This is a genomic window from Kibdelosporangium philippinense, assembly GCF_021390435.2.
Classification (GTDB): Bacteria; Actinomycetota; Actinomycetes; order Mycobacteriales; family Pseudonocardiaceae; genus Kibdelosporangium; species Kibdelosporangium philippinense.
The window spans coordinates 3,093,609-3,149,417 of record NZ_JAJVCN010000001.1; the positions used below are offsets into that span (position 1 = coordinate 3,093,609).

Below are 55,809 nucleotides of genomic sequence, written 5' to 3' on the forward strand. Positions count from 1 at the left end.
GGCGGCGAGATTCTGTCGATGCAACGGAATCAGCCGTTTGAGATTCGTGTTTTCCCGGCCGGTCAACACTGACAGTGACAGATAGGTTTCTGTCGGGTTCGCACGCCATGCCAGGCTGAGCGGGCAATGTGTGTGAGAGGAGCCATGACCACAATGGACCAACTGCCGTTGGACCTGGGGACACGTTTGTACACTGCCGCTGACTATGCGGCGCTCGGCGAGACCGACTACTGGAGCGAGCTGCAGGAAGGCAAGATCGTCGTATCGCCGCACCCGTCATACAACCATGGGATGGCTTGTTTTGAGCTGAGTGTTCAGTTGCGATCGCAGCTTCCACCGAATCTAGTGGCTCTCCTCGGCTTGGATCTGGACCTCGCGCTCGTCCCCGAGGACCAGCCGGGCACTGTGCGCAGGCCAGATCTCATGATCGTCGACCGGGCGGATCGCAAGAGCGCCTCTGCGGAGGGCCGGTTGTTGCGCGCGTCTGAGGTCGTGCTGGTCGTGGAAACGGTGTCGCCTGGTTCGCGCCGGACTGATTACCGCATCAAGCGCGACGAATACGCGGATGCCGGAATCGAGCACTACTGGATTCTCGATGTGGACGAGCCGATCTCGCTGTTGGCCTTCCATCGCACCGAGGAATTCGGCTACGTCGACAACGGTGAAGCCACCGACACGTTCACCGCCTCGGAGCCGGTGCCGTTGACCATCGATCTGACCACGTTGCTCGACTGATTCAGCCGGTCAGCAGGGGAATGACCTTCTCGCCGAACAACGTGATCGCCTCGAGGACCTCGTGGCGTGGCAAGCCGCCGACGTCGATCAGCACCAGGTGTGCGTCCAATCCCAGCAGCTTCTGCTGAGCGTTGAGCCGTTCGGCCACTTCCGTCGGGGTGCCGCAGATCGCCGCGCCCGCCATCAACTCCTCGACATCGACCTTCTTCCCGTCACCGCGCCATGGGCTGGCGAATGAGGCGTAAACCTCCAAATACGGCCGCCACCGTTCCTGGGCATTGTTTTCAGCGACGAACAAATGGCTCGGCAACGCCACCCGGCCGGGTCGCTGCCGACGGTAATTGGCCACGACATCCACGTATATGCTGGGATCCCGCAATGTGCTCGGCAGCATGAGCGGCATTCCCAGTTCTGCGGCGAAATCGGCGGAATTCGCGGAACCGCTGCCGACCCACAGTGTCGGGTGCGGTTTCTGGATCGGGCGTGGTGTCGTGGTTACGTTCGACAGTGGGCTGCGGAAGGTGCCGTGCCAGCTGACGTTTTCCTCGCGCAACAGCTTCAGCAACAGCCGCAGATACTCATGGAACCGTGGCCGCAGGTCTGACGGCGAGATGCCGAAGGCCACATCCGTCTCGGTCAATACGCCTCGGGCCACGATCAGTTCGGCGCGTCCGTTGGACAGGACGTCGAGGGTGGCGAGTTCTTCGGCGACGCGCACGGGGTCGCGGTGGGCCAGCAGGGTGACGCCGGTGGACAGGCGCAGGGTCGAGGTGTGGGCGGCGATGGTGGCCAGCAGGAGTTCTGGTGCGGAGACGATGTAGCGGGTGAAGTGGTGTTCGCCGATCGCGACGCCGGTGAATCCGGCTTGTTCGGCGACGACTGCCTGGTCGATCATGGCGCGGATGCGGTCCGGCTGGGACAGGCTTTTCCCGGTACGTGGATCCGGCAGATGATCCCCGAGGATCAGCAGGTAGACATCCACGACGAAAGATCCTACCTGTTTGACGGGGTCGGAACGGTTGGGCCGAGCGGAGTTCAGGTGCCTGCTAGATGGCTGGTGCGGTCCACCGTCACCAGCCACGCTGGTGCGCCGTGTGAGCCGTGGAACCGGGTGTGCACGCGCTCGGCATCGATGGCCACGATGTCCCAGCCGCCGTTGAATGCCGCGCGCAGCTCGTCCTGGCTGACCGGATGCGGGCCGGTGTCTGGCCCCTGGTCGCTGAAACACAACACATACACCCGCGCGCCGGGTTCGGTCACTGATGCCAGGTTGGTCACGTACTCGCGTCGTTCGTCGCGGTCGAAGGTATGGAACAACCCGCAGTCCAGCACCGTGGTGAAGGTGCGTCCCAAACCGTCCAGTCGTAACGCGTCCGCGGTGACGAACTCGACCTGTAGGCCACGTTCGGCAGCCTTGGATCGTGCCCGGGCCAGCGCGGTCTCAGCGACGTCGAAGCCGACAACCGGCAGCCCGTGGTGTGCGATGTGCAGGGCGTTCTCGCCTGATCCGCATCCGGCGTCGAGTACGAGGCCGGTGAACCCGCCTTCGGCCGCGATACGCATGACCGCTGGTTGTGGGCCGTCGATGTCCCATGGCGCGGGGCCGTCGTGATAGGAGGCGTCCCATGGCTGGCCGGTCATTCGCTCGTGGCTGGTCGGCTGCCGGGGCATGACCTCATCGTGGCACAGTCTGGGCGTTGTAGGACGATGACCGGATGACCGCCGCTTTTGTTCGCGCCCACACGCGCTTGGGTGTCGCGCCGCACGTTCCGGAGATCCAGCTGTATTTGGCTGAGGACGCGTTCGATCTGTGGGAGCGGGTGGAGGCGGAGGTCGGTGAGAAGGGCTTGGCGCCGCCGTTCTGGGCGTTCGCGTGGGCCGGTGGTCAGGCGTTGGCGCGGTATGTGCTGGACAATCCGTCGCTGGTGGCTGGGCGCAGCGTGCTTGATCTGGCCGCTGGGTGTGGTGTGGTGGCGTTGGCGGCAGCGAAGGCCGGGGCGGCGCGGGTGGTGGCCAACGAGATCGACCAGTTCGCGATCGACGCGATCCGGTTGAACGCTGAGGCCAACGGCGTGGCTGTGGCGACCGAGTTCGGTGACATGGTCGATGGTGATGCCGAGGGCTTTGACGTGGTCCTGGCTGGTGACATCTTCTACGACACGGCCGTCACCTCGCGGATGATGCCGTTCATCCGCCGCCTGCAGGCCCGTGAGGTGACTGTGCTCGTCGGCGATCCTGGCCGCAAGCACCTGCCGCGTGAGCAGTTCACGAAGGTCGCCCAGTACGAGGTGCCGGTGCCGGAAGCCTTGGAAGACGCGGAGATCAAGACCACGACCGTGTGGCGGCCGCGTTAGTCCTGCTGGTGCCGGCTCAGTACCGCGGCGAGCGTGTACACCGGGGAGGAATCCAGCTTGTGGCGTGCCGCGTCGTAGCCTCGGGTGATGCGGATGTCGTTGTGGGACAACAAGTCTTGCACCTTCTCGATGGGTACGCCGTTGGCCAGCAGTGTGGTGGCGACTGTGCGGCGTGAGGTGTGCGGGGTGATGTTGTCCGCGGCGGCGAGCCCGGCCTGTTTGGCGTACCGGCGCAGCGCCAGCCAGACATCGCGTTGCGTCAATGCCCGTCCGCCGGTCTTGCTTGGATCACGTGGATGCGGCGCGGTCACCAGCAGCGGCCCGGACAGCTCGCCCTCACGTTCGCCGCGCACCGCGAGGTAGGCGTCCAACGCGGCCAGTACCGGCGGTGCGAGCGGCACGAAGTCGCGGGTTTGTCCTTTCTTGGTGTACCACAGGATTCGGTGTCCGCGGTCCACTGCGAGATCCGCCACCCGCGCGCTGGTCACTCCGGAGACGCGCAGTCCTGTGTGGAACATCAGCGACAGCAGTGCCGCGTCGCGGTAGGCGGCCTCGCTGCCGATGCGTTGCGCGCGGCTGGTGACGTGATCCAGCAATGCCGCGGTTTCGGTCTCGGCCAACGCGGGGAACGGTGATTGACGGTCCACTTTGGGGCGTTTCACCGCTGAGACCGGGTTGCGTTCGGCCACGTCGTTGTCCTCAAGGTATTGGTACCAGCTGGAAATCGCCGCCAGTCGACGTGCCACAGTGGACGATGAGGCCTTTTTGGGGATGCCGTCCTTTCCGGTCACGGTGATCGTGGCTTTCCAGCCGTCGACATCGGCTCGACGCGCGTCGAGGGGGTCAAGTCCGGTGCGGCGGCACCATTCCAGCCACGCTGCCAGATCCGCGAAGTACGCGCGGCGCGTGTGCTCGGTTTTGTCGGCTTCCAACCACAGCACGGTCAATGCTCTGATTGTGTAGCGGTCGTTGGGGTCCGCTGGTGGCAGGGCGGGCAGCGTCTCCACCGCGTCGGCCAGTATCGCGCGCAACGCGCCCGGTTGCGTGGGATCGGCGGGTTCGATGAGCCGGGAGATCGGTCGGATCAGTTCGCCTGACACGCCTGTTGATCTTAGGGCCGCAGGCCTCTGGTCACCATCGCCAGCAGCCGGTCAGTCAGTTCCGTGTCCTCCGGGTCTTGTTCGCTGGCCAGTGCGATGCCGTTGACCAGCTTCAACAGATCCAGCACGTCGACGTCCGCGCGGACCGCCCCGGCTGCTTTGGCGCGGTCCAGCACCTGCCCGGCCGCGTCGTACACCATCGTGTGACAGCTCTGTGCCAGCGCTGAGCCGCCGGAGCGCAGCGCGCTCATCAACGCGCTGGCCAGGCCCCGGTAGGTGCTGGAGTGGGTGACCAGGCGACGCAGGAAGACCTGCAGGGCCGTGCCCGCGTCCGGCTCGTCCAGCAGGTCGTTCGTGCGGGCGAGCAGGCGTTCCATCTGCACCCGGAACACGGCTTCGACCAGGTCGAGGCGGGTGGGGAAGTGCCGGTAGAGGGTGCCGGAGCCGACCCCGGCGCGTTTGGCGATGTCATCAAGCGGCGCGTCGGTGCCGTGCTCGGCGAACGCCGCCTTCGCCGCGTCCAGCAGCCGCTCGTAGTTGCGGCGCGCGTCGGCTCGCATCGGCTTCGTGTCCACCATTTCCACATTCTGACGGGTTCGGGTGGAGTTGGGCTCACTGAGCATGGGGGGAGATGCGCCCATCGTGCCCTCGCGGAGCCTGTCGTTAGCGTCGGCGCATGGTCCTGGTGCAGCTCGCGTCGCGTTCGATCCGTTACCGTGCAGGAGGTTTCGTCGCCAGCCTGCTGACGCTCGCGCCCCTGAGCGGCGTCACCGAGGCCATGGCGCTCTGCGCGGGTCAAGGCACCGGGCCTGCTGCGCGAAACCCAACCCGCCGCGCAGATCGTCGCCACATTGGTCGAGGACTGCCAGGCCCGACTTCGCCGCTGGTGACCAGGCGTTAACGTGGACCGATGAGCAGGACAGCACAACCGTGGCCGCCCGTGCCCGCCGAGCCGGTGATCGCCCATCCGCAGGCGCCCGCGCCCGGTGAGAAGCTTCCGATGCACTACGCCGAGTGCTTCGGCTGCGGCGACGAACTCGACGGCGGGCTGCACATGCGCTCCACCGTGGGCGAAGGGCAGACCGTACGCGCGCAGTTCACCGTCACCGACGCCCACCAAGGCGCCCCCGGTCTCGCCCACGGCGGACTGCTGGCGTGCGCGTTCGACGAAGCACTCGGCTCCATCGTCGGGAACCTGCTACGCCGTCCCGCCGTGACCGGACGGCTGGAGACCGACTTCCGTCGCCCAGTCCCGGTCGGCTCAACCCTGTTCATCATCGCCCGGCTGGACGGAATGGCTGGGCGCAAGATCTACGTCAGCGCCGACGGCCATCTGGACGCCGAAGACGGCCCGATCGCCGTGCAGGCCCGATCGTTGTTCGTGCTGGTGGACTTCGACCACTTCACAACGCACGGGCACCCGCAGTCGATGGAGAAAATCATGGAAGCCCGGCGCAGAAAGCCAGACAGGGACTGGGACATCAACCCGTGAGAAGCGTGTTGGTGGTGTGACCACGTCACACCACCAACACCGTTATCTAGTTCAGTGGCACTGGCTTACCGGGGTGTAGTAGGCGCCGTACCAGTTCGTGTACGGCTGAGTCGGCAGCCACCACGCGACAGTGACGCCGCCGCGTACTTCGCGGCACGCACCCCACCACTCGCCGGTAACCCGGTGCCGCGGGCGGATGTATTCGACCTGGCGCCCGCAGTTGCGGTACTCGAGACGATCGCCGCCCGGCCGGCTCGACCCACACGGGGCTAACTGAATGCTGCTGTGAGCGGCCGATGCCGGAGCGTCCGCTGTGGCGGCGACGGCTGGCGCGCCGATGCTGAGCAGCGCGATGGCACCTGCGACAAGCATGGTCTTCACGGACTTCATGAGCAGTACTCCCCACCTCGGAGATAATAAGGAAACTTTCCTAACAATCCAACGTCCGGGAGCTGGCGACAACCGCCTGGCAAGACCTTCAAGCAGGGCTGAAGTCCGGACCCTCTCGGCGCCTCCGATGGCAGCACACCCGAGGACATCGCTGCTGCCACAGAACAAATCGGCGCAGAACTCCCGGCAGGCGTCGTCGAATGGTTCACTCTCGTGGGCCGACGACTGCGAGCAGTCCAGGTATCCCGGAGACGCCAAGCACTCTGCTGCGTGACGGCAAGGACAGCGGAATATTCGAGTGAATGACCGCGTCACCTGAGGCGTTTGAGCGCCTGGCGGGGTTGGTTGAGCTTGACCCACCAGGCGGACCGCAGGAGACAGTGCTCGCGTTCAAAGAACTCAGCTCTGCCGAGCGCGCAACGTAACCGGAGACTGCGGCTTCACGACGCGGAGCTTTTGAAGCGGCTGTCGGAGATCTCGGCCGTGTCTGGTCTGCCGCCAACACGGGCGCCACCGTTCTTTTCCCCATCAGGACCACTCGGCCTGATGAGACAATCGCCGCGCTGCAGGGTGTGGTGCCTACTGAGCTGGCACGCAAGGTTGTTGTGGCGATCCGTCCCGAGCAGATCAGCAGATTCCGCGTTGTTCACCCGGCCAGCCGCGCGGAATACCTCCTGCCCGACTGACGCGATCGGTACGAGCCTGCCCTTCCACTTGCAGGATTTTCGCCATGCAGCAAGGCCAACTGTCCGCTGGCATCTGGATTCATGCCTGCCCCGCACCCGAAGTTCTCCTTCCGGCGCACGAGCGGACACCTGGTCGCCGGATTGTCCGACGGCAGCGCGACGTCCAGAACCGGGCACCTACGAGTACTTCTACCTGCCGGGAAATCGGGTTGCAGGGTCCCGTGGGCCTGCTTCGCCGGCCAGGGCTGGGCAGACGCAGCGGAGTTTGCCGGTGGTCTCGACGCTGAGGGCGGCTAGTGCGCAGTCAAGTCAAGTGCCGGACCGCGTGACTGCGCGCGAGCCGGGTCACTCGGAAAGCTTGCGCTCCAACGGAGTCCGGAACCGGGGCGTGACGCGGGCATCGCCGAGCCACTCCTGCAACCGGGTTGCCTCCGCCTCAATCGCCGTCATCACTTCCGCGCCCACATCCTCGAGGAGCTCGACCGCTATCTCGCCGCTGCGGCGTTGAGCCCAGCCGCCGACGATCCTGCCGTCGGACCACACGGTCGGCCCGACATTGCCTGACCGGTCGAACAATGCCGGGCCGTGTCCGCCCAGGAACCAGTCGCGCGACTGCCAGCCCATGGGGGTCGAGTCCAGCCCAGGCAGCAGCGCCACCCATGGCGGGGGATCCGGCACCGGTTCGAGGTCGTCGGCCAGCGCGATCCCCGGCACGCCGTCCATGTCCACCTCGACCGGGCCCAGCTCGGCCAGCGCCTTCTTCGTCTGCCCGACCGTCCATCCTGTCCACCACCGCAGGTCTGAGATCGGCGCGGGCCCGAAGGTCGCCAGCCACCGCCGGGCCAGACATGCCCGCGCGGCCTCCGGGGACCAAGAGGCCTGGTTGGGTAACCAATCGTCCAGCATCGCCCACATGTACTGGCCGCTGAGCCACGAGCCGCGCGGACGGCCGCGCACGATTCGGCCATCCGCGGCCAGCAAACCCAATACCCTAGTGGTGATGAACGCCGTTGTGCCGTAGGCCTTGTCCGGTGCGTACACCAGCGGCGTGCGCAACCGTGGTTCGTCCTCGGCCAGTTGTGCGGCGGTCGCTGAGCCACGGGCGCGCAGCGCCGCGGCCACCGCATCCTCCACTTCGGACAGCCACTCGCCGGTCTTGTCCACCTCGGCGATGTGCTGGACCAGCCCGCGGCGCAGCCGGGCCGCCACATCGCGGCTGCACGCCTCCTGGACCACCGCGACCAGATCGGCGGGCACGACGAACACCGTGCGACGCATCCCCAGCATCCGCACCACCGTGCGATCCTCGTACAACGCCCGTTCGATGCCCAGGCCGTCGGCCACGCGCTGGCGAGCCACGATCGACAGATACACCGTCGCGGGATCAGTCGCGTGCAATGCCACCATCGCCTCGGCCACGTCCACGGCCGTCGCCCCTGTGGCGGCCAATAGATGACGTCGGCCGAGCCTGGCTCGCCGCTGACTGATCCCCATCTTCACGACTCTGTCTTACCAGCCGCTACCGACAATTCCGGCTTCACCACGAGTTCGACCTGGTCACGGCCTGTGTACAGGTCCCAGAGACGCTCGGCCAGATCAGCGGGTTCCAGCAACGGGAAGCCGCCATCCGGCACGAACCGCTGCTGCGCCTCGCTGCCCCGCACAATCCCGCCCACCACCAGCAACCCCGCATACACGCCCGAATCCGCGATCTCCGCGTGCAACGAGTGCACGTAGTTACGCAGCCCCGCCGCGGCCGCCCCGACATTGCTGATCATCGGCACCGGCTCCACCGCCGAGGTCCCCGTCGCGTACAACAGCGTCCCCGACCCGCGCGCCACCATTCCCGGCAACACCAAACCCGTCAGTACGACCGGTGCGACCAGCCGTAACTCCAACTGGAACCGCAACGCCGCCGCGTCAAGACCCACCGGACGCGCCATCACCTCGTCCATCCCGGTCGCCCCGAACGCCACCACATCGATCTCACCGATCTGCGCGACGACCTCAGCCAGGCGGGCATGATCGGTCACATCGGCGGCGAAAGTCGTTGTCTCACCAGCAATCCTGTCCGCCAGAGCGTCCAGTTTGGACGGTGTACGGCCGACGAGCGCGACCCGGAAACCCGCACGGGCAAACCGCCGCGCGGTCGCCAGACCCAGACCGCTGCCCGCGCCGAACACCGCGAGGGTATTGCTCATCCATCGCCCCTTAACTTGAGGATGCTCTCAAGTTAACCGTAACATGAGGGAGACCTCAAGTTCGTAGGATGGAGCCGTGACCAAGCCGCTGCGCCGAGACGCCAAGCACAACCGCGACAAACTGATCGCGGCCGCGACCGTCGTCTTCGCCGAACGGGGGATCGAGGCGCCGCTGGAGGAGATCGCCCGGCAGGCAGGCGTCAGCATCGGCACGCTCTACAACCGGTTTCCCACCCGCGCGGCCTTGTTCGATGCGGTGTTTCCCGACCGTGTGGCCACCAGCCTGCGCTTCGGCGACCAGGCGCTGGCCTGTGAGGACCCGTGGGATGGGTTCGTGCTGTTCGTAACCAAGCTCTGCGAGCTGCAAGCGGTCGACCGCGGCCTCAACGACCTGATCACCCGCCGGTTTCCCGACGCCACCGCCGTGGCCGAGGCGTGCGGCAACGGTCTGGACAAAGCCAGCCAAGTGATCGAACGCGCCCAGCGCGCCGGAGCACTGCGCCCCGACTTCACCTTCGCCGATCTGGTCACCCTCACCTGGGCCAATGCCCGCATCGTCGCCGCGACCCAGGACACCGCGCCCACGGCGTGGCGGCGCCACCTCGCGTTCCTGTTGGACGGCCTGCGCGCCGGCGCCGCTCACCCCGTCGCCGAGCCGCCCTTGACCGCCGAACAGCTCGACGAGGCGATGCGAGCCTGACTCGCGTCCACTACATCGGTCGTAAATATGCTGGTGAATCGACACAAACGTGCTGTGGCGAAAGAACCGGAACAGCATATTTTGCAGCCATGACAAGTGCCGACACACGCGACATGTCCATGGCCCACACCATGTTCCGCCGCGAGTTCGCCGCATTGCCCGCGCTCGTGCGCACCGTCGCCGTAGGAGATACCGAACGCGCGGACGTGGTTGCCGAACACATGGCACCGTGGCGCGAGCACGCGTCATCACAGCACAGCACAGCGCGGACCTCGCAGACATCCTGGACGATGTGAACCGCGCCATGACCCGCTACCAAGCCGCCCCCGAGGTCATCGCCAACACCCTGGCCGCATTCCCGCCGAAGGTACGCGCCACGCTCGAAAAACAAGGAACAGGGATTTCGCCGCCTACTCCCAGCGCGTCCACGGCCCACCGACACCGGCGAAACACACCACCAGGTAACTCGGCGAAATCGCGCCAGAACCGGCCGTGACAATGATCAACGTCGGTAGGTTGTCCGTGCAATTCACCCATTCACGGCGTAAACGCCTGGTTGCGCCGTTCGGACGTAGCTGTGGTCTAGACCTCAATCTAACGTGGTCTGAACCATACCGTCGCCGCTGCAAGCGCGAGGAGAACCATGTCGAGGAAGAGATGGGGTGCCGCGATCCTGGCCGGTGCCTTATCCATCGGGTTAACGGTCGCCGTGTCCCCGGCGCAGGCCCATGACTATGGCAACGGTGTCCGCACCGTCGGGTACTACACGCAGTGGAGCATCTACGACCGCAATATCCCGGTTAAATACCTGGTCGACAACGGAAGCGCCGCCAAGCTCAGCCACCTGAACTACGCCTTCAGTTTCCTGGACGAGCAAGGCAAGTGCATCAGTTCCGACGCATGGGCCGACTACCAGCGGCCCGTGCCTGCCGAGCAGGCCGTCAACGGCAAGGCCGACGAAGCCGGCCAGGCCCTGATGGGCAATCTCAACCAGATCAAGCAGCTGAAGGCGAAATTCCCCAAGCTGCGCGCGTACATCTCGATCGGTGGCTGGACCGGGTCGAAGTACTTCTCCAACGCCGCGCTGACCCCGGAATCCCGGGCAGCGCACGTGAAGTCCTGCATCGACATGTGGCTCAAGGGCGACCTGCCGGGCGCGCCGGCCGGTGCGGCCAAGGATGTGTTCGACGGTGTCGATCTGGACTGGGAGTGGCCCGCCACCGACGGTGCCCCTGGCAACGTCGTGCGTCCCGAGGACAAGCAGAACTTCACCAAGCTGCTGTTCGAATACCGGCTGCAGCTGCTCAAGCTCGGCTTCCTCAACCACAAGACCTACGACCTCACCGCGTTCCTGCCTGCCAACCGCGGCGCGCTGGACCGTGGATACGAGGTCAGCACGATCTTCAAGCTGCTGACCTTCGCCACCGTGCAGGGGTATGACTACCACGGCACGTGGGAGCAGATCACCAACCAGCAGTCGGCGATCCGTGCTCCCGAAGGCGACCCGACCTCACCGCCGGACAACAGCAAGATCGTGGTCGACGCCTACCTGGAGCGGGGCGCGCCGAAGGACAAGATCGTGCTCGGTGTGCCGTACTACGGCCGTGGCTGGACTGGCGTGACCAACCAGAACAACGGCCTGTTCCAGCAGTCGACCGGCCCGGCGAAGGCGACATACGAGCCGGGTGCCGACGACTACCGGGTGCTCAAGAACCTGGTGGGGCAGAACGGTTTCAAGCTCTACCGGGACGCGAAGGCCGGGCACGCCTGGCTGTTCGACGGCACCACGTTCTGGACCTTCGACGACCCGATCGAGATCAAGCGCAAGGGCCAGTTCATCCGTGACCGCAGGCTCGGTGGCGCGATGATCTGGTCGCTGGACGGCGACACCCCGCAGGGCGAGCTGAGCAACGCACTCGCCAGCGGCCTGCGTCGCTAGAAAACACTCGTGAGTGGTTAGCCGAGTTCTAACTCGGCTAACCACTCACGAGGTTTATTCGCCCATGTAGAGCTTGCTGACCGCCTCCTGTGCGGCGCGCGCGGTGTCCTGCGGGGTGCCCGCGGCGATGCTGGCGTCGGCCCACTGCGCACTGCTGGCCCGGATGAAGTCCTTGCCCTCTGGCGAGGCCATCCACTCCATGCCCTTCTCCGGCGGCACGGACGTGTCGGACGCCAGGTGCAACGCGAGCCCCAGCACCATCGAGTCCCAGCCGATGCCGACCGCGCCCGGCCCGAACTGCGCCCACATGTCGTCATCGACGTGCGCGACATGCTCGAGCTCGAAACGTGAGCGCCCGTCCGGATCCGTGGAGAGGCGCACCTCGATCCACGACACCTGGCCATTCATCTCCCAGGTCGCCGCGAAACTCTTTGGCGGATCGCAGCGCTCAACCACGCCGCCTGCGTTGCCCACGAGCTGATAGCGCCCGCCGACGGTGAGCTCCCCGGTGATCGGCAGGAACCAGCGGGGGATCCGCTCGATGCTCGTACACGCGTCCCACAGGTCATCGAGATCGGTGTCGTAGGCCTGGCTGATGGTGAGCACCCGGGCTTCACCGGCTTCCAGCGCGCGCGTGCCGATCGCCCGTCGAACAGCGCTGATCTGGTGGTTTACGTCGACCATGGCGCGAAAGTTACAGGCGTGGCTTATATAAGTCAACAGCGAACATTACGTGTCGCGATCTTGCCCGTGCGCGCCGTCGGCAAGCCCTGATTTAGGCTGATGTCTCATGTCGGCGACACGGCTGCTGGTACTCGGGGTGGTGCGCGGATACGGGCGCGCCCACGGCTATCTGATCGGCAACGACCTACTGGCCTGGGGTGCCGACCAGTGGGCCAACGTCAAATGGGGCTCGATCTACCACGCGCTCAAACAGCTGACCAAAAGCGGCTCGCTGATCGAGGACTTCCTAGCCACCCGCACCGAGTACGAGCTGACCGAACGCGGCGAACTGGAGTTCCAGAAGCTGCTGCGCAACGCCTTCCGCCGTCCCGAGCACCGCCCCGACATGCTCGGTGCCGGTCTGGCGCTACTGCCCGCGCTGACCCGTCAAGACGCGATCGCCCTGCTACGTGAACGCCTCGCCGCGCTGGAGGCGCAGCGCGACGACGCCGAGGTGCAGCTGCGTAAATCCCAAGGCCCCCAACACGTCTGGGAGCTCTACACACTGTGGGGCCACTCCGCCGACTCCGGCATTGAATGGACCCAAGGCCTGCTCACCCGCCTGGAAGAAGGCAAGTACGCGATGGCGGGCGAACCAGGATCACCCGGCAAACCCGGCAGCTGGCACGAGCTCATCGAGCCATGACCGGCTCGTTGTGGTGGGACCTGCTCATCGGCGTCAGCGCGGCGTTGCTGCTGGCCTGGGTCGCGCTCGCGGTCACCCTGCTGATCGTGCGCCCGCGCGGCAATCTCCTGCGTGAAGCGCTGCGGCTGCTGCCCGACGTGCTGCGCCTGGTCCGTCGGCTGGCCGCCGACACGGCCCTGCCGAAAGGCGTGCGGATCCGGCTCGGGTTGCTGCTGGCCTATCTGGCCATGCCGATCGACCTGATCCCCGACTTCATCCCCGTCCTGGGCTATGCCGATGACGCCATCATCGTCACCGCCGTGCTGCGGGCCGTCGTGCGCCGCGCGGGCATCGACGCCGTGCGCCGCCACTGGCCTGGCACCGACGACGGCTTCGCGGCCCTGACCCGGCTCACCCGGCTCGAGCCCCGCTGAACGCGCCGGCCGCGACCAGGCGTTTGCATGAAACGGACGAAGTGATGCATACTCCCCGCCCGGCATTCAAGTTTTAATATGGAGTGGGGTACTCGAATGGCCGAAGGATTAGCGGTCGTCGCTGAGGGATTGCGCAAGCGGTACGGCGACCACAACGCACTGGACGGGTTCGATCTGACCGTGGCGGAGGGCACGGTCTGCGGACTGCTGGGACCCAACGGCGCGGGCAAGACCACCGCGGTACGGATCCTCGCGACACTGCTGCAGTTCGACGGGGGACGCGCGCAGGTCGCGGGCATGGACGTGGCCACCAAGGCCAAGGAGGTGAAGCGGCGGATCGGGCTGGTCGGCCAGCACGCCGCGGTCGACGAGATCCTGTCCGGCAAACAGAACCTGGAGATGTTCGGCCGCCTGTTCCACCTCTCACCAGCCCACGCGCGGCGGCGGGCGGACGAGCTGCTCGAGCATTTCGGGCTGACCGACGCGGCCACCCGACCAGCCAAGACCTACTCCGGCGGGATGCGCAGGCGCCTGGACATCGCCGCCAGCATGATCCTCGCGCCACGGGTGCTGTTCCTCGACGAACCCACCACCGGCCTGGATCCCCGCAGCCGCAGCGAGGTCTGGCAGGCCGCGCGCGACATGGTCGCCACCGGCACCTCAGTCCTGCTGACCACGCAGTATCTGGACGAAGCCGACCAGCTGGCCGATCGGATCTCGGTGATCAACCACGGCAGCGTGATCGCCGAAGGCACCCCCGACCAGCTCAAAACCACGCTCGGCGGCGACCGCGTCGACGTCGTCGTGCACTCGGACACCGAACTCGCCCGAGCCGCCGAGCTGATCGGCAAGATCGCGGGCGCCACCGTCGCGATCGACCACGACACCCGCCAGGTCAGCGTGCCGGTGACCGACCGGGTCACCGCGCTGATCGACGTGGCGCAGACCCTCAAGACCGCCGAGATCGACATCGAGGACATCGAGCTGCGCCGCCCGACCCTCGACGAGGTGTTCCTGTCGTTGACCGCCACCAAGCAGGCCGCGGCATGAGGTGGGCACTGGCTGACGGCTGGACCATCACCCGCCGCGAACTCATCCACTGGGTGCGTGAACCCGGATCGGTGCTGTTCGGGCTCGCGTTCACGGTCATGATCGCGTTGATCTTCGGCTACCTGCTCGGTGGCGCGATGACCGTGCCCGGCGGCGGGAACTACCGGGAATTCCTGATGCCCGGCATGTTCGCGATGAACATGCTCTTCGGCATCGGCACGACGATGACCGCCATCGCCCAGGACATCACCCAAGGCGTGACCGACCGGTTCCGCTCCATGCCGATGTCACCCGCGGCCGTGCTGCTGGGCCGCAGCTTCGCCGACATGATCGACTCGGTGCTGCTGCTGTCCGTGCTGATCGCGTGCGGCCTGGCGATGGGCTGGCAGAGCAACGGCAGCGCGGGCGACACCGCGCTGGCGATCGCGCTGCTGCTGATGCTGCGGTTCGCGTTCATCTGGGTCGGCATCTTCGCCGGACTGATGGCAGGCAACCAGGCCATGGTCACCGCCATCCAGACCATGGAGTTCCCGATCGGGTTCCTGTCCAGCGCGTTCATCCCGCCAAGCACCATGCCCAGCTGGCTGGGCGCGATCGCCGAATGGAACCCGCTGTCCTCGACCGTCGCCGCGATCAGGGAACTGTTCGCCAACCCCGGCATCGGCGGCGACTCGTGGGTCACACAGAACGCCATACTGATGGCAGTGATCTGGCCACTGGCCATGATCGCGATCTTCTCCCCCTTGGCGGTGCGGCGTTACCGGAGGTTGAGCCGTTGATCGAGTTCGAACCGGCGGACCCGCCACGGGCGAGCCAGTTCGTCTTCCGGGACTCGGACGGCGACGTCCGGGTCCCGGTCGGCGCCGCGTTGCCCACGCTCCTGCGCGATGCACAGTGGGGGCCGCGTGCCCAGCGGGCCTTGCGGCTGGTCGCGGCGGGCAAGATCGTGCCCGCCATCTCACCCGCCGGATACGACACCTGGCGGATCGACGGTGAGGGCGATGAGTTCGACAACGCCGTCGCCGACACGCTGCCGCGTACCCCGGCCGCGCTGCTTGTCCTGGGCGGGCAGGCCTTCGCCGCGTCCGAGCCGCAGCAGATGCAGCACGGCTCGCTTGATGCCACCGTGCGCGTTGCGCTGCGGCTCACGATCGATCTGGACACCGCGCAATTCCTTGCCACACTGGACTTCCCGGGCGAGTGGAACGCCGCGACCATGCTCGCGGTCCGCCGGGCCACACCCGCGTGGCCGGTGCTGGAACGGTTCCTCGACGACACCGAACCCGGCACGCTGCTGCTCGGGGACCCAGAGATCGGCGAATTGCTCGGCGGCGCCATCCAGCGCCTGCACGACGCGGGCATCGACGTGCGGTGGCCCAGCGAGGTCGCGCGTTCCTTGGCCGCCCGAGCGGTGATCAGCGGCGGGCCCGGCGGCGAGGTCGACCTGAACTGGCAGGTCACCCTTGGCGGGCAAGCCCTGTCGGACGCCGAGATCGAGGTGCTCGCCGACGCGCACCGGCCGCTCGTGCGGCTGCGTGACCAGTGGCTGCTCGTCGATCCCACGCTCGCGCGGCACGCTCGCGACCGCACCCTCAAACCCATGCCCACCCTCGAGGCGCTCGGTGCCGCGCTGACCGGCACGGCCCACATCGACGGCCACGATGTACCCGCGATCGCCACCGGGTGGCTGGAATCGTTGCGGCAGCGAATATCCGACCCCGCCGAGGACGACGTGGCGCAACCCGCCGCGCTGACCGCGACCCTGCGCGACTACCAGCTGCGCGGCCTGCGCTGGCTCGACCGGATGACCTCGCTCGGCCTCGGCGGCTGCCTGGCCGACGACATGGGCCTGGGCAAGACGATCACCCTGATCGCGTTGCACCTGCGGCGCGGATCCAAACCCACACTCGTGGTCTGCCCGGCCTCGCTGTTGGGCAACTGGGAACGCGAGATCACCAAGTTCGCGCCCGGCACGCCCGTCCGGCGCTTCCACGGCAGCGCCCGCAACCTCGACGACCTCGACGGCGGGTTCGTGCTCACCACCTACAGCACGATGCGCCTCGACGCGGAAACCCTGGCCCGCCACGAATGGGACCTGCTGGTCGCCGACGAAGCCCAGCACGTCAAAAACCCCGGATCCGGCACCGCCAAAGCGCTGCGCACCATCCCGTCCGCCGCGCGCGTGGCGTTGACCGGCACGCCCGTGGAGAACAACCTCTCCGAACTCTGGGCCATCCTCGACTGGACCACCCCGGGCCTGCTCGGGCCGCTGGCGGCGTTCCGGACCCGCTGGGACGGCAACCCCACCGGCCTTGCCCCGCTGGTTCGGCCGTTTCTGTTGCGGCGCCGCAAATCCGACCCCGGTATCGCGCCGGAGCTGCCGCCCAAGACCGAGACCGACCGGCCGGTGCCGCTCACCCGTGAACAAGCGGGCCTGTATCAGGCGCTGGTCGACGAGGTGATGGCACAGATCAAAGCCAGCAGCGGGATCGCCCGCCGCGGCCTGATCATGAAACTGCTCACCGGGCTCAAACAGATCTGCAACCACCCCGCGCAGTTCCTCAAAGAACCCAAAGCCCAGCTGCCCGGCCGGTCGGGCAAGCTGGAGCTGCTGGACGAACTGCTCGCCACGATCCTGGCCGAAGACGGATCCGTGCTCGTGTTCACCCAATACGTGACCATGGCCCGGCTGCTGGAACGGCACCTACGCGACCACGGCGTCACCACCCAACTGCTGCACGGCGGCACACCCGTGCCCGCGCGCGAGGACATGGTGCGCCGATTCCAGAACGGCGAAGCGCCCGTGTTCCTGCTGTCGCTCAAAGCCGCGGGCACCGGGCTCAACCTCACCCGCGCCGACCATGTCGTGCACTACGACCGCTGGTGGAACCCGGCCGTGGAAGACCAGGCCAGCGACCGCGCGTCCCGCATCGGCCAAACCCGGCCCGTGCAGGTCCACCGGCTGATCGCCGAAGGCACCCTGGAAGACCGGATCGCCGAAATGCTGCGGGAAAAGAAGAAACTCGCCGACGCCGTGCTGGGCACCGGTGAGGCCGCGCTGACCGAGCTGTCCGACGCGGACCTGGCTGAGCTGATCGAACTGAGGGGGACCTGGTGACCGATGTTCGAGGGTTTCCCGCGTTCCCCGCAGGCGCACGCCGCCGCGCCCGCTTCGCCCGATCCTGGTGGGGCAACGCGTGGATCACCGCGATCGAAGACGCCGCACTGGACTCCGACCAGATGCGCATCGGCCGCAAATACGCCTACGCCGGGCAAGTCGGCCCGATCACCGTCAGCCCAGGCCGCATCGCCGCGACCGTCTACGGCAGCGACCGCACCCCGCACACCACAACCGTCCACATCGCACAACTCACCGACACCGAATGGACCCGGCTGCTTGACTGGGTCGCCGCCAAATCCGGCTACATCGCCGCCCTGCTCGACAAGGACATGCCACACGACCTCACCGCCGCGCAGATCCCGATCCTGCCCCAGCTGACCGACCTGGAACCGGACTGTGACTGCGAAGGCTGGGAACTGCCCTGCCGGCACGCGGCCGCACTGTCCTATCAGGTCGCGTGGCTGCTGGACGAAGACCCGTTCGTGCTGCTGCTCATCCGCGGCCGCGGCGAACAAGACCTGCTGGATGAGCTGCAACTACGCAACGGGCCACCCCCGTCGATGCTGCGCTACCTGGTCACCGACGCCGCCGCGCGTGCCCAAGCCCTGCTCGACGGCCGGGAAGCGGTTGAGCTCACCGAATGGCAGGACACCGTGCGATGGGCCGCGACCTACCCCGCGCTCGCCGGGCAATTGGCGTCCTGCACCGGGCGCGACCTCACCCACGCGGTCCGCGCCTGGAACTACGGCGGCCTCACCGGGCTCGAAGTGCTGGAAACCACGTGGCGGCCCAGCAAAACCGACCTCGCCAAGGCCGCGACCGCACTGTCGGGAGAGGACATCCCGCCGCTCGATCAGTCCCGCAACCACTGGACCGGCACACAGGCACAACTGCGACTGGGCAAGGACGGCCGCTGGTACCCCTACCGGCGTCAGGACGGCGAATGGCTGCCCGCCGGGCCACCCGAAACCGACCCAGCGACCGCTTTGCTGGCAATCTGAAGAAACCCGTCCAGCACGGTGACCGCGTGGCCGGTCAAATGCACCCGGTCACCGTGCACCTCGGTGCGCACCACGCCCGTCCGCCTTGAGGCCTGCAACCCAACCAAGCTCGTTTTGCCCGTGCGGCTGGCCCAATACGGCGCCAGCGCGGTGTGCGCGCTGCCCGTCACCGGGTCCTCCCGGATCCCATCCTGAGGCGCGAAAAACCGGGACACGAAGTCGTACTCGGCCGACCGCGCTGTCACGATCACGCCCCGAATGCCCTGCTCCCGCTCGATCCGCGCGATCGACAGCAGATCCGGGCGCAAGCCACGCACAGTGTCCTCATCGGACAGCACCACCAGCAGATCACCCAAGGCGCCAGTCCGGTACACAGCCACCGGCCGCGTGCCCAATGCTTCGGCCAACCCGGCGGGTTCTTCGGCTTCTTCGAGGCTCGCCGCCGGGAAATCGAGCGTGATCGTGCCGTCGTCAAAGCTGTGCGCCACAAGGATTCCACTGCGCGTGCTGAACCTGACCGTCGCCGATGTGCCACGATCCTCGTGCAGCGCGTGCGCTGTGGCCAGGGTGGCGTGACCGCACAGGTCGGTCTCGACCTCTGGGGTGAACCAGCGCAACGCGTAGTCCGCGTCAGGATCGTCGACCGGATGCGCGAACGCGGTCTCGGACAGGTTCATCTCCGCCGCCACCTGCCGCATCCAGCCCTCATCCGGCCAGGTGTCCTCCAACAGGCACACGGCCGCCGGGTTGCCACGAAACGGTTGGTCGCTGAACGCGTCGATGATCCGGATTCGCATGCCTCGACGCTAAAAGCCACTCCACGCTGGTCCCATAGCCAATCCGGCGAAATTGGTCCTGCTATCCCCTGGCCGCGGTCAGCCGCCGCAACCCCTCAGGAATCTGCGAAACCTGGATCGCGCCGTAGCCCAGCACAATCCCATGCTGCGGCGGCCCGGCGCAGAAATCGGCCAGCGCCTGGACCGCGACCCCATCGGCCCGTGCCCGCGCCACGAGCCCGGCCGGGTCGAACGTGGTGCGGGCACACAGGTGCAGCCCCGCGGATGACGGCACGATCCGCAGCCAATCGATATCGCTTCGCAGCGTCTTGGTGATCAGCTCGTGCCGGGCCGCGTACTCCCGTGTGGCTTTACGGATATGCCGAGCCAGCAAGCCTTCCTCGATGAACTGAGCCAAGGCGCCCTGCGTGACCAGATCGCCGTACATGTCGGTCAGCTGCTTGGCCGTGCGCAGCGCGGGTTGCAGCGACGGAGGGGCCACCAGGAACCCCACCCGCAGCATCGGCAGCATGATCTTGGAGAACGACCCGACATACACCACGCGACCGCTGCGATCGATGCTCTGCAACGGTTGCAACGGCCGGTCGGAAAACCGGAACTCGCTGTCGTAATCGTCCTCGACGATCACCGCGTCATGCCGCTCAGCCCACGCCAGCAGCGCCGTGCGACGAGCCAACGACATCGGCGTCCCCAACGGGAACTGGTGCGACGGCGTGGTGTACACCAGCCGCGCCTTGGCCGGAATCGCCGTCACATCAAGGCCTTCGTCATCCACCGGCACCGCCGCCACGCGCGCACCGAGCGACTCGAACAGCCGACGAGCAGGGGAGTAGCCCGGCTCTTCCAAGGCCACCACGTCACCCGGATCCACCAGCACCCGGCCGATCATGTCCAACGCCTGCTGCGCGCCCTGCGTGACCACGACATCCTCAATGCCCGCCACCACCGAGCGCGACACACCCACATAGCGCGCGATCGCCGCCCGCAGCCCCGGATGTCCCGCGGGTTCGGCATACCGCGCCGGATGCACCACCTTGGTCCGCAACTCACGACTCACCAGCCGCCGCCACGCCTCCAACGGGAACAACCGGCCATCGGGCAGCCCGAGCTGGAAGTCGTAGGGCAGCACCTCATCCATCGACGGCCCTGCCACCGTCTCCCACAACCGCCGCGGCCGCGCCACCCCCTTCCCGCGAGCGGCCCGCGCCTTGGGCTTCACCGGTTCGTCGGTCACGAACGTGCCCGCGCCGACCCGACCGCGCAGAAACCCCTCCGCAGTCAACCGCTCGTAGGCCTCGGTCACCGTCGTGCGCGACACCTGCAACCGCTGCGCGAGCTCCCGCGTCGGCGGCAGCCGCTCACCCGGCCGCAACCGACCATCAAGGATCGCTTCCAGCAGCTCACGGTAGATCCGCGCGGCGAGATCACCCTTGCCCGCCAGGCTGACGTGAAACTCCATTGGTCCATTCAGTTGTGCAGAAATTGGCTATACGACCCGACCAATGTACTCCGTAGGTTCACTGTCATGCACAGACTCGCAGCGGCTCAACTGACCAACTCGATCGGCGACGGTGCCTTCTACGTCACCTCGGCGCTGTACTTCACCCGCGTCGTCGGCCTGACCGCCACCCAGGTCGGCCTCGGCCTGACCATCGGCTGGGCCATCGGTTTCCTGGCAGGCGTGCCGCTCGGTCACCTCGCCGACCGGCGCGGCCCCCGTAGCATCGCGGTCCTGCTGGCCATCGCCACCGCCGTGGCGATCAGCTCATTTCTGTTCGTCCGCTCGTTCCCGGCGTTCCTCATCGCCGTGTGCGTCTACACCAGCTGCCAATGCGGGCTGACCGGCGCGCGCCAAGCACTGCTGGCCGGTCTGGTCGCCCCCGAGCTGCGGACCAAGACCCGCGCGGTCATCCAGGCCGCCGTCAACGGCGGCATCGCCATCGGCGCGAGCCTTGGCGGCCTGGCCCTCTACCTCGACACCCCCGCCGCCTACATGACGGTCTTTGGGATCGACGCCCTCAGCTTCTTGATTTGCGCGGCCATTCTGCGCGCAGTACCCGAAGTCTCGCCCGCCCCCAGCGACGGTGCCCCGCTCGCGCACGCCTTCTATACTCGGCAACGAACGCGGCGGTCGTCTAGTTCCAAGGAAACCGTATTGGGTGACCGCCCCTACCTTCTGTTAGCGCTACTCAACACGATCATGCTGCTGAACGTCCCGCTGATCACCCTGGCCACACCACTGTGGATCGTCCAGCACACCGACGCGCCACGCTGGATGGTCTCCGCGATCCTGTTGCTCAACACCGTGTCCGTGGTGCTGTTCCAAGTCCGAGTTGCCCGCCAAGTCACCTCCCTGCACACCGCGGCACGCTCCATGCGTCACGCCGGGATGCTGCTGCTCGTGTCCTGTGTCGTGTTCGCGCTGTCCGCCCTGGGCACCTCAGGCTGGATCGCTGCAGCCATCCTGCTCATCGCCGCCCTCGTGCAAACCCTCGGCGAGATGATGCAGTCGGCCGGAGCCTGGGAAATCAGCTTCGCCCTCGCCCCACCCCACAAGCAGGGCCAGTACCAAGGCCTGTTCGGCAACGGCCTGGCCGTGGCGAGGGTGATCGCCCCGCTGATGCTCACCTCCTTGATCGTCACCTGGGGAATCCCGGGCTGGATCCTGCTCGGCGCGATCTTCGCAATCACCGGTCTGCTAGTCGGCCCAGCGGTCCGCTGGGCCCAAAGGCAAGCCGCTGAACCCAAGCTGGCCTGTTCGCTACGGTGAACGGCGTGGGCGACTTGCAAACTGAGCGGCTGTCATTGCGCCGCCCCAAGACCACCGACATCGCAGCGATCTTCGCCATCCACAACGACCCGCAAGCCTGCGCCCACAACCCATCGGATGCGTTAACCACTCCCAACCAAGCCGAAGGCCTGTTCCAGCGGTGGGACGAGCACTGGCAGCACTACGGATTCGGCTACTGGGTCGTCCGGCACCAAGCCTCCGAAGCCCAATTGGGATTCTGCGGCCTGAAGTCAATGGAAATGAACAACCGCCGAATCCTGAACCTCTTCTACCGCCTCGCCCCAACCAGCTGGGGCAACGGAATCGCCACCGAAGCAGCTAAAGCTGTCGTCACCTGGGCCACCGCACGACTGTCCGACCTCCCAATAATCGCAAGAGTCCGCCCGAACAACATCGCCTCCCAGCGCGTCGCCACCCGAGCAGGCCTCGTCCGCAGAGAACACCTTGACTGCGAAGGATTCGACGGCTTCGACTGGATCTACGCATCAACCTGGTCCGACTAAAAGGTCCGCACAGGCCCGGTGTGCCGACCTTCAGGGGCTGGCCATCTTTCGTAAGCCCACCAAGGGTTTCCTGCCTCGCGTTGGCTTCGGGACGCCCACAGAGGTCGAGCCCGTGCTTGTCCCGCTTTCCCGTGCAAGGGCCGTGAGACCAACTTCCCGTACAGGTGGGGGTTAAGCCCACCTCCTGCTCGGGTTGGGAGGCTGGCCGCAGTGCGTAAGCACAAGATTTCCCAGTTCCCCCGTAGGGACGAGTTGGCCCGCTTCGTGCACGGGCAGGGGTTTGCCCACCTTTTCGCGTGCCCACCAGGGTTGTCCTCCTTGTGTGCATGGGTTGGGCGGTTTTCCGACCTTGGTCGTAGGTTGGGCGGTTTGCCTACCTTGGTTGAGGGGTTGGGCGGCTTAGCTCACGTTGGTTGAGGGGATAGAGGGTTGGGCCTGGAATGTGTGGCGTGCACCCGGTAGCACAATGACGTATCGCCGTGAGCGGTAGCGAGCAGGCGGGGAGTCAGTGACGGGTGCCCGCGCGTGTCTGCCGCTCCGGCATGGCGTGTTGAACGCGCGAGCGGCGCACGGCGGCGAGCAACCAGGCTGAAAGCGAGTCGAGCAGTTTGACTCGCCGTGCCGGTGGGGCGGACACGCGGAAGATCACCCCAACCAACCCGGCTGGACCGCGAAGCCAGCAACGGGGCCAGGCCTGTCGGACACACCAGGCCGTAAAAGTCGGGGCTTCCACCGGACGGTGTCTCGCATTGCACCGCCCTGGCGCGTGTCCACCGTTCCGTCACGGTGTGTCAAACTGCTCGACTCGCTTCCAGCGCGGTTGCTTCTCCCCGTGCGCCGCTCGCGCGTTCAACACACCATGACGGAGCCGGTGGACACGCGAGAACGCGCTTGCTTTGGTCCGGACTTCGGTCTCTATTGGGTTGGCTGGTTGCTCGGTAACGCGGCCCCTCGGGCGTACCGCTGCCGCAGGACCATCACGATCCTGGCGAGCATGATCAGGGCCAGGATTAATGCTCCGCCATCCGTGATCGCCGATGGTAGGACGCCTACCCATCCGTAGGCTTCTTCTGCTGCTTCGAACATCTCGAACGGCACCATTCTGACTCCAGCCGCCTGTGCGGCATTGACTGCGAGCACCACCCAGAACAGCCAGTTGCCCGCACGTAATGCCAGTAGCCCCAACAGGTTCAGGACTACGAAGGCCGCGCCTACCGCGCGGAATCCCGCCAAGAACCCCGATGGGTCGTCGGCATTGGCTCCGGCTAGCCCTGAGTATTCATGGCGATCTTGATTCGGGCGCCGTGTCGGAACAGGGAAAAGTGCTCCTGAGCTGGGAAGATGAGGTTGCTAGGGCCTGTTTCACAAGTTGATCAAGGTTTGAGATGATCTTGATTCGTGGGGCGTGGTGATCTGACCAACGAGCAGTGGGCGAAGCTGGAACCCTTGCTGCCCAGGGGCAAGAAGCCTGGCAGGCCGCCGAAGCATGCGAAGCGGAAGCTTATTGACGGGATCCGGTTTCGGGTTCGAACCGGTGTGCCGTGGCGGGATCTGCCGGAGCGTTACGGCCCGTGGGAGACGGTGTATGGCTTGTTCCGGCGGTGGCAACGGGATGGCACGTGGAAGAGGATTCTGGTCGCGTTGCAGGCGGACGCGGACGCTGCGGGCCTGATCACCTGGGATGTCAGCGTGGACTCCACGGTGGCTCGTGCGCACCAGCACGCGGCTGGTGCGCGTCAAAAGGGGATCTCCAGAAGGAGTCTCCGGGCGGGGTCGAGGTCGAACCGGCCGATCACGGGCTGGGGCGCTCCCGAGGCGGGTTGACGACCAAGACTCACCTGGCGGTCGAGCAGGGACAAAAGCCCTTATCAATCGTGATCACCGCTGGCCAGCGAGGTGACTCGCCCCAGTTTCAGGTGGTGCTCGACCGTATCCGGGTACCCCGGCGGGATCGCGGTCGGCCGCGCTGCCGCCCGAATCGGGTGCTCGGCGACAAAGCCTACGGGTCCCGCGCCAACCGCGCCTACCTGCGCAGGCGCGGTATCCGCTGCACCATCCCGGACAAGGCCGACCAGGTCCGCAACCGCAAGAACAAGGGCTCACACGGAGGACGACCACCCGCATTCGACAAGGAGATCTACAAGCAACGGCACGCTGTCGAGTGCGGGATCAACCGTCTCAAACGAAACCGAGCCGTCGCCACCAGATACGACAAGCTCGCCGTTCGCTACGAAACCACGGTCACCATCGCAGCGATCAACGAGTGGCTCCCATGACTTTCGAAACAGACCCTAATGCCTGTTCTTACCCATGAAGCTCTGGAGCACTTTCGACGTGGATGTTACTGGGTGGTCGCGGGATCTGGCGGTAGAAGTCGGTGGGCGTGGCGTGGTCAGTCATGCCGGGACCGCGGCGGTGCGGTTGCTGGCCGACCGCACCGGGTTGACGGAAGGCTTGTCGCGGGCGATGGCGCGGCGTGGGTTCATGCCGGTGCATGACCGTGGCCGGGTGTTCGCCGACACCGCGGTGTTGATCGCTGACGGCGGGCGGGTCCTGTCGGATCTGGCTGTCCTGCGCGATCAGGCCGAACTGTTCGGGCCGGTCGCCTCAGATCCGACGTTGTGGCGCACGTTGGACGCGGTCGGTCAGGTGCAGCGCAACAAGATCGCCCGTGTGCGTGCCCGGATCCGCGAGCATGTGTGGTCGTTGATCGAGCGACGGCACGGCCGGATTCCGCCGTCGCGGGTGGCCGACCGTGATCTGGGCACGACCGTGGTGGTCCGGTTGGATGGTTCGCTGGTGATCGCGCACTCGGACAAACAACTCGCCGCGGGAACCTACAAGGGCAGCTTCGGTCATCATCCGCTGCTGGCCATGTGTGACAACACCGGCGAATCGCTGGCCCTGTTGCTGCGCACAGGAAGCGCCGGATCCAACACGACAGCTGATCACCTCGAGGTCCTCGACGCCGCGATCGCCCAGATCCCGGCGAAACATCGAAGGAACCTTCTAGTCACCGTGGACGGCGCGGGCGCCTCCCACGGTCTCATCAAGTACATCACCGCGCTGAACGCCAAGCCAGGCAGGCAGGCGCACTACAGCGTCGGCTGGGAACTCGGTGCGCGGGAACGAGCCGCGATCGGCCGTGTCCCCGCGAAGGCATGGCAGGCAGTGCTCGATCACCACGGCGATCCTCGGCCGCTGGACAAAGCCGGCGTGGTGGAACTGACCGCGCTACTACGTCACCACCCCGACGGGGACCAACTGGAGAACTGGCCGGCCGATCTGCGGATCATCTGTCGTCGTGAGAAACCCCACCCCGGCGCACAGTTGTCCCTGTTCGAAGAAGCCGACGGCTGGCGCTACCAACTGGTGGCCACCAACACCCCGGGCAGCGGTTCGGGCGCCACCGTCCAGTTCCTGGAAGCCCGTCACCGCCCGCACGCCCGAGTCGAGGACCACGTCCGCTGCGGCAAGCAAACCGGCCTCGGTCACCTGCCCTCCACCAAGATCGAGATCAACCGGGCCTGGTGTCTGGCCGCCACCATCGCCATCGACCTGCTCGCCTGGCTGCGCCTGCTCTGCCTTGAGGGCACCCTCGCCAAAGCCGAACCCAAAACCCTGCGCTACCGGCTACTGCACACCGCCGCCCGCATCGTCCGCGGCCAACGCAAACGCAAGATCAAAATCCCGGAAACCTGGCCCTGGGCCGACCCTCTCGCCGCCTGCCTCCGGGCAGCGCTGGCCCTGCCACCACCAACTCGATGACCCCTGTCCCTGCCCCTCGACCTGAAAGGCCCGCCCCCCAACCCGGCGCCCAGCCAACACCGGCGGCCGGGCTCGAACCCTGACCATCACCACACAGCAACCAACTCAAGATCAACATCCGAACCGGCACAGGCGGACACGTCACCCACGTGAATGATCAAGGCTAGCTCCATCGTTCTCGCCAGCACTTCTTCGTCGATCACCACGAATCCGTGCAATGCCGTTCCCGCCGTGAAGATGATCGAGCAGGCCACGACCAGGATTCGCAGGTTCTTCGTCCACATCTTCTTCCCCCTCGACACGCTGTTCTCTATCGGCGATAGGGACACTCTATCACTGATAAGGTGTCTTGTGTGGCTCGCTTGGATATTCGATTTATCACCGAGGCTGCCGTTCAGCTTCTTGATGAGGTTGGGCTCGCCGATCTCAGTACGCGGCGGCTTGCCGCCAAGCTTGGTGTGCAGTCGCCGACGCTGTATTGGCATGTCAAGAACAAGGCTGAACTGCTTGATCTGGTCGCTGAGGCGATCTGTGCCGATGCTTTCGACATCGACACTTCTCTGCCGTGGCGTGATCAGCTTGCCAGTGGGCTACGACAGTTTCGGCAGCTGCTGATCGCGCATCGGGATGCCGCGACGCTGCTGCGGGAACGACCGCCGAGCGGGCCGCATCGACTCGGGCACATCGAGACCACCGTGAAGATCCTGCTGGACGCGGGTTTTCCCGAGTCGGAGGCCGCGGGCATCGCCCGGCTGCTCGCCGCGCACGTACTGACCACGGCCCAGCATGAACTCAGGATGGTTGATCCGGGCGAGGGTGACTATCCGAGTCTGCGGCGTGTCGCCGAGGTTCAGATGTCCAGTGAGCAGCTGTTCGAACTGGGCATCGGGATCTTGCTGGATGGGCTGGAACAACACCTCATGCGGGTAGCACCGCGCCCGCCCGCTTCACGGTCTTGATCACCGGGGCGGTCTCCACGTCGCGCACGGCGTCCACAGCGGACACTCGCTCGGTCAGATACCGATACAGATCCGCGTTGTCACGGCAGTTCACCGCGGCGATCAGGTTTGTCGGCCCGGTCGTCACCGCCGCGAACGACACCTCCGGATGCCGCGCGAGCTCCTCGGCCGTAGCGACCAAACAGGACGGTTTCACCCGCATCCACAACCGCGCCTCCGCGGCGAAACCCAGAGCGGACGGGGGAATGTCGAGCATGTAGGACAGCACCCCGGCCTGTCGCAGGTGATCCATCCGCCGCTTGACCGTCGAGTCCGACCAGCCGGTCACCGGGGCCAGTTCGGCATACCCCGTGCGGCCATCCCGTGACAGCGCCTCCAACAGAACAGAGTCACCCGGGTCCAGCCGGATCGGCGTGTCGTCCGGCACCAGGGGCGATGGCTGCAGCTGCGCGACCTGCTCGGAGCTCAGCCAATGCAGGCCCTGCCAGTTACTGGGCAACGCGGTCGCCCGCAAGATCGAATGCGCCGTCACCGACGCCACCCGGCGGGTGCGCGGCAGCTTCGACAACAGCAGCGTGTCCCGGTCGCCGACGCTGCGCGCCTGCGTGTTGCACGAAATCTCCGTACCGCCCGACAGCAAGTACACCCACGATGTGTCCGGGCGGTCAGCCAAGGCCGTGGCCACCGCGTGAGCGGCGTCCGGAGTGCACTGCAACCGCAGCGTCCACGCCGTATAGCCCAGACGAGCGCCATTGACGGTCCCGACCACACGCAGCACACCGGCGGAACGCAGTCGTTGATAGCGCCTGGCTACGGTGTTTTCCGAGACGCCGATGACCGTCGCGACGCTTCGAAGCGGCGCACGGCCGTCGATCTGCAGCGCGTGTATCAAGCCTCGGTCGACCGAGTCGAGCGTGACGGGATCCATCATCACAGCGTACCCATTGACGGTTTCCTGCGCAGATAGCGATTTTCGGGGTGGTGATCCGCCTGGTCAGCCGATCGTAAGACGTCCACCAGGATAAGGAGAACCATGCGAAAGTGGGGAGCGCTGACCGCGATCAGCCTCGGATCACTGCTGTTTCTGATCGACACAACCGCCGTCACCGTCGCTCTGCCCGACATCGGCCGTGCGTTCACCGCGTCGCTGACACCGCTGCAATGGGTGCTCAACATCTACACCGCCGTCCTGGCCGCGTTGATGCTCGTCGCGGGCTCGGTCGCCGACCGCTACGGACACCGCGCGGTCTACCTGGCGGGCCTCACCGTATTCACAGCAGCGTCGCTCGCGTGCGGCCTGTCGCCGAGCGTTGCCGTGCTGATCATGGCGCGGGCGGTCCAAGGCGTTGGGGGAGCGGCCATAGCGGTCACGACCTTCGCGTTGATCGGCAGCAGCTACGACGGCCGTGACCGTGGTGTCGCGATGGGCATCTGGGGCGCGGTCAACGGGCTGGCAGCCGCGGCAGGACCGATCGCGGGCGGCCTGCTCACGCAGTACGTCAGCTGGCGGGCGATCTTCCTCGTGAACATCCCGCTCGCGCTGCTGGCGATGTGGTTGACCGTCACGACGATCGCCGCAGTTGCTGGTGTGCGCGGGAAACGGTTCGACGTGGCCGGATTGCTGGCATTGTTCCGGATCGCGTCGTTCAACGCCCTCATGGTGTGCGGGGTGATCGCGGCGAGCGTGTTCGCGTGCCTGGTATTCACGTCCGTGTGGTTGCAGGACACGCTCAGGCTCGGCCCGGTCGCCGCGGGATTGGCGATGGTTCCCTTGGCGTTGAGCACATTCGTCACCTCAACCCTGGTCGGCCGACGCCTGCAACAAATCCCGCCGCGCCTGCTGATCGGCACCGGACTGCTGCTAGGCGGTGCGGGATCCGCGCTACAGGCTGGGATTGACGCCCACTCGACCGCACTGTCCATCCTCTGTGGACTGATCGTCACCGGAATCGGCGTGGGACTGCTCATGCCCGCCATGGGTACCGCGTTGTTCGCAACCGTTCCACCGGAACGGTTCGGCGTCGCGGTCGGCGCGTCGACGACAGCCCGTCAACTTGGCCAGACCGTCGGCGTCGCCGTGCTGGGGATCGTGTTCCAGTCCGGGGCGGGCGCCGTCGACGGGCTCAACCGGGTGTACCTGGTCGCCGCCGGGCTCGGATTCGCCGCCGCTGCCACGGGTTTCCTGCTGATTCGCGAAAATGTCGGTACCATGGTCTAACGTCATCGGCCATGAGCGACGTGATTCCCTTCCGTAGCCAGGTGCCGCAGGCCGACCTCGACGACCTGCGGTCCAGGCTCGCGGCCACCCGATGGCCGGAGGAACTGCCCGGCGTCGGCTGGGATTACGGCGTCCCGGTCGACCACCTGCGTGAGCTCGTCGGCTACTGGCAGGACGGGTACTCCTGGCGGGACAACGAAGAACGCCTGAACTCCTTCCCGCAGTTCACCACCGAGATCGATGGTCAGCGGATCCACTTCCTGCACATCCGCTCGCCCCGGCCAGACGCATTACCACTGCTGCTCACGCACGGCTGGCCCGGCTCGGTGCTGGAGTTCCTCGATGTCATCCACCCGCTGAGCGCGGACTTCCACGTCGTCATCCCGGCCATTCCCGGGTTCGGGTTCTCCGGGCCGACGACATCGACCGGGTGGAGCAGCCATCGCGTCGCGGGCGCCTGGACGCGACTGATGGCCAGGCTGGGTTACGAGCGCTACGGAGTCCAAGGCGGCGACTGGGGATCGATCATCTCGCGCGTGGTCGGCGTCCTAGAGCCCGAGCGTGTCGTTGGCGTGCACCTGAACTTCCTGCCCACGATCCCGCGCGGCACCGACGTGGAACTGTCGGAACAGGACCAAGAGCGGATCACCGCGATGAGCAAGTACATGGCCGCCCCGGCCGGGTACATGCGCCAACAGCAGACCCGGCCGCAGACGTTGTCGTACGCGCTGACCGATTCACCAGTCGGCCAGCTTGCCTGGATCGCCGAGAAGTTCCGGGAATGGACCGACCCGACCAGCACAATCGACACCGACTGGCTGTTAACGAACGTCTCGCTCTACTGGCTCACCGCCACCGCTGGATCCTCCACGCGGATCTACTACGAATCGGCAGCACTGCGTGGCAAACCCGTCGACGGGCCGGTGCCGATGGGCGTCGCGGTGTTCCCGTACGAGCTGGTCAAACCGGCGCGGGCGCTGGCCGAGCAGGCGCACACCATCGTGCAGTGGACCGAACACGACCGTGGCGGGCATTTCGCCGCGCTGGAGGTGCCGGACCTGTTCGTCAGTGACGTCAAGGAATTCTTCGAGAAAGTGAGGTGACGTCGATGCCCGCGGGGGCTGACAGTTCTAGGGCGTGACGGCCTCGTTGGTCGCTTTCATGCCCGCGAGGATGATCTGCATGCCGTACTCGAAACACTCGTCGGTATCCGGGTCGAACAGGTTGTCATCCACGTACGCCTGCGCGGTCAGCGGGAACCGGCCGGAGTCCACAGCGGTGTGGGCGGGTTCGGGTGACTTGTAGCAGTGGATCTGCTCCTCGATCGTGAAGCCGACCGCGTAGTGGATCAACGCGGCCAGGCTGCGTGCCGCGGGCCGGACCTCGAACCCGGCGTCCTGCAGCGTGCGCAGCCCGAGTTCGGTCGCGCGGAACAAGGCGGGTTCGGCGACGCTGCCGTTGGCGAAGATCCGGGCGCCGTCGCGGTATCGCAGCATGGCCTGACGCAGGTGGCGCACCCAGTCGGCGGTCCACTCCTGCCAGGTCACGCCCGCGCGCGGTGCTTCGAGGCCTTCGGCGGCGAGGTGGAAGATCGCCGCGGCCATCACGTCGAGCAGCTGGCTCTTGTTCTTCACGTGCCAGTACAACGCGGCCGGTTGCACGTCGAGCCGGGTCGCGAGCAGGCGCATGGACAACCCGTCCAGGCCGGTCTCTTCCAGCATCTCCAATGCCGTGCGCGCGATGACGTCGACGGTGAGCTTCACGTTTGACACCTTAACACCAGTGAATGCATCCTTAACGATGTTCAGGAACAACTGACCATCGTTTAGGGGATCTGGGTGAGTGACTTCAACGATCAGGTGATCGCGGAGTTCAGGGACAACAAGGGCACAGTCGGCGGCTTCTTCGCCAACGCCCACGTCACGCTGCTGCACCACAAGGGTCGCAAGTCCGGCCGGGACATGATCACGCCGTTGATCTACCTGCCGGTGGACGGCAGCTACGTGCTGATCGGCAGCGCGGGCGGCGCCAAGAAGGTGCCGGAGTGGTTCAACAACGTCGCCGCCGCGGACGAGGTCCAGATCGAGGTCGGCGAGCAGACCGTCACCGCCAAACCGACGATCGTGCGCCAAGGACCGGAGTGGCTGCGCATCTACACAATGTTCGCCGACTACTGGCCGGACGTGCACAAGTACGAGGAGAACACCGACCGGCGTTTCCCGTTCGCCCGGCTGGACCCAGTGGCCATGAGCTAAAGGGAGTCCGGCAACCCGAACACCGCGAACAGCCGCGTGTCGAAAAACGACGTCGTGTGCCGCACGCCCGCGGCGTTCAACTCCAGCAGTTCGAGCTTCCACGGCACGAACGAGCCGGACTGGCCGATTGTCGAAGCGCGCATATAGGTGGCGAATCCAGGCTGGCCGTTGCCCGCGATCGGCACCATCCGCAGGTCGTCGGTGCCTGCCGGGCACCAGTTCGCCACCACCCGCGCGATGGCGTGCGGCCCGCGATACCAGCCAGGGAACGGCGGCATTTCCATCACCACGTCGTCGGTGAACACCTCGATGATCGCCGGAATGTCCTTGGCCTCGAACGCCGTCACGAACCGGTCCAGCAGCTCCCGTTCCTGCGCCGCGGTCGGCTCGACCACAGTGTCACGGCTGGGAGAGACCTCGGAAAGCTGAGCGTGCGCACGCTGCAAGGCGCTGTTGACCGCGGCCGTGGTCGTGCCCAGCAGGGACGCGACCTCGGCCGCACGCCATTTCAGCACGTCCCGCAACACCAGCACGGCCCGTTGCCGTGGCGGCAGGTGCTGCAATGCGGCGATGAACGCCAACCGCACGCTCTCCCGCGAGGTCACGATCGACGCCGGGTCCAGCAGCGAGTCCGGGATCGGCTCCAGCCACGGCACTTCCGGCTGCTGGACCGGAGCCACGTCCGGATCGGCGCTCTCGGTGCCCAGCCCGATCGGCAACGGCCTGCGCTCACGACCCTGCAGCGCGCTCAAGCATGCGTTGGTGGCGATGCGATACAGCCAGGTCCGCATCGACGAGCGCCCCTCGAACGCGGAATAGCCACGCCACGCGTTGAGATACGTCTCCTGCACCAGGTCCTCGGCCTCGTGCACCGAACCCAGCATCCGATAGCAGTGCGCGAGCAACTCCGCCCGATACGGATCCGCCGCACGCTCGAACTCGTCCGTCGGTGAGGTCAGCGACCCGGTCACACCTGTTCCTTTCCCGCTGGCAACAGCCTCTCACGACTACTGACGGCCAGAAGGCGGGAAACTCATCGGATGCCCAAAAGCAGACTGGGTTCAAATTAAGACCGAGTATGGTTATCCTGGCGGTCGTGGGACTGCGCGAACGCAAGAAGGAACAGACCAAGCGACGGATCGCCGCAGTGGCGCTCAGACTGTTCACCGAGCGTGGCTTCGACGCGGTCACGGTCACTGACATCGCCGATGCGGCCGAGGTCGCCAAAGCCACCCTGTTCAGCTATTTCCCCAGCAAAGAGGCGCTCGCGCTGGACGGCGTCGCCAACGATGACCTGGCTGGCGCCGTGCGGAACCGCCGTCCCGGCCAGACACCGCTGCAGGCGCTACGGGCGTACTTCCTCGCTCTGATGGCCGATGAGATCAAACCGGCCGACGGCGACGAGATCATCGGCCGGATGCAGGTGATCTTCGCCAGTCCCGCACTGAGCAACGCCGCCAACGCACTGCTCTACCAGCAGCGGCAACGCCTGGCCGAAGTGCTGAAAGAACCCTACGGCCCGGCCGCGCCCTACGCGGCAGCACAGATCGCGGCCACAGTGCTGACCCTGCAGGAAACGGTCTTCCAACACCTGTCCAGTGGCGCCGAGCCGCGAGAAGTGGCGCACGAGTTCGCCCGCGACATCGACCTGGCCTTCGACCTGCTCGAACAAGGACACTGACCATGCGCGCACGCGGAATCACCTACGACACCGGTTTCCTGCCCGGCAACGGCTCCCGCCCGAGCTTCACGCCCGACATCGTCCGCACTGACATGGCCGTCATCGCCAACCAGTTGCACTGCGACGCCGTCCGCATCACTGGAGGCGACTCGCAACGCCTGAAGATCGCCGCCACCCACGCGGCCGAAGCAGGACTGGAAGTCTGGTTCTCCCCAATGCCTGTCGACCTGCCCGAAGACCGACTCCTGCCGTTCTTCGGCGAATGTGCCCAGCTCGCCGCACACATCCCCGGCGAGGTCGTGTTCGTGACGGGCTGCGAGATGAGCGCGTTCTGCCGCGGCTTCATCCCCGGCGCGACCTACACCGAACGCCTGCAGGCCATGGGCAGCGCCGACATGGACTGGTGGATCTCGCTCGGCCCGGTCCTGCACCGCCTCAACGACACCCTCGCCCAGGTCGCCGCCACCGTCCGCACCCACTTCACCGGACGCGTCACCTACGCCGCAGGCCCCTGGGAACAGATCGACTGGAGCCCGTTCGACCTCGTCGGCATCGACGCCTACCGAGCCGCCTACAACAAGGACACCTTCCGTGACGAGCTGAAACAGCACTTCACCCACGGCAAGCCCGTCGCGGTCACCGAGTTCGGCACCTGCGCGTACACCGGCGCGGGCGACCGCGGCGGCATGGCCTGGACCGTGCCCGACGGCGCCGTGCGCGACGAGCAGGAACAGGTCCGGTACTTCACCGAACTGATGGAGATCTTCGAAGCCGACGGCGTGGACACCGCGTTCTGGTTCACCTTCGCCAGCTACGCCCGCACCGGCGCGGACGACCTCGGCTCCTACGGCGTGGTGCATGTGACCGACGAAGCACAGTGGACGCCGAAACAGGTTTTCCACGCACTAGCTGCGGCCTATGCCCAATAATGCGGACCCGTGACGGTAACCGAGACACATCGGGCGATCGACGCGGTCTGGCGCATCGAGTCGGCCAGGGTGATCGCCGGCCTCGCCCGCATCGTCCGGGACGTCGGCCGCGCCGAGGAACTCGCCCAGGACGCGCTGGTCGCGGCGCTGGAACAGTGGCCGGAGCAGGGCGTGCCGAAAAACCCGGGCGCCTGGCTGATGGCCACGGCCAAGCACCGCGCGATCGACCACGTCCGGCGTGAGCAGGTACTGGCCCGCAAGGTCCAGGAACTCGGCCACGAGATCGAGACCGGCGGCGCCAACCCGGAACCCGACATCGACGCCGCGCTGGACGACGACATCGGCGACGACGTGCTGCGGCTCGTGTTCACCGCGTGCCACCCGGTGCTGTCCACCGAGGCCCAGGTCGCGCTGACCCTGCGCATGCTGGGCGGACTGAGCACCAAGGAGATCGCCCGCGCGTTCCTTGCCGGTGAGGCCACCATCCAGCAGCGCATCGTGCGCGCCAAGAAGACCCTGGCCGACAAGAAGATCCCGTTCGAAATCCCACCAGCGGCCGAACGCGCCGGGCGGCTGGCGTCCGTGCTCGAGGTCATCTACCTGATCTTCAACGAGGGCTACTCCGCCACCGCGGGCGACGACTGGCTACGGCCCACCCTGTGCGAGGAAGCGCTGCGGCTTGGCCGCGTGCTCGCGGGCCTCACGCCACGCGACGCCGAGGTCCACGGCCTGGTCGCGCTGCTCGAAATCCAGGCCTCCCGGTCGAAAGCCCGCACCGACGCCAACGGCGAGCCGATCCTGCTGCTGGAACAAAACCGGGCCAAGTGGGACCAGATGCTGATCCGCCGCGGCCTGGCCGCACTGGACAAAGCCACCGACCTGTCCGACGGCAACCCCGGCCCGTACACCGTGCAAGCCGCGATCGCCGCCTGCCACGCCCGCGCCCGCGTCGCCGAGGACACCGACTGGGCCCAGATCGCGGCGCTGTACGCGACACTCTCCGACCTGATGGGCTCGCCGATCGTCGAGCTCAACCGCGCGGTCGCGCTGTCCATGGCGTTCGGCCCGGACATCGGTCTGCAACTGGTGGACATGATCGCCGACGAACCGAGCCTGAAGAACTATCACCTGCTGCCGAGCGTGCGCGGCGACCTGCTAGCCAAACTCGGGCGCTACGCCGAAGCCCAGGCCGAGTTCGAACGAGCCGCCGCCCTCACCGGCAACGAACGTGAACGAGCACTGCTGACCGACCGCGCGCAAGCCTGTGCCCGCGGCGAAGCGCCAGACCGATGAGTTTCGCCGAGCCGGTTCGTCCCAGGAGACGTGAGCATCAAACCTGACATCGTCCAGCGGGCCGAGCAGCCGTACATCGGCGTGCGCGGCACCGTCACCATGGACACCTTCGCCAAGATCGCCGACCGGATACCGGAGCTGATCGGCTCGCTGATCCAGCAGGGCAGCCAGATCGCCGGAGCGCCGTTCTTCCGCTACACCCAGATCGACATGGACCACGAACTGGAAGTCGAGGCAGGCATCCCGATCACCGCCGCCGTGGACATCCAGGGCGACCAGTTCACCGACGTGCTACCAGCCGGACGCTACGTCAGCTACACGCACATCGGTCATCCTGACCAGCTGGCCGACATCACCGGCCAGCTTGTGAACTGGGCCGCCGAACAGGGCCTGACCTTGGACAACACCGGCCAGCGGTGGGGTTGCCGGTTGGAGATTCTCAAGACCAACCCCACCGTCGAGCCCGACATGACCAAGTGGGAAACCGAACTGGCCATCCGGCTGGCCGATTAACCGGCCACCCGGCCTACCACTTCAGGTTGGCGATGACCTTCGAGACCAGCCGCATCGACCGGTCACACTCGAAGGTCTTCGCCACCTCACGGCCGGTCTGCGCGCTCTGGCTGCCGAACTGCAGCCACGGCGTGCCGCCGTTGACGTACACCAAGCAGTAAAGGCCGTCGTCGGCCATCACCGAGGCCTTCTTGCCCGCGATGTCCACGCTGCGCTGCGAGGTGGTCGTGACATCGGGGAACGCGGGCGTGTTGAGGATGACGCTGAGATACGCCGCGCCGCCCGGCGCTTCCCACCGGCAGCCACGGCCGACGTTCGGCAAGTCGTCCGGTACGCCGGTGACCGGGGCGCCGACGTGCGCGCTGGCTTCCTCATTGGTCAGCAACGTGCACGGATCCGTCGCCACCTGGACCGAGTTGGCAGGAGGCGCCTCGGGGGCAGGCGGCGTTTCGGGAGCCGGGTCGCCGCTACAACCAGCCGCCAGCAGTAGGGCGGCAGTGGCCGCCGCGAGTCGTGTGATCACCAGTCGTCCTTGCGTGCAGGGGTGCAGGGATGCCGTGTTGTCCAGACCATTCTGCACGCAAGGTCAACACGATCACCGCCGACGTTTGCCGCTCGGCGCCCGTTTCCAGTGCGCCGGGCGCGTCAACGCGGGCGGCAGCGTGGTCGACGCGTCGCCACGGGCCGCGTTGACCTGCGACTGGGTCAGGAAAATGCTGCCCGTCAGATCCGCGCCGGTCAGATCGGCATCCCGCAGGTCCGCGCCGATCAGATCCGCCAGCCGCAGGTCAGCACCCCGAAGATCGGCGCCGATCAGCAACGCGCCCCGCAAGCTCGCGCCCCGCAGGTTCGCGTTACGCAGCTTGGCGCCGATCAGATCGGCGCCGCGCCGGTTGCGGCCGCCTGTTCCCGCTCGGACCAGCTCGCTGACCCGCAGCAGCACCGCGTTGACCTTCCCGCGGTGCGCGGGCACGTCCAGCTCGATGATCGCCTCAGCCGCGGCGAAGGTGATCTTCTCGGTCTCCTCGATCAACGCGGCGATCCGTTCACGCACCGGCTGCGCGGCGTCCAAGGCCAGCGCCTCGGTCAAGTACCACAGCAGCTCGTGCAGCTGCCGCATCACCGGGAACACCTGGAACATCTGCTTGGCACTGCCCGGCACGGACCGCCAGTCGTGACCGGCGAAGGTCACCTGCGAGACCTTCTGGCCCGCGCCGAAACAGTCGAACACCGTGCAGCCCGGAAAACCCCGCTCACGCAGCGTGGTGTGGATCCCGCACCGGAAGTCCGCGAGCAGGTTGGGGCACGGCTGCCCGCCGTCCTTGCTGATCGCGAAGTCCGCCGAGGCCGCGAACGGCAATGCCACACAGCACAGCCCGAAGCAGCTGGAACAGTTGGCGACGAGGCCTTCGGGCACTGGACTCCTTCATCTTCGGCGTCTTGTGCCCGAAAGGTTAGCTAGCTCCAGTCATCCTGTGGCTCGCCGGGACGGTGAATGCCGAACGACCACTCGAAGCCCTCAGGGTCCTGCACCCGGAAGCGGTAGTTGTACTCCGCCTGCACCGGCTCCCAGATGGTCACCGCGCCAAGGGCCGTGGCCTGCTGGTGCAGCCGGTCAACGGTCTGCTTGCTGTCCACGACCAGGTACACGCCCTGCCCGCTGGTGTCGCCCTTGCGCGGGGCCCGCTCGTACCCGTCGTAGTCGTTGAACACTATGATCACCGCGTCCCCGAGGCGCAGTTCGGCGTGCGCGACGCCACCCTTCTCGTCGTCGAACTTCATCGTGGTCTCGAACCCGAAGGCCTTGGTCAGAAACTCGATGGCCGCTTGTCCGTCGCGATAGCCGAAGTACGGCGTCACCTCTGTGGTCATGCGGCACAGCCTCTCGGCAATTCAGGTCAGCTCGTGACCTCAAAGAAAATCGGATGCTTCCGGCATGATCAACTGACACAGTGCGACCGGTGTACGACGTGCTGCTGATCGGCGGGCCATCGGGAGTCGGAAAGTCCAGCGTGGGGTGGGAGGTCGCGGCCCTGCTCAAACAGCGGGACGTGCCGCACTGCTTCATCGAGGGCGACACGATGGACCAGATCCACCCAGCCCCACCCGGCGACCCACACCGCTCCGCGATCACCGAACGCAACATCGCCGCGGTCTGGGCGAACTACGCGGCAGTGGGCCAGACGCGGCTGATCTACACCAACACGGTCAGCATCCTGGAAGCCCCGATGATCGTGCGCGCGATGGGCGAGCCCGAGACGCGCGTGATGTGCGTGCTGCTCACTGCCAGCGAGGAAACCGTGCGGGAACGGTTGACGGGGCGGGAGATCGGCTCGGAACTCGACTGGCACATCGAGCGCAGCGCGAAGATGGCGCGGCGCCTGGACGCGCAGGCTCCCGAGGAGACGGTCCGGATCCTCACCGACGGGTTGACCGTCGAGCAGATCGCTGAAGACATCTGTGCCAAGTGGCTGTAACACGTGGGTCACACGTGGTGTGAACGATGTCATCCATGAAGGTCCGTGACGCCACCGAACTGGACGCCGAAGCCTGCGCGGAGATTTACGCGCCCTACGTCCTGGACACCGCGATCACGTTCGAAAGCGACCCGCCGACGCCTGCGCAGATGGCCGTCCGTATCGCCACGGCCAGCAAGACCCATGCGTGGCTCGTGCTGGAAGACGACGAGCGCGTCATCGGCTACGCCTACGGCGGGCCGTTCAAAGAACGCGAGGCCTACCGGTGGTCATGCGAGGTAAGCGTGTACCTCGAACTGGGCCGACGGCGTACCGGCGGCGGACGCGCGCTGTACACCGCGTTGCTGGACCGTCTCGCGCAACGCGGCTACCGGATGGCCGCCGCCGGGATGACGTTGCCTAACGACGCGAGCGTCGGGCTGCACAAGGCGATGGGCTTCCAACCCGTCGGCACCTATCGCCAGATCGGATGGAAATTCGACGCATGGCACGACGTTGCCTGGGCCCAGCGCACGATCGGCACAGGTGACGACCCGCCAGCACAACCCCGCTGACTCGATATCGTGGGGCTATGAGGTTGACGCGTGCTGAGGCGCAGGAACGGACTCGCGCCAAAGTGCTCGCCGCGGCGCGCGACGAGTTCGCCGAACGCGGGTTCCGGGATGCCAAGATCGACGAGATCGCCAACCGGGCCGAGCTGACCCGGGGCGCGGTCTACTCCAACTTTCCCGGCAAACGCGCCCTCTACTTCGCCGTGCTCGCCGACGCCGCCGCACAGCAGGCCGACCCGCCGCACCCCGGCACCGCCAGCACGCCACGCGAGGCGCTGGGTCGCCTGGCCCGTGCGTGGGTCACCAGGCTGCCGTTGAGCACCGACGAGGCCAGGCTCGGTGTCGATCTGATCCCGGAGATCATTGCTGAACAGCGCACCCGTAAACCGTTCGCCCAGCTGATGTGGCTTGCCGCGATCCAGCTTGGCTTGGCGCTGGAGAACCTGCGGCCCGGCGGCCGCCAGGTGCGGCTCGCGCAGACCGTGCTCACGACCCTGCACGGCGCCAGCCAGCTCGCCGCCGCCGCACCCGGCTTCGGCGAGCCATTCACCGTGGTCACCGCGTGCGAGGAACTGGCTGACGCGCCCTTCGACGACGCATGGCTGACACCCACGACCGCCCCGAACATCCAGACCCCGGACGCGCCGTGGGAACTGACCGGCGACGGGGTCGTGGCGATCCTGGGCATGCACCGGCTCTCCGGTGTCGAGGAGGCGCTGCGGCTTGGCGCCGAGGTCACCCTGGTGATCGTCACCGCCGACCCAGGCGAGCTGATCCCGTTGGCACGCTTGATAGTCACCGAGTTCACCGGGTTGCTGCAGCACGCCTTCCCGGCCGACGCGTGGCCGCGGCTGACGATCGTGCTGGATGACACCAGCACCTTCACCACAGCCGCGGGCATCGACACCGTCACCGACACCACCGAGGTCGCCCTACGCGTCGAGTCCGGCACAGTCGTGCTGCGCGCCGAGGGATTCGGTGCCTGCCATGCCGCGTCAGGCCTGAAGGCGCCGCGCTAGCGCGTCTGGCAAGCCAGGCAGATCCAGGTGCTTGGCCAGAAACCGCGCGCGGTCGGCGTACGCGGCGACGTCGTTGATCACGTGCCCGGAGTCGTACCAATGCTGCTCTTTCGGCTCCGGTGCCATCGCGTAGAACTCCTCCGACTCCGCGACCGTCACCCCGATGTCGAAGCGCGCGAATTGGAACAACAAAGGCGCCTGGGCGTCGCCGATGAAATGCTCGGCATCGTAGGGCGCCATCGCCTCCAAAGTGGACTCGAACAGCTCCGGCGGCAGGCCCGCGCGCATCCGCACGATGTTCGGGTGGCTGGTGTTACGCCAGTGATGCGTCAGCCCAGCCATCGGAACCTCAAGAACGAAGCACCGGAACCGGTGGTCGATCCCGGCCACGACCGAGGTCATCAGCGCCCCGCCGCTGTGCCCGACCACCGCGATCGCGTCCGTGCGCCGCAGCAGCAGATCCGCGCCGCGCCGGATCGACTGCACGGTCTGGCGGATCGAGGCGACCTGGTCGTCGATGTAGTGGAATCCCAGGCACAACGCGATCCCGCCGGCCTCGGCGAACTGGATCGCCTCCGGCAGGAACCCCTCTTTGAAGCTGGTCGTGTGGATGTAGACCACGCCTGCCCTCGGCGTGCCCGCCGGTTCGACGAGATAACCCACGACCCGGTCGCCCTCGGCGTTGTCGAACTCGCAGCGCGAGATCGTCACCCCGGCGCGTTCCGAGATCCGGTCGAGTGTGAGGTTGAGGGGCGCGGTGACGTCATAGCTCAGGTCGGGCATAGGTGCGAGTGTGCCCGCTTCGGCAACGGGCACCACGCTGTTCGCCCGTCAGGGAACTTGATCACGCGCCTTCAGGCGGTGGTCACGGTCCGCAGTCAGGCATCCCACGCTTGGCGCAACGCCCGCGCGAACACCTCGGTCGGCTGCCCGCCCGACACACCGACCTTGCGGTCCAGCACGAAGAACGGCACGCCCCGGGCGCCGAGCTGCGCGGCCTCTCGCTCCTCGGCACGCACATCGTCGGCGTAGACGGTCTTGTCCGCCAGCACGCGCAGCACGTCCGCCTTGTCCAGGCCGACCTCGACCGCGACATCGACGACCGTGTCATCGGTGAAGATCGGCCGGGCCTGCGCGAAGTTCGCCTCGAACAACGCCGACACCATCTCGTGCTCCAGCCCCTTGGCCCTGGCCACATGCAGCACGCGATGCAGGTCGAACGTGTTGCCGACCTCGCGGTCCGTGCGATATCCGAGGCCTTCGCCCTTGGCCAGCGCGGCGACCTGGTCCTCCATCCCGGAGGCCTGCGGGCCGTACCGCTCGACGAGCATGTCCTGCACCGGCTGCACCCCGGCGTGGCTCGGATCCAGCTCGAACGACCGGTAGACCACCTCGACCTCGTCCCGGTGCTCGAACTCGGCCAGCGCCTGCTCGAAGCGTGCTTTGCCGATGTAGCACCACGGACAGATGACGTCGCTCCAGATCTCCACACGCACGTTCGCAAGTTTACGAAATGCCCGTGTGTGGGGCGAGTACGCACTTGCGGGGTAAGGACCCAGCGTAAGCAGGCGGGTAACCCGATCGAGCAAACCGGCCGTCTGCTTCGCTGAAGGCGTGATTAAGAAGCGTCGGCAGAAGAATGGCATGGTGACCGTCACGTGGGTCCTGCCCGCGGACGTGCACGACGGCCCAGTGAGTGTCGTGGGCTGCTTCAACGACTGGACACCCGGCATGCACGTGCTGGGCAAGCGGTCCAACGGAACCCGCTCGGTGTCGTGGACGGCGCAGTCCGGCACCGAGACCAAGTTCCGCTATCTCGGCCACGGCGGCCGCTGGTTCAACGACCCCGATGTGGCAGGCGAGGGCGACGACAGCGTGGTCATCGCAGAGCTCTCCGCGAGCTGACCCTTTCCCGCCAGCCGGCCGCGCCGAGATAACCGGCGCGGCCGGTTTTGTTTGACTCTCCCACGGTGTGAGGGCCTGTACTGGGAGATGTCATGTTCAGCATTGGAGATTTCGCCAAGCACGGCCGGGTATCGGTCCGCATGCTGCGTCACTACGACGCCATCGGGCTGCTGCGGCCTGCCCACGTCGACCAGTCGAGCAACTACCGCTACTACACCGCCGAGCAGCTCACCCGGCTCAACCGGATCATCGCGCTGAAAGATCTCGGCTTCAGCCTGCACCAGGTCGGGACCATCCTGGACGAGCAGGTCAGTGTCGAGCAGTTGCGCGGAATGCTGCGGCTGCGCCGCATCGAGCTGCACAGCGTCGTCGAGGAGGCGGCGGCACGGCTGGCCAGGGTCAAGGCGAGGCTCCGCAGTATCGAAACCGAGGACGGCATGGCCGACGAGATCGTCATCAAATCCCTGCCCGCGATGCGCCTGGCAACCCGCTCCGCGACCGCTCCAAGCTTCGACCCCCAAGACATCGGGCCGGTTGTCGGACCCTTGTTCCAGCAACTGTGCGACCAGATCACGCCCACTGGCCCGGGCCTCGCGCGCTACTGCCAAGAACCCGACGGCAGCATCACCGCGCACGTTGGTTTCCCGGTCGCTACCGAGGTTCCCGGCATGGTCGACGTGCCCGCGGTGCCGCGGGCGGCGACAGTCGTGCACCGCGGCAGCATGGACGACGTGTTGCCGACCGCGCAGGCGTTGGCACGGTGGATCGACGCCAACGGATACCGCTCGACCGGCCTGCCACGGGAGTTGTCGCTCGCGTGCCCTGAGGACCGCGGCCAGTGGGTGACCGAGCTGCAGGAGCCGATCGCGTGACCAGCTATATCGGCTCTGGCCCGTACTGCTACACCCATTGCGTGGCAATGCTTACCGGTGTCACGCCCGCGGTGTTCGAGACGTTGACCGGCTCGCCGTTCGGGGCCCAGATCGACCGAACCCAGCCTTATTTCGACCCGTGCGGGTGGGATCCGCAGATCGGCGTGGACGCGGCGCTGTCGCTGCTGGGCTGGTCGTGCCGCCGGGAAAGCGGGGGAGACCCGGTCGCCCGGCTGCGTGCGGTGAGCGGGCCGGTCATGATCGGGCCCTTGGATATGGAGTCCTTGTCGTATCAGACCGCGGGTGGCGGGGACCATTACGTGCTGCTGCTTGAGGTCCGCGATGACGTGGTGGTGCTGCACGACCCGCATGGCCATCCGTATGCCACGCTGCCTGTGTCGGAGTTCGTCGTGGCGTGGGAAGGCAACGCGGTCACGTACTGCGATGAGCCGTTCGTGTTGCGGACGGGATTCGTGCGCGACCGGGTTGTGTCCGAAGTGGACGCTCTGCGGACGTCGCTGCCACAGGCGATCCGCTGGCTCGAAGGCGCCACAGAAGCTGTTGAGACGATGGCCTCACAGACACTCGAGCCGGAGGCGCGTGATGTGCTGGCGGTGTTCGGGATCCGGCTCGGCGCGCGCAGACTGGCCGACGCGTCGACGTGCTTGCGGATGCTGGGGTTGATCGACGCCGCCGAGGTCATGGACGAGCAGGCACGATTGGTCGGTAGCCTGCAGCATCCGCTGGTCACCGGCTCGCCGGGATTCGCGGACGGTCTTCGCCGCCTCGCGCCGACGTATAACCACCTGCGCGAAACCCTGCAGGCTCACTACGTTTTCCTAGTGCGTGTCGATCACTAGCAACTGATCGGACGTCACGAACCCGTGCCGCACGTACACCGGCACGGCCCGCGAGTCGGAATACACGGTCACGCGCATCAACCCAAGCTCGCGGGCCAACTGCAGCAACCCGCCGACCAGGTCGTTGCCAATGCCACGGTCGCGGTGCCGCGGCAGGACGTACACGCACTGCACATCCCCGGTTTCGCGGGTCAACGCCCGCGGGGTGGGCACGCGCGGCGCGATCGCGAGCCACGCCATGCCGATCACCTCGCCCGCGTCGACGGCGACGAGACATCGGTGCGTCTCGGCGTTGTGTCGAGCCCATTCGGTGAACGGGCCGACGAACTCCTCCGCCGATGTGTCCCCGGCGTTGCCGTTCTCGCAGACCCATTGCCACCGTAAGCGGGCGACGACGGGCAGGTCAGCGTCAGCCGCGAGCCGGATCTCGGTCATGCCCGCACCTTAGCCAGGAACCCCGACAGGTTGGCTATGGTCCGCTCAACCTGGGCATCCAAGCTCAGCGACTCGTGCAGCCGGGCGCCGGGACCCGCGTCCTTCTTGCCCCGCATGTACAGCGAACACGCCAGGTCGGTGCACATGTACGCGCCGACCGAGTTGCCGTTCTGGCCGCTCTTGCCCGCTTTGCGCGCGGTCATCAGCGCCACGCCACCGCCCGCGTGCGTGGTCAGGCACAGCGAACACATCGTGCGACGAGCCTGCACGGCCGACGGCGCCGCCCGGCGCAGCGCGATCCCGACCAGCCCGTCGCCCTCCCGGGCCACCAGGTAGGCGCGTTCGGGCGACGCGGGGTCCTGCCAGCCGAAGAAGTCCAGGTCGTCCCATGGCTTGCCGGCCAGGTCACGGGGCACGGCCATCCGCTTGGCCTCACCCTTTGTGCAGTTGACGAACGACGCGCGGATCTCGCTCTCGGTGACGGGTTTCATGGCATCGACGGTAAGATGCCTAGAGATACTAGGCAAATGATTAAGGCTTCTAGGACGAGTGGTGTATGGCACGTGCAGGACTGACCACGCAGCGCCTGGTCGAGGCGGCCGCGGAGCTGGCCGACGAGGTCGGGTTCGACAACGTGACCGTCTCCGCGCTCGCCCGCCGGTTCGGCGTCAAGGACGCGAGCCTCTACTCGCACGTGCGTAACGCCCTGGACCTGCGTGAACGCGTCGCCATGCTGGCATTGGCCGAGCTGGCCGACCGCGCGGCGGACGCGTTGGCCGGGCGCTCAGGCAAAGACGCGCTGGTGGCGTTCGCCAACGCCTACCGTGACTACGCCACCGCGCATCCCGGCCGGTACGCCGCCGCGCAGATGCGGCTACGCCCCGAGGCACTGCACGCCAGCGCGGCGCGTAAGCACTCCGAGATGACCCGTGCGATCCTGCGTGGCTACGGACTGAGCGAACCTGACCAGACCGACGCGATCCGCATGCTGCACAGCACGTTGCACGGCTATGTCAGTTTGGAGACCGCGGGCGCGTTCAACCACACCCCCAGGGCGGTGGACGCGTCCTGGTCACGCACGCTGGACGCGCTGCACGCGCTGCTCAACTCGTGGCCGTGACCCGTTTCGTGCCGTAGACGTCCGGGTGGTCGTCGCATTCAGCGATGAAGTCGTGCGGATAGCCCTTCGTGAAACCGGTGGCCGTCTCCAGGCGCCGCATCTGGTCGTCGCTCAGGACAACCCCGCTCGCGCCGAGGTTGTCTTTCACCTGTGCGGCACTGGTCGCACCGATGATCGGATGCACCAGGTTGTACTGCACCTGCACGCACGCGAACGCCGTCCACCCGCGCCACTCCGCGAACACCTCGACCTATGGGCGACTGTTCGACACGGTCCCGCAGAACATGGCGTGGTTCGTGTTCACCTCGCCGCAGGCGCGCGTGGTGTTCCCTGACTGGGATCGGGTGGCTGACGAATGGGCGGCAGAGCTACGGGCCGCCGCGTCACTGGGGGATGGGTATGCGGCGTTCATGGCCGAGGAGTTGAGGGTCGCGGGCGGTACGGAGTTTTCCAGTCGCTTCGAATCCTCGGCGAAGCTCGCCAGCCGCACCGGCGTAGAGCAGTGGCACTACCCGGACGCGGGGCGGCTGCGGCTGGCGTTCGAGACATTGACATTGCCGGATGCCGATGAGCAGCGGCTGATCGTGTACCTGCCCGCGGACGAGCCAACATCCGACGCCCTCGACCGGCTGGCTCTGGTGGCTGCGCGCGACGAGGTCCTGCGGTAGCAGGGGTGTCGTCAGCCGTTCTCGAGTGGCTGGGTCTGCGTGACTACGTTCTGCAGGAGCAGGCGTTCGCGTTCGCGGGCTTCGGTCAGCTGCCGGGTCAGTTCGCGGATGCTGACTTCGTGCGCGGCCAGTTGCTGTGCCGCGGTGTTGTAGCGGGCGAGTGCCTGGGCTGATTCGGCCGCTGAGCTGGCTTGGGCGTTGCGGGCGGCCTCGGTTTCCTTACGCGCGTGGGCGAGGTCTTCCAGGTGTCGCTGTGCGGTGAGCTCGGCAAGGCACGCGGCCTCACCGGCTAGCCGGGCACGTTCCTCAGCACTCGCGATCTTGGCCTCGGCCAGGGTTTTCGCCGCCTCCGCGCGCTCGGCGGACGTGAGCGCCAATGCCAGTGCCTGCTGAGTGTTCTGGTGCGCTTCGGTCAACTCCCGCAATTCGCGGCGGGTGGTTTCCATGCGGGTGACCGCGTCCAGCTGGGCTTGTTCAGCCAGCGTGGCGCGGGTTTCGGCCTGGCCGCGGGCGCGTTCGTGCTCGGCGCTCTGGGCCCAGGCGGCTTTCTTGACCTGTTCGGCTTCGTGGATCGCGTGTTCGGCGGCTTCTTCGGCGGCTTTGCGGCGCTGCTGGTCCTTGGCCGCGGACGACAGCGCCTCCGCACGAACCCGCACAGCATCGTCCAGTTCCCGGCGCGCCAGCTCAACGTTCAGCAGGGCCTCGGCGGTCTCGGCTTTGTCCTGGGCCGAACGTGCCACCGCGCCCGCGTCGAGCTCATCCCAGCGCCGCCGGACCTCGGCCAGTTCTCGCAGTGCCGCGTCCAACGCCTCGCGGGTCTGCCCACCCAGTTCCCGCAGCACCGCCACCGGTTCGGCCACGCTCACCGATTCCAGTGCCCGGCGGCGTCGGGAGGCTTCATCGGCGTGGGTTTTGCCGCAGTAGCGCACAGGCTTTCCGCCTTTGAGCCGTCCCCGCTCGTCGCGCGCCGGTGGAGGCAAGGGGTTGTCACATCCGTCCAGGGCGCATGTCGCGGTCTCGGCCGCCTCTTCTTTCACCCGACCAGCATATCTCAGTCGCTTACGCGTACGCGTTACTCGTAACGCGTGTTGAATACGCGTAACTAGTGATAATGATTGGTTCAGTGATAATTGCCGTTATCACGGTGTTCTAGGGTCGGGCGGCGAGGTCAGGGACACACGCGATATCTGTTGCGACGCGCAGGCAAAATGCCAGGCGCTGACCTGGGGGCACGTTGGTGGCGCGTCACAGAGAACTAGGAGATCGTCACCGTGACGAAATTGCACCTGCAGTTGGGAGGGGCAGCTGAAATGTCAGTGGTTGTGCACAGCCCCTCACACAGCGCTGATCTCGGCGAGATCCGGCTACCTACTGGTGCATAGGTGAATTGCGCTTCCGCTCCGCGCGGAGATGGCCGCTCGACGTGGACGCCGTGCCGATGATCGTGCCGTGGGCGTTGATTGCGACGGCAGTGCTGTCGGTGTGCGCGGGCAGTGTGCCCAGATCGGTGATCCGGCCCGCTGGGTCCCACCGCACCGCACGGGTATAGCCGCTTTTCATGGACGCGTAGCCGATGATCACGCCGTCGTCATTGATCGCGAGAGCGTAGCTGTCGCCGCCGCTGAGGGTGCCCAGGTTGGTGATGCGGCCCGCATCGTCCCACCGCACCGCGCGGGACTCGCCAGTGGCCTCGGCCACCCAGCCGATGATCACGCCGTCGGTGTTGATCTCGCGGGCAGCGCTGTTGGGGTAGCGGCCGCCGGGCAGGGTGCCCAGGTCGACGATCCGGCCTGCCCGGTCCCACCGCACGGCGTGCTGCTGGCCGCTGGCCGTGTGCGCCGTGCCGATGATCACGCCGTCGTCATTGATGCCGGCACCATAGCTGTAGCGGCCGCCAGGCAGGCCGCCCAGGTCGATGATCCCGCCCGTCGGATCCCACCGCACCGCACGGGGCTCGACTTTGGCCACGGACGCCGTACCGATGATCGTGCCGTGGGCGTTGATTGCGACGGCAGTGCTGTCGGTGTGCGCGGGCAGTGTGCCCAGATCGGTGATTCCGCCCGCTGGGTCCCACCGCACCGCGTGCTGCTGGCCGCTCGACGTGGACGCCGTACCGATGATCACGCCGTCGGCGTTGATCCCGACGGCAGTGCTATCGGTGTGGCAGGGCAGGGTGCCCAGGTCAGCGATTCCGCCCGCTGGGTCCCACTGCGCTGCGTGCTGCTGGCCGCTGGCCGTGGACGCTTGGCCGATGATCACGCCGTTGTCATTGATCGCGACAGCGGCACTGGAACGGCCGCCGGGAAGGGTACCCAGATCGGTGATCGCGCCCGTCGGATCCCACCGCACCGCGTGCTGTTCGCCGCTGGCCGTGGACGCTTGGCCGACGACTACGCCGTTGTCATTGATCGCGACAGCGTCGCTCTCGCCGCCTCCGGGCAGGCCGCCCAGATCGGTGAGCCCACCCGCTCGGTCCCACCGCACCGCGTGGCTGGAGTAGAGAACAGAGGGCGCCTGGCTGATGACCGTGCCGTCGTCGTTGATCCCGACAGCGGCACTGGAACGGCCGCCGGGCAGAGTGCCCAGATCGGCGATCGGGGTGGCAGCGACAACCAACCCTGCCGCCATCATTGCTGCGGCCCCGATACCGAAGGCCCACAGTCCCCATACGCGACGTCGAGGAAAAAGCGCCGCCGCTCCCCATCGTTGATGTTTCCTCACGTTATCCCTCCTCCTCACAGGAAACGTGTGATCCGGACACCTTGACGGTCTGTGAGCAGCCACCACAGGTGTGGGAAACGCAGCGGTCTTCCCCTGGCCGTGCCCGTAGCGGCTGACCGCTGGTTTTTGTTGCCCTGGAAGGGGTTGGCCCTATTCACCGGGAGGACTGAGACATCATTCGACACGCCACCGCTTAACTGCAGCATGCTCGTTAACTGCAGCATGCTCGGAACACGAGCACAGGGGCCAGACGAGGCGGAAAGTGTCACGTGGCGCCAAGTGGTCAAGCTTGACCAGGTTATCTCCGTCACGGCCGGAACACGCCAATCCCTGTCGATCGTCTCGGCTGGGTGTCCCGCCGCCCTTAGCATCGCTGTCGATCACATGATCGAAAGGGCAGCCATTCATGTCCAACTCAGATCGGACCGCCTGGCAAGATCCGGACGAACTTTCCCGCCGGGTGCGCGACGGCAGCCTCACCCGGCGGCAGCTGCTCAGATTGTTCGGTGTGTCGGCGGCTTCGTTCGCACTCGCCTCGACCACAGCCACCGCGGCGACTCGCCGCTACGACTATGTGATCATCGGTGCGGGCTCGGCCGGATGCACGCTGGCCGCCCGGCTGCTGGCGGACTCACGCGCGAGCGTGCCGCTGATCGAGGCCGGTGGCACGAACAACCTGCCGCAGGTACGGGACTTCACGAAGTCAGGCACGCTGACCGCGCCTGGCTCGACGGTCATCTGGCCCTTCCAGTCCGAGCCACAGCCCGGACTCAACGACGCGACGCAGTCCTACGCCTGCGGCAAGCTCGAGGGCGGCAGCAGTTCGGTGAACGGGATGGTGTGGGTCCGGGGAAATCCGGCTGACTACGACCACTGGGCCGCTCTGGGCGCGCACGGTTGGAACTACGCGGGTGTGCGGCCCTCACTGCACGCGCTGACCGGGCCGATCACCCCGTCCAACGAGCTGACGAGACGAAACGCGTTGTCCCAAGCCACCGTCAACGCCGCCGTCGACCTCGGTTACCGGTTCAACCCCGACTACAACGGCGCCACTCAGTTCGGCGTCGCGTACACGCAACTCAACGTGGTGAACGAGATCCGGCAGGACACGTTCACCTCGATGCTGACCCCGCACCTCACCGATCCGCGCCTGACGATCATGACCCAGGCGCGTGTCCTGCGGCTGACCTTCGACCGCAGAAACACCATTGACGGCGTCGTCATCGACGCGGGTGGTGGTCACCAGTTCACGGTCCAGGCCGACCGGGAGGTCATCCTCAGCGCGGGTTCGGTCAACACCGCTCGGCTGCTCCAACTCTCGGGCGTCGGTAACGCCGCCGATCTGGCACGCCTCGGCATCCCCGTCGTGGTCAACCTGCCAGGCGTCGGAGCGAACCTGCAGGATCACTTGATCTCCGTGGTGTCCAAGACACTCCGCAGCCCCGAGCCGCCGTCCCACATCACCACGATGGACGTCACCCTCTTCACCGGCACGGGCCGGGTGCCCGGGACACCGGCGTACCAGTTCCAGGTCTACTACGAACGTGACGAGTATGGCCCTTATCCGCCCCACTCGATGCCGATCGGGGTGGCAAACCTGCACCCAATCAGCCGCGGGTACGTCAAGCTGCGCTCGGCCGATCCGGACGACCCGCCGATCGTCCAGCCGAATTTCCTGCAGGCCCGAGAAGATGTCGAGACGTCTCTCGCAGGCTTCGAGCTGGGCCGGGAGCTGATCAACGCGAAGGGGTTGCGGGACCTGCTCATCGACGACGGCGCCGTTCCCGGCACGGACGTCAAGACCAAGAAGCAGCTGATCGCCACGATGCGCGCCAATTCCGTGTCCAACTTCCACCCGGTCGGCACCTGCCGGATGGGCGTTGACGAGAACGCTGTCGTCGATCCCGAACTGCGAGTGCACGGCATCGACGGATTGCGCCTGGCCAGCGCCGCGATCATGCCCACCATCACGTCCGGCAACACCAATGCCCCGTCGATGATGATCGGCGACCGGTGCGGGCGGATCATTCTGGGTCATACCTGACGCTCACCCAGCACCAACTCGCCGAACTGCTCGACATCCACCGCGGCCACACCGCGTGTCTGCACCTACGAACAGGGCGGGTTGTAGCGGGTCTCGGTGAAATAGCGTTTCCATTCCTCTTCGGAGAGCGTGTTTTGGTCGATGTCGCAGATGCGGGTGGCCACTCGGTTGGCGTCGGTCTCCCAGATGCGGGTTGTGTGGTCATGAGCGGCTGTGGCGAGGGTGTGGCCGTCAGGGCTGAACGCCGCGGCGAAGACCGCTGCGGGGTGCTTGGTCAGCAGGACGGCCGACGCGTTGGGTCGCCGCGGGTCGGTGACGTCCCACAACCGGACAGTGCCATCGATGCCGGTGGTGGCAAGGGTGCGGCCGTCAGGGCTGAAGACCGCGCTGAAGACCATGCCACCATGCCCGGTCAGGGGTGCGACAAGGCGGGGTCGCTGTGAGTCGGTGATGTCCCAGAGCCGGATCACGCCATCCCAGGTCGTCGTGACGACGACATTCCCGTTCGGCCCGAACACGATCGACCGGACCGGTTGGTCATAGCCGCTGATCGTTCCGAGGGGCGCGGGTTCCCGAGGGTTCGTGACGTTCCACAGCCGAGAGGTTTTGTCCCAGCTCGCGGTTGCCAGCGAACGACCGTCAGGACTGAAGGCCACCACTCGGACGGTTTCGCTGTGCCCTGTCAACGTACTCAGCAGCGTGGGCACACGTGGATTCGTGACGTCCCAGAGCCGGACGGTGCGGTCGTCGCTCGCCGTGGCCAGAACCCGGCCGTTCGGGCTGAACACCACCCAGCGGATCTTCGCGTCGTGGCCCGGCACGGTCGCCAGCAGACTCGGCTGGTGCGGATCGGTCAGGTCCCACAGACGAGCAGTCTTGTCCCAGCTCGCGGTTGCCAGCAGATGACCGTCAGGACTGAACGCCAATGAGCGGACGGTACCGGTGTGGCCGGTCGGCGTCGCGGCGAGCAGGGTCGGTCGGCGCGGATCCGAGACATCCCGTAGACGTAGGGTGCGATCGTCACTCGTGGTGCCGAGAATCCGGCCGTTCGGGCTGAACGCGACGGCATAGACGGCTCCCGCGTGGTCGGCGAGGACTGGACCGGTGACCTCCCACAGCCGGACAGTGTCGTCAGCGCTGGCTGTGATCAAGCTATGTCCGTCACGGCCGAACACCAGCGATGTGACCGCCTCGGTGTGGCCGGTCAGTTCGGCAAGAGCACTGGGTTGGTGTGGGTCGGTCACGTCCCACAGTTTGACCGTGCGGTCGTCGCCCGCCGTGGCGAGCATGCGTCCGTCCCCGCTCAGCGCCAGGGTACGGATCCGGTCTCCGTATTCCGGCAGGGTGGCGACCATGCGGGCCTGGCGTGGCTGCGTCACGTCCCACAGTTGGATCGTCTGGCCCCTGCCCGCGGTGACCAACAGGCGTCCGTCCTGACTGAACCGGGCTGTGAGTCCCGCAGGCTCCAGAAGAGGTCCGAGAGTCCGAGGGGAGGACGGCTGCGTCACGTCCCACAGCCGCACTGTCCCATCCCCGCCAACAGAGGCCAGCATGAGGCCTTGCGGACTGAACATGACCTCGCGCACGGCATCGGGATGCTCGGCCGTCTTGCCCAACGCCTTCGGCTGCTTCGGCTCAGCGACATCCCACAGGCGGACTGTGCGGTCTTGGCCTACTGTCGCCAGGACCGGTCCGGCTGGAGCGAAGGCCACCGATGCCCCCGTGGACTCCCTGAGCCCCGTGTGGCCGGGAACAGTGCCCAGCGCGCGCGGTTCGGTCCGGTTCACCACATCCCACAGCTCAACTGACCCGTCCACGCCGTCCGTGGCCAGAAGACGTCCATCCGGGCTGAACGCCGCCGAGACGACGTCGCGGGAATGCCCTGTCACCGTGGCCAGGCCTCGTGGATGCCACGGATCGGTGACGTCCCACAGGGTGAAGCCACTTCGAGTCGTGGTGGTGAGTGTTCGACTGTCCGGGCTGAGGGCGAGTGTTTTCGTGAGATTCGCGCCGCGCGTAACGACAGTCGAATACGGCGTAGCCCAGGAACTCAACAGACTGCTCCTGGTCTCCACGGTGGGCATGAGGCGATAGGCGGCGAGGCTGAGTTGCCCCGACAAAGACGGATCGGCGACGCCAAGACCGGTGGCCTCACTGGCCACCTTGCGGGAGATCGCCAGATTCCGTTGCTCGATGGCGGTTTTCGTCGCCTGTACCGCGTACACGGTCGCCGCGGTCGCGAAAAGGAACAGGACGGTGAGGCCGACGACGAGTTGGTGCAGCCGGCGGGTGCGGCGGCGAGCGGCCCGCTGTTCGTCGTGCTCGAGTTGGACTGAGGCTGCGAGGAACTCATGGGCCAGTGGGGTCAGGCCGGAGCCGGAGCCGGCTCGATCGACCCAGTCGCGCGCGGTCGCGAGGCGAGGACCGCGATAGAGGGCGGCTGGGTGTCGGCCTTCGCGGCCCCAGGACTCGGCGGCCTCAGTGAGCTGTTGGCGAATCAGCAGCCATGCCCGGTTGGTGTCGATCCAGCCGCGCAGTCTCGGCCAGGCTCGCAACAGGGCCTCGTGGGTGATCTCCACGCAGTCACGGTCCAGGGTGAGCAACCTGGCCGCGACGAGTGCTTCGAGGGCGACGGCGAACGCGGCCCGATCGGCTGACTGGCTTGTCACCCGGTCACGTTCGGCGCGCTGGCTGCTGTCCTCACTGTCCTCGCCGACTCGCACCAGACGCAGCAGCAGGCGGCGGGCTTCCTGTTGGGCGGTGATGTCCAGGCTGGTGTGGACGCGTTCGGCGGTAGCGGCAACCGCGCCGTGGATACCGCCGGTGAGCTGGTAGCCGGCCACGGTCAGGCGGGTGCCCTGCCGCTGCTGCCATGTTGCCAGCAGCGCATGGGACAACAACGGCAGGACGCGCGGCTCGTAGGCGGTGTGGTTGTGGTCGGCACCGTGGTCGATACCCAGATCGCGCAGTAGCACCTCGACCAGGCCGGGTTCGAGGTCGAGCTTGCCGACCCGCGCCGGACCGACAATCGCCTCGACGAGCTCGTCACGGCTCATCGCTCCCACGGCGAACTGGTTGTCCTGAACCACGCCGAACAGCTCGGGATAGGCCAGGCAGCGACCGTAGAAATCAGCGCGAACGCCGAGCACCACCAGCGCGGCCGCACCCTGACCGCCCTCGCCGGGACGGGACGCCTCACACAGCGCCCCGATGAACGCTCGGCGTTCGCTGTCGTCCTCGCAGACCGTGAAGACCTCCTCGAACTGATCGACAACCAGCACGAGCCGACCATCGCCATGGCCGAGTGCGGTTCGCAGCGCATCGCCCCACCGCCCAGCGCGGATCCCGTCACGGAAGTTCTCAGGGGATGTCCCCAACAACTTGGCCGCGCTCTCGGCCAGCGCGTCGACGGGATGCGTTGTCGGCGTCATCATGAGCACCGGCCAGCCGGCCGAACCCGCCGCGGGCAGGGCGCCCGCGGCCAGGGAGGGAACCAGTCCCGCGGACAACAACGACGACTTGCCCGCTCCCGAAGCGCCGAACACCACCAGCGGCAGGTCACGATCCACGGACTCGGCCACCCGGCTGATCAAGGCAGCCGTGCTGCGTTCCCGGCCGAAGAACCATCGAGCGTCGGTGGGGCCGAACGCCGCCAGCCCTCGATACGGGCACGGCAGGGCATCCGGGGCCGGTGCCACGAGGCTTGCCAGTGCCCCTCCGGCCTGCAACACCTCATCCAGCCTGCGGGCCAGCTCCGCCGTCGCCGGTTTGTGACTGTTCTCGACGTTGCTCAAGTAGCCCCTGCTGTAATGGGTCAACCCGGACAGCTGGGTCAGCGACAACCGTCGTGCGAGGCGCAGGCGACGCAACTCCGCCGCGAAACCCTGCGCCTCCTGTGGATCGTTCTCCCTGTTCACGGCCTGTATCCCTCAGCGTCATCAGGTAGGGATACGGAAACCCCCTCCCCACCATCACCGCGTTCGCGAAAAACTCTGCGACAAAGCGAGCTTATTCAGCGTGTGGTCCTACCTTGATGGGGACCGAAATGGCTCGCCATGGGAGCGTAGACCTGTGTTCTTGCGGAGGCATGCAATGTTTAGGACAGTGTCCACAATTGGACAGTCATGGGTGTGCTTATCCAGCAGGCAACGCGAAATCCGGCTCCGAAAGAACAATCTGGTTCGACAGCGGAGCGCTTCGAGCATGGCCACCTGGCAGGGATCGAGACCTTGAACCCACTGCTCAGGTGCCTACCGGTGTCGAACATGGCCGCACCGGGCACACGCACGAATCTCGCTTCGCTCGTGGGAAATACGCCTGCGCAGTGGATAAGCGGACCGTTCGCGCCGGCAGGCCGAGGATTTTGGGCGAAGCTGGAGGGGATTAACCCCGGCGGTATGAAGGATCGACCCGCTTTGTATATGGTCGCGTGCGCGCGGGAGCGCGGTGAGCTCAAGCCAGGCGCGATGATCGTCGAGTCGAGCAGCGGTACTTTTGGTTTGGGCTTGGCGCTGGCTGGAATTGTGTTCGGTCACCCGGTGACTGTCGTGACGGATTCCGGTACGGAGCCGATTGTCTGGCGCATGCTCGAAGCGCGGGGTGCCCGGGTGGATGTGGTCCGCGAGCCGTGCCCAGTCGGGGGATGGCAGCAGGCCAGGCGTGATCGGGTGCGGGAACTGCTGGCCGCGTGTGTGGACGCCTACCACCCTGATCAGTACCACAATCCGGATCACGCCGCGGGCTACGTGACCCTGGCGGTGGAGTTGGCGACTCAGCTCGGCCGCGTCGACGTGCTGGTGTGCTCGGTGGGTACGGGCGGCCATTCGGCCGGTGTCGCCGGCGTGCTGCGGACGTACTTCCCGCATCTGCGGCTGGTCGG

General features: G+C 66.6%; 61 protein-coding genes (1 of these 61 cut by a window edge). 35 read left to right on the plus strand and 26 right to left on the minus strand.

The annotated features are described in order from the left end of the window. Positions 1-144 precede the first annotated feature (144 nt). The gene (locus LWC34_RS14195) at positions 145-735 is read left to right on the plus strand and encodes a Uma2 family endonuclease (RefSeq protein ID WP_233725517.1); all 591 of its coding nucleotides are present in this window, start codon (positions 145-147) and stop codon (positions 733-735) included. Position 736: 1 nt separating this feature from the next. Here the strand turns inward: LWC34_RS14195 and LWC34_RS14200 are convergent, their stop codons facing one another. Then, positions 737-1,717, minus strand: coding sequence for an LLM class flavin-dependent oxidoreductase (locus LWC34_RS14200; RefSeq protein ID WP_233725518.1), 981 nt, complete (start codon positions 1,715-1,717; stop codon positions 737-739). A 53-nt stretch (positions 1,718-1,770) separates the two neighbouring features. Next, positions 1,771-2,406, minus strand: a complete 636-nt coding sequence (locus tag LWC34_RS14205) for a class I SAM-dependent methyltransferase (protein WP_233725519.1) — start codon at positions 2,404-2,406, stop codon at positions 1,771-1,773. A 44-nt stretch (positions 2,407-2,450) separates the two neighbouring features. Between LWC34_RS14205 and LWC34_RS14210 the strand changes: the two genes are divergently transcribed. Continuing rightward, a complete protein-coding gene (locus tag LWC34_RS14210) occupies positions 2,451-3,089 on the plus strand; it encodes a class I SAM-dependent methyltransferase (RefSeq protein WP_233725520.1) in 639 nt (212 codons plus the stop codon). Here LWC34_RS14210 and LWC34_RS14215 read toward each other — a convergent pair. Together LWC34_RS14215 and LWC34_RS14220 are read right to left on the minus strand one after the other, a co-directional pair. Continuing rightward, positions 3,086-4,189 carry a tyrosine-type recombinase/integrase gene (locus tag LWC34_RS14215; protein WP_233725521.1) on the minus strand — a complete coding sequence of 368 codons (1,104 nt, stop codon included), beginning with the start codon at positions 4,187-4,189 and terminating at the stop codon, positions 3,086-3,088. The genes LWC34_RS14210 and LWC34_RS14215 overlap by 4 nt on opposite strands. An 11-nt stretch (positions 4,190-4,200) precedes the next feature. Then, a complete protein-coding gene (locus LWC34_RS14220) occupies positions 4,201-4,767 on the minus strand; it encodes a TetR/AcrR family transcriptional regulator (RefSeq protein WP_233725522.1) in 567 nt (188 codons plus the stop codon). A 332-nt stretch (positions 4,768-5,099) separates the two neighbouring features. On the opposite strand from LWC34_RS14220, the gene LWC34_RS14225 reads away from it, so the two are divergent. Next, positions 5,100-5,681: a PaaI family thioesterase gene (locus LWC34_RS14225; protein WP_233725523.1), complete on the plus strand. Its 582-nt coding sequence runs from the start codon at positions 5,100-5,102 to the stop codon at positions 5,679-5,681. Positions 5,682-5,732: 51 nt separating this feature from the next. On the opposite strand, the gene LWC34_RS14230 is transcribed toward LWC34_RS14225, so the two are convergent. Further along, a complete protein-coding gene (locus LWC34_RS14230) occupies positions 5,733-6,071 on the minus strand; it encodes a hypothetical protein (RefSeq protein WP_233725524.1) in 339 nt (112 codons plus the stop codon). A 767-nt stretch (positions 6,072-6,838) separates the two neighbouring features. On the opposite strand from LWC34_RS14230, the gene LWC34_RS14235 reads away from it, so the two are divergent. After that, a complete protein-coding gene (locus LWC34_RS14235; protein WP_233725525.1) occupies positions 6,839-7,054 on the plus strand; it encodes a hypothetical protein in 216 nt (71 codons plus the stop codon). A gap of 48 nt (positions 7,055-7,102) precedes the next feature. Here the strand turns inward: LWC34_RS14235 and LWC34_RS14240 are convergent, their stop codons facing one another. Then, positions 7,103-8,251, minus strand: a complete 1,149-nt coding sequence (locus LWC34_RS14240) for a winged helix DNA-binding domain-containing protein (protein ID WP_233725526.1) — start codon at positions 8,249-8,251, stop codon at positions 7,103-7,105. 2 nt (positions 8,252-8,253) lie between these two features. Next, positions 8,254-8,958, minus strand: a complete 705-nt coding sequence (locus LWC34_RS14245) for an SDR family oxidoreductase (RefSeq protein ID WP_233725527.1) — start codon at positions 8,956-8,958, stop codon at positions 8,254-8,256. 76 nt (positions 8,959-9,034) lie between these two features. Between LWC34_RS14245 and LWC34_RS14250 the strand changes: the two genes are divergently transcribed. The 3 genes from LWC34_RS14250 (at position 9,035) to LWC34_RS14260 (ending at position 11,597) form a co-directional block, all read left to right on the plus strand. Then, complete coding sequence (locus LWC34_RS14250; RefSeq protein WP_233725528.1) at positions 9,035-9,658, plus strand: TetR/AcrR family transcriptional regulator; 624 nt, start codon at positions 9,035-9,037, stop codon at positions 9,656-9,658. An 89-nt stretch (positions 9,659-9,747) separates the two neighbouring features. Continuing rightward, a complete protein-coding gene (locus LWC34_RS14255) occupies positions 9,748-9,954 on the plus strand; it encodes a hypothetical protein (RefSeq protein ID WP_233725529.1) in 207 nt (68 codons plus the stop codon). Between the two features lie 347 nt (positions 9,955-10,301). Continuing rightward, complete coding sequence (locus LWC34_RS14260) at positions 10,302-11,597, plus strand: glycoside hydrolase family 18 protein (protein WP_233725530.1); 1,296 nt, start codon at positions 10,302-10,304, stop codon at positions 11,595-11,597. A 54-nt stretch (positions 11,598-11,651) separates the two neighbouring features. Here the strand turns inward: LWC34_RS14260 and LWC34_RS14265 are convergent, their stop codons facing one another. Beyond that, positions 11,652-12,281 (minus strand): SRPBCC family protein, encoded by a 630-nt coding sequence (locus tag LWC34_RS14265; protein WP_233725531.1) that lies wholly within the window; start codon positions 12,279-12,281, stop codon positions 11,652-11,654. A gap of 106 nt (positions 12,282-12,387) precedes the next feature. On the opposite strand from LWC34_RS14265, the gene LWC34_RS14270 reads away from it, so the two are divergent. From LWC34_RS14270 to LWC34_RS14295, 6 genes are all read left to right on the plus strand, one after another. Then, on the plus strand, positions 12,388-12,966 hold the full coding sequence (locus LWC34_RS14270) for a PadR family transcriptional regulator (protein ID WP_233725532.1): 579 nt from the start codon (positions 12,388-12,390) through the stop codon (positions 12,964-12,966). Then, entirely contained in the window at positions 12,963-13,379 is a 417-nt protein-coding gene (locus LWC34_RS14275; protein WP_233725533.1) for a YkvA family protein, read from the plus strand. Before LWC34_RS14270 ends, LWC34_RS14275 begins: the two co-directional genes overlap by 4 nt. Positions 13,380-13,475: 96 nt before the next feature. Next, the gene (locus LWC34_RS14280; RefSeq protein ID WP_233725534.1) at positions 13,476-14,429 is read left to right on the plus strand and encodes an ATP-binding cassette domain-containing protein; all 954 of its coding nucleotides are present in this window, start codon (positions 13,476-13,478) and stop codon (positions 14,427-14,429) included. Next, a complete protein-coding gene (locus LWC34_RS14285) occupies positions 14,426-15,208 on the plus strand; it encodes an ABC transporter permease (protein ID WP_233725535.1) in 783 nt (260 codons plus the stop codon). Before LWC34_RS14280 ends, LWC34_RS14285 begins: the two co-directional genes overlap by 4 nt. Then, positions 15,205-17,547, plus strand: a complete 2,343-nt coding sequence (locus tag LWC34_RS14290; RefSeq protein ID WP_233725536.1) for a DEAD/DEAH box helicase — start codon at positions 15,205-15,207, stop codon at positions 17,545-17,547. Before LWC34_RS14285 ends, LWC34_RS14290 begins: the two co-directional genes overlap by 4 nt. Further along, positions 17,544-18,551: an SWIM zinc finger family protein gene (locus tag LWC34_RS14295; RefSeq protein ID WP_233725537.1), complete on the plus strand. Its 1,008-nt coding sequence runs from the start codon at positions 17,544-17,546 to the stop codon at positions 18,549-18,551. The genes LWC34_RS14290 and LWC34_RS14295 overlap by 4 nt, the downstream gene beginning before the upstream one ends. Here the strand turns inward: LWC34_RS14295 and LWC34_RS14300 are convergent. Next, positions 18,482-19,348, minus strand: coding sequence for a PhzF family phenazine biosynthesis protein (locus LWC34_RS14300; protein ID WP_233725538.1), 867 nt, complete (start codon positions 19,346-19,348; stop codon positions 18,482-18,484). The genes LWC34_RS14295 and LWC34_RS14300 overlap by 70 nt on opposite strands. A 61-nt stretch (positions 19,349-19,409) precedes the next feature. After that, on the minus strand, positions 19,410-20,807 hold the full coding sequence (gene pdxR / locus LWC34_RS14305) for a MocR-like pyridoxine biosynthesis transcription factor PdxR (RefSeq protein ID WP_233725539.1): 1,398 nt from the start codon (positions 20,805-20,807) through the stop codon (positions 19,410-19,412). A 66-nt stretch (positions 20,808-20,873) separates the two neighbouring features. Between pdxR and LWC34_RS14310 the strand changes: the two genes are divergently transcribed. Further along, positions 20,874-22,118: an MFS transporter gene (locus LWC34_RS14310; protein WP_233725540.1), complete on the plus strand. Its 1,245-nt coding sequence runs from the start codon at positions 20,874-20,876 to the stop codon at positions 22,116-22,118. A gap of 5 nt (positions 22,119-22,123) precedes the next feature. Next, positions 22,124-22,642 (plus strand): GNAT family N-acetyltransferase, encoded by a 519-nt coding sequence (locus LWC34_RS14315; RefSeq protein ID WP_233725541.1) that lies wholly within the window; start codon positions 22,124-22,126, stop codon positions 22,640-22,642. A gap of 915 nt (positions 22,643-23,557) precedes the next feature. Here the strand turns inward: LWC34_RS14315 and LWC34_RS14320 are convergent. Further along, positions 23,558-23,875, minus strand: coding sequence for a hypothetical protein (locus tag LWC34_RS14320; protein WP_233725542.1), 318 nt, complete (start codon positions 23,873-23,875; stop codon positions 23,558-23,560). A 165-nt stretch (positions 23,876-24,040) separates the two neighbouring features. On the opposite strand from LWC34_RS14320, the gene LWC34_RS14325 reads away from it, so the two are divergent. Together LWC34_RS14325 and LWC34_RS14330 are read left to right on the plus strand one after the other, a co-directional pair. Beyond that, positions 24,041-24,918, plus strand: a protein-coding gene (locus LWC34_RS14325; RefSeq protein ID WP_417448663.1) for an IS5 family transposase whose coding sequence is annotated in 2 segments (ribosomal slippage) — positions 24,041-24,434 and positions 24,434-24,918 — 879 coding nt in all. Because the reading frame shifts where the segments join, the coding sequence is not laid out codon by codon here. A 34-nt stretch (positions 24,919-24,952) separates the two neighbouring features. Then, the gene (locus tag LWC34_RS14330; protein ID WP_233722402.1) at positions 24,953-26,410 is read left to right on the plus strand and encodes an IS1380 family transposase; all 1,458 of its coding nucleotides are present in this window, start codon (positions 24,953-24,955) and stop codon (positions 26,408-26,410) included. Between the two features lie 86 nt (positions 26,411-26,496). On the opposite strand, the gene LWC34_RS14335 is transcribed toward LWC34_RS14330, so the two are convergent. Further along, positions 26,497-26,694 carry a hypothetical protein gene (locus LWC34_RS14335; protein WP_233725543.1) on the minus strand — a complete coding sequence of 66 codons (198 nt, stop codon included), beginning with the start codon at positions 26,692-26,694 and terminating at the stop codon, positions 26,497-26,499. A gap of 69 nt (positions 26,695-26,763) precedes the next feature. On the opposite strand from LWC34_RS14335, the gene LWC34_RS14340 reads away from it, so the two are divergent. Further along, positions 26,764-27,369: a TetR/AcrR family transcriptional regulator C-terminal domain-containing protein gene (locus LWC34_RS14340; RefSeq protein WP_233725544.1), complete on the plus strand. Its 606-nt coding sequence runs from the start codon at positions 26,764-26,766 to the stop codon at positions 27,367-27,369. Here the strand turns inward: LWC34_RS14340 and LWC34_RS14345 are convergent. After that, complete coding sequence (locus LWC34_RS14345; protein WP_233725545.1) at positions 27,329-28,297, minus strand: Lrp/AsnC family transcriptional regulator; 969 nt, start codon at positions 28,295-28,297, stop codon at positions 27,329-27,331. The two genes, LWC34_RS14340 and LWC34_RS14345, sit on opposite strands and share 41 nt — an antisense overlap. A 105-nt stretch (positions 28,298-28,402) precedes the next feature. Between LWC34_RS14345 and LWC34_RS14350 the strand changes: the two genes are divergently transcribed. Then, positions 28,403-29,587: an MFS transporter gene (locus LWC34_RS14350; RefSeq protein WP_233725546.1), complete on the plus strand. Its 1,185-nt coding sequence runs from the start codon at positions 28,403-28,405 to the stop codon at positions 29,585-29,587. A gap of 11 nt (positions 29,588-29,598) precedes the next feature. Next, the gene (locus LWC34_RS14355; protein WP_233725547.1) at positions 29,599-30,690 is read left to right on the plus strand and encodes an epoxide hydrolase family protein; all 1,092 of its coding nucleotides are present in this window, start codon (positions 29,599-29,601) and stop codon (positions 30,688-30,690) included. 27 nt (positions 30,691-30,717) lie between these two features. On the opposite strand, the gene LWC34_RS14360 is transcribed toward LWC34_RS14355, so the two are convergent. After that, entirely contained in the window at positions 30,718-31,350 is a 633-nt protein-coding gene (locus LWC34_RS14360) for a TetR/AcrR family transcriptional regulator C-terminal domain-containing protein (RefSeq protein WP_233725548.1), read from the minus strand. A gap of 75 nt (positions 31,351-31,425) precedes the next feature. On the opposite strand from LWC34_RS14360, the gene LWC34_RS14365 reads away from it, so the two are divergent. After that, positions 31,426-31,842 carry a nitroreductase/quinone reductase family protein gene (locus LWC34_RS14365; RefSeq protein WP_233725549.1) on the plus strand — a complete coding sequence of 139 codons (417 nt, stop codon included), beginning with the start codon at positions 31,426-31,428 and terminating at the stop codon, positions 31,840-31,842. On the opposite strand, the gene LWC34_RS14370 is transcribed toward LWC34_RS14365, so the two are convergent. Further along, complete coding sequence (locus LWC34_RS14370; RefSeq protein WP_233725550.1) at positions 31,839-32,813, minus strand: sigma-70 family RNA polymerase sigma factor; 975 nt, start codon at positions 32,811-32,813, stop codon at positions 31,839-31,841. The genes LWC34_RS14365 and LWC34_RS14370 overlap by 4 nt on opposite strands. A gap of 125 nt (positions 32,814-32,938) precedes the next feature. On the opposite strand from LWC34_RS14370, the gene LWC34_RS14375 reads away from it, so the two are divergent. Genes LWC34_RS14375 through LWC34_RS14390 form a run of 4 tightly spaced genes read left to right on the plus strand, consistent with a single transcriptional unit; the run spans position 32,939 to position 36,258 of the window. Next, positions 32,939-33,523 (plus strand): TetR family transcriptional regulator, encoded by a 585-nt coding sequence (locus tag LWC34_RS14375; protein WP_233725551.1) that lies wholly within the window; start codon positions 32,939-32,941, stop codon positions 33,521-33,523. Between the two features lie 2 nt (positions 33,524-33,525). Further along, complete coding sequence (locus tag LWC34_RS14380) at positions 33,526-34,452, plus strand: glycoside hydrolase family 113 protein (protein WP_233725552.1); 927 nt, start codon at positions 33,526-33,528, stop codon at positions 34,450-34,452. Positions 34,453-34,461: 9 nt separating this feature from the next. Next, complete coding sequence (locus LWC34_RS14385) at positions 34,462-35,745, plus strand: RNA polymerase sigma factor (protein WP_233725553.1); 1,284 nt, start codon at positions 34,462-34,464, stop codon at positions 35,743-35,745. A 30-nt stretch (positions 35,746-35,775) separates the two neighbouring features. After that, complete coding sequence (locus LWC34_RS14390) at positions 35,776-36,258, plus strand: GyrI-like domain-containing protein (protein ID WP_233725554.1); 483 nt, start codon at positions 35,776-35,778, stop codon at positions 36,256-36,258. Positions 36,259-36,271: 13 nt separating this feature from the next. On the opposite strand, the gene LWC34_RS14395 is transcribed toward LWC34_RS14390, so the two are convergent. The 3 genes from LWC34_RS14395 to LWC34_RS14405 all read right to left on the minus strand — a co-directional run bounded on the left by LWC34_RS14395 (position 36,272) and on the right by LWC34_RS14405 (position 38,130). Continuing rightward, a complete protein-coding gene (locus tag LWC34_RS14395; RefSeq protein ID WP_233725555.1) occupies positions 36,272-36,781 on the minus strand; it encodes a DUF3558 family protein in 510 nt (169 codons plus the stop codon). 72 nt (positions 36,782-36,853) lie between these two features. Continuing rightward, positions 36,854-37,675, minus strand: coding sequence for a pentapeptide repeat-containing protein (locus LWC34_RS14400; RefSeq protein ID WP_233725556.1), 822 nt, complete (start codon positions 37,673-37,675; stop codon positions 36,854-36,856). Positions 37,676-37,716: 41 nt separating this feature from the next. Next, positions 37,717-38,130 carry a VOC family protein gene (locus LWC34_RS14405; protein WP_233725557.1) on the minus strand — a complete coding sequence of 138 codons (414 nt, stop codon included), beginning with the start codon at positions 38,128-38,130 and terminating at the stop codon, positions 37,717-37,719. A gap of 89 nt (positions 38,131-38,219) precedes the next feature. Here LWC34_RS14405 and LWC34_RS14410 point away from each other — a divergent pair, with 89 nt between their 5' ends. From LWC34_RS14410 to LWC34_RS14420, 3 genes are read left to right on the plus strand one after another with little or no spacing between them, the layout of a single operon-like run. Continuing rightward, positions 38,220-38,735, plus strand: a complete 516-nt coding sequence (locus LWC34_RS14410) for a nucleoside/nucleotide kinase family protein (protein WP_233725558.1) — start codon at positions 38,220-38,222, stop codon at positions 38,733-38,735. A 26-nt stretch (positions 38,736-38,761) separates the two neighbouring features. Further along, on the plus strand, positions 38,762-39,289 hold the full coding sequence (locus LWC34_RS14415) for a GNAT family N-acetyltransferase (RefSeq protein ID WP_233725559.1): 528 nt from the start codon (positions 38,762-38,764) through the stop codon (positions 39,287-39,289). 17 nt (positions 39,290-39,306) lie between these two features. Next, positions 39,307-40,305: a TetR/AcrR family transcriptional regulator gene (locus tag LWC34_RS14420; RefSeq protein ID WP_233725560.1), complete on the plus strand. Its 999-nt coding sequence runs from the start codon at positions 39,307-39,309 to the stop codon at positions 40,303-40,305. Here LWC34_RS14420 and LWC34_RS14425 read toward each other — a convergent pair. Continuing rightward, the gene (locus LWC34_RS14425; RefSeq protein WP_233725561.1) at positions 40,282-41,088 is read right to left on the minus strand and encodes an alpha/beta hydrolase family protein; all 807 of its coding nucleotides are present in this window, start codon (positions 41,086-41,088) and stop codon (positions 40,282-40,284) included. The genes LWC34_RS14420 and LWC34_RS14425 overlap by 24 nt on opposite strands. A gap of 95 nt (positions 41,089-41,183) precedes the next feature. Next, the gene (locus LWC34_RS14430) at positions 41,184-41,801 is read right to left on the minus strand and encodes a DsbA family oxidoreductase (protein WP_233725562.1); all 618 of its coding nucleotides are present in this window, start codon (positions 41,799-41,801) and stop codon (positions 41,184-41,186) included. A 118-nt stretch (positions 41,802-41,919) separates the two neighbouring features. On the opposite strand from LWC34_RS14430, the gene LWC34_RS14435 reads away from it, so the two are divergent. The 3 genes from LWC34_RS14435 (at position 41,920) to LWC34_RS14445 (ending at position 43,942) form a co-directional block, all read left to right on the plus strand. After that, entirely contained in the window at positions 41,920-42,210 is a 291-nt protein-coding gene (locus tag LWC34_RS14435) for an early set domain-containing protein (RefSeq protein WP_308200038.1), read from the plus strand. Positions 42,211-42,302: 92 nt separating this feature from the next. Beyond that, entirely contained in the window at positions 42,303-43,082 is a 780-nt protein-coding gene (locus tag LWC34_RS14440) for a MerR family transcriptional regulator (RefSeq protein ID WP_233725563.1), read from the plus strand. Further along, positions 43,079-43,942, plus strand: coding sequence for a YobF C-terminal domain-containing protein (locus LWC34_RS14445; protein ID WP_233725564.1), 864 nt, complete (start codon positions 43,079-43,081; stop codon positions 43,940-43,942). Before LWC34_RS14440 ends, LWC34_RS14445 begins: the two co-directional genes overlap by 4 nt. Here LWC34_RS14445 and LWC34_RS14450 read toward each other — a convergent pair. Both LWC34_RS14450 and LWC34_RS14455 read right to left on the minus strand, forming a co-directional pair. Further along, positions 43,922-44,377 carry a GNAT family N-acetyltransferase gene (locus LWC34_RS14450; protein ID WP_233725565.1) on the minus strand — a complete coding sequence of 152 codons (456 nt, stop codon included), beginning with the start codon at positions 44,375-44,377 and terminating at the stop codon, positions 43,922-43,924. The genes LWC34_RS14445 and LWC34_RS14450 overlap by 21 nt on opposite strands. Continuing rightward, positions 44,374-44,868 (minus strand): FBP domain-containing protein, encoded by a 495-nt coding sequence (locus LWC34_RS14455; protein WP_233725566.1) that lies wholly within the window; start codon positions 44,866-44,868, stop codon positions 44,374-44,376. The genes LWC34_RS14450 and LWC34_RS14455 overlap by 4 nt, the downstream gene beginning before the upstream one ends. Before the next feature lie 65 nt (positions 44,869-44,933). Here LWC34_RS14455 and LWC34_RS14460 point away from each other — a divergent pair, with 65 nt between their 5' ends. Next, entirely contained in the window at positions 44,934-45,497 is a 564-nt protein-coding gene (locus tag LWC34_RS14460) for a TetR/AcrR family transcriptional regulator (protein ID WP_233725567.1), read from the plus strand. On the opposite strand, the gene LWC34_RS14465 is transcribed toward LWC34_RS14460, so the two are convergent. After that, complete coding sequence (locus LWC34_RS14465; protein WP_233725568.1) at positions 45,481-45,741, minus strand: hypothetical protein; 261 nt, start codon at positions 45,739-45,741, stop codon at positions 45,481-45,483. The genes LWC34_RS14460 and LWC34_RS14465 overlap by 17 nt on opposite strands. On the opposite strand from LWC34_RS14465, the gene LWC34_RS14470 reads away from it, so the two are divergent. Then, positions 45,668-46,165: an MmyB family transcriptional regulator gene (locus LWC34_RS14470; RefSeq protein WP_372496493.1), complete on the plus strand. Its 498-nt coding sequence runs from the start codon at positions 45,668-45,670 to the stop codon at positions 46,163-46,165. The genes LWC34_RS14465 and LWC34_RS14470 overlap by 74 nt on opposite strands. A gap of 11 nt (positions 46,166-46,176) precedes the next feature. Here the strand turns inward: LWC34_RS14470 and LWC34_RS14475 are convergent, their stop codons facing one another. After that, a complete protein-coding gene (locus tag LWC34_RS14475; protein ID WP_233725570.1) occupies positions 46,177-47,202 on the minus strand; it encodes a coiled-coil domain-containing protein in 1,026 nt (341 codons plus the stop codon). A 331-nt stretch (positions 47,203-47,533) separates the two neighbouring features. Beyond that, positions 47,534-48,886, minus strand: a complete 1,353-nt coding sequence (locus LWC34_RS14480) for a hypothetical protein (RefSeq protein WP_233725571.1) — start codon at positions 48,884-48,886, stop codon at positions 47,534-47,536. A gap of 406 nt (positions 48,887-49,292) precedes the next feature. Between LWC34_RS14480 and LWC34_RS14485 the strand changes: the two genes are divergently transcribed. After that, complete coding sequence (locus LWC34_RS14485; RefSeq protein ID WP_233725572.1) at positions 49,293-50,930, plus strand: GMC family oxidoreductase; 1,638 nt, start codon at positions 49,293-49,295, stop codon at positions 50,928-50,930. Positions 50,931-50,995: 65 nt separating this feature from the next. Here LWC34_RS14485 and LWC34_RS14490 read toward each other — a convergent pair whose 3' ends face one another. Next, positions 50,996-54,847 (minus strand): WD40 repeat domain-containing protein, encoded by a 3,852-nt coding sequence (locus LWC34_RS14490; RefSeq protein ID WP_233725573.1) that lies wholly within the window; start codon positions 54,845-54,847, stop codon positions 50,996-50,998. Positions 54,848-55,195: 348 nt separating this feature from the next. Between LWC34_RS14490 and LWC34_RS14495 the strand changes: the two genes are divergently transcribed. After that, positions 55,196-55,809 carry the 5' portion of a PLP-dependent cysteine synthase family protein gene (locus tag LWC34_RS14495; RefSeq protein WP_233726444.1) on the plus strand. It continues 469 nt past the right edge of the window, so the window shows 614 of its 1,083 coding nt (coding positions 1-614); it begins with the start codon at positions 55,196-55,198; its stop codon lies off the right edge, out of view.

Bases quoted from the DNA above. Each gene is read 5' to 3' on its own strand.
- LWC34_RS14355 (WP_233725547.1), top strand. From the start codon at position 29,599: ATGAGCGACGTGATTCCCTTCCGTAGCCAGGTGCCGCAGGCCGACCTC.
- LWC34_RS14275 (WP_233725533.1), top strand. From the start codon at position 12,963: ATGACCGGCTCGTTGTGGTGGGACCTGCTCATCGGCGTCAGCGCGGCG.
- LWC34_RS14230 (WP_233725524.1), bottom strand. From the start codon at position 6,071: ATGAAGTCCGTGAAGACCATGCTTGTCGCAGGTGCCATCGCGCTGCTC.
- LWC34_RS14485 (WP_233725572.1), top strand. From the start codon at position 49,293: ATGTCCAACTCAGATCGGACCGCCTGGCAAGATCCGGACGAACTTTCC.
- LWC34_RS14455 (WP_233725566.1), bottom strand. From the start codon at position 44,868: ATGAAACCCGTCACCGAGAGCGAGATCCGCGCGTCGTTCGTCAACTGC.
- LWC34_RS14380 (WP_233725552.1), top strand. From the start codon at position 33,526: ATGCGCGCACGCGGAATCACCTACGACACCGGTTTCCTGCCCGGCAAC.
- LWC34_RS14425 (WP_233725561.1), bottom strand. From the start codon at position 41,088: ATGCCCGACCTGAGCTATGACGTCACCGCGCCCCTCAACCTCACACTC.
- LWC34_RS14460 (WP_233725567.1), top strand. From the start codon at position 44,934: ATGGCACGTGCAGGACTGACCACGCAGCGCCTGGTCGAGGCGGCCGCG.
- LWC34_RS14310 (WP_233725540.1), top strand. From the start codon at position 20,874: ATGCACAGACTCGCAGCGGCTCAACTGACCAACTCGATCGGCGACGGT.
- LWC34_RS14450 (WP_233725565.1), bottom strand. From the start codon at position 44,377: ATGACCGAGATCCGGCTCGCGGCTGACGCTGACCTGCCCGTCGTCGCC.
- LWC34_RS14335 (WP_233725543.1), bottom strand. From the start codon at position 26,694: ATGTGGACGAAGAACCTGCGAATCCTGGTCGTGGCCTGCTCGATCATC.
- pdxR (WP_233725539.1), bottom strand. From the start codon at position 20,807: ATGGAGTTTCACGTCAGCCTGGCGGGCAAGGGTGATCTCGCCGCGCGG.
- LWC34_RS14220 (WP_233725522.1), bottom strand. From the start codon at position 4,767: ATGGTGGACACGAAGCCGATGCGAGCCGACGCGCGCCGCAACTACGAG.
- LWC34_RS14285 (WP_233725535.1), top strand. From the start codon at position 14,426: ATGAGGTGGGCACTGGCTGACGGCTGGACCATCACCCGCCGCGAACTC.
- LWC34_RS14330 (WP_233722402.1), top strand. From the start codon at position 24,953: ATGAAGCTCTGGAGCACTTTCGACGTGGATGTTACTGGGTGGTCGCGG.
- LWC34_RS14260 (WP_233725530.1), top strand. From the start codon at position 10,302: ATGTCGAGGAAGAGATGGGGTGCCGCGATCCTGGCCGGTGCCTTATCC.
- LWC34_RS14270 (WP_233725532.1), top strand. From the start codon at position 12,388: ATGTCGGCGACACGGCTGCTGGTACTCGGGGTGGTGCGCGGATACGGG.
- LWC34_RS14235 (WP_233725525.1), top strand. From the start codon at position 6,839: ATGCCTGCCCCGCACCCGAAGTTCTCCTTCCGGCGCACGAGCGGACAC.
- LWC34_RS14350 (WP_233725546.1), top strand. From the start codon at position 28,403: ATGCGAAAGTGGGGAGCGCTGACCGCGATCAGCCTCGGATCACTGCTG.
- LWC34_RS14265 (WP_233725531.1), bottom strand. From the start codon at position 12,281: ATGGTCGACGTAAACCACCAGATCAGCGCTGTTCGACGGGCGATCGGC.
- LWC34_RS14255 (WP_233725529.1), top strand. From the start codon at position 9,748: ATGACAAGTGCCGACACACGCGACATGTCCATGGCCCACACCATGTTC.
- LWC34_RS14195 (WP_233725517.1), top strand. From the start codon at position 145: ATGACCACAATGGACCAACTGCCGTTGGACCTGGGGACACGTTTGTAC.
- LWC34_RS14415 (WP_233725559.1), top strand. From the start codon at position 38,762: ATGTCATCCATGAAGGTCCGTGACGCCACCGAACTGGACGCCGAAGCC.
- LWC34_RS14405 (WP_233725557.1), bottom strand. From the start codon at position 38,130: ATGACCACAGAGGTGACGCCGTACTTCGGCTATCGCGACGGACAAGCG.
- LWC34_RS14300 (WP_233725538.1), bottom strand. From the start codon at position 19,348: ATGCGAATCCGGATCATCGACGCGTTCAGCGACCAACCGTTTCGTGGC.
- LWC34_RS14345 (WP_233725545.1), bottom strand. From the start codon at position 28,297: ATGGATCCCGTCACGCTCGACTCGGTCGACCGAGGCTTGATACACGCG.
- LWC34_RS14210 (WP_233725520.1), top strand. From the start codon at position 2,451: ATGACCGCCGCTTTTGTTCGCGCCCACACGCGCTTGGGTGTCGCGCCG.
- LWC34_RS14420 (WP_233725560.1), top strand. From the start codon at position 39,307: ATGAGGTTGACGCGTGCTGAGGCGCAGGAACGGACTCGCGCCAAAGTG.
- LWC34_RS14205 (WP_233725519.1), bottom strand. From the start codon at position 2,406: ATGCCCCGGCAGCCGACCAGCCACGAGCGAATGACCGGCCAGCCATGG.
- LWC34_RS14440 (WP_233725563.1), top strand. From the start codon at position 42,303: ATGTTCAGCATTGGAGATTTCGCCAAGCACGGCCGGGTATCGGTCCGC.
- LWC34_RS14280 (WP_233725534.1), top strand. From the start codon at position 13,476: ATGGCCGAAGGATTAGCGGTCGTCGCTGAGGGATTGCGCAAGCGGTAC.
- LWC34_RS14245 (WP_233725527.1), bottom strand. From the start codon at position 8,958: ATGAGCAATACCCTCGCGGTGTTCGGCGCGGGCAGCGGTCTGGGTCTG.
- LWC34_RS14470 (WP_372496493.1), top strand. From the start codon at position 45,668: ATGATCGGATGCACCAGGTTGTACTGCACCTGCACGCACGCGAACGCC.
- LWC34_RS14225 (WP_233725523.1), top strand. From the start codon at position 5,100: ATGAGCAGGACAGCACAACCGTGGCCGCCCGTGCCCGCCGAGCCGGTG.
- LWC34_RS14240 (WP_233725526.1), bottom strand. From the start codon at position 8,251: ATGGGGATCAGTCAGCGGCGAGCCAGGCTCGGCCGACGTCATCTATTG.